Source organism: Ciceribacter sp. L1K22 (assembly GCF_017599385.1).
Lineage (GTDB): Bacteria > Pseudomonadota > Alphaproteobacteria > Rhizobiales > Rhizobiaceae > Allorhizobium.
Genome location: NZ_JAGFPK010000001.1, coordinates 1802449 through 1857156 on the forward strand (window position 1 = coordinate 1802449; position 54708 = coordinate 1857156).

At 60.6% G+C, this 54708-nt stretch carries 61 protein-coding genes and 4 tRNA genes (2 of these 65 cut by a window edge); 52 read left to right on the top strand and 13 right to left on the bottom strand.

What is annotated here, in order from left to right; genetic code table 11:
• A protein-coding gene (locus J5J09_RS09030; protein ID WP_208549313.1) for a penicillin-binding protein 1A crosses the window boundary here: on the top strand, positions 1-2425 show its 3' portion. Its footprint begins 32 nt before the window's first position; the window shows 2425 of its 2457 coding nt (coding positions 33-2457); its start codon lies beyond the left edge, outside the window; it ends in the stop codon at positions 2423-2425.
• A 100-nt stretch (positions 2426-2525) separates the two neighbouring features.
• A protein-coding gene (gene prfB, locus J5J09_RS09035; RefSeq protein WP_208549314.1) for a peptide chain release factor 2 occupies positions 2526-3654 on the top strand; the annotation gives its coding sequence in 2 pieces (ribosomal slippage) (positions 2526-2594 and positions 2596-3654; 1128 coding nt in all).
• 78 nt (positions 3655-3732) lie between these two features.
• Here prfB and J5J09_RS09040 read toward each other — a convergent pair.
• Positions 3733-4932, bottom strand: a complete 1200-nt coding sequence (locus J5J09_RS09040; protein WP_208549315.1) for a multidrug effflux MFS transporter — start codon at positions 4930-4932, stop codon at positions 3733-3735.
• Between the two features lie 197 nt (positions 4933-5129).
• On the opposite strand from J5J09_RS09040, the gene J5J09_RS09045 reads away from it, so the two are divergent.
• Complete coding sequence (locus J5J09_RS09045; protein ID WP_246745813.1) at positions 5130-5744, top strand: TetR/AcrR family transcriptional regulator; 615 nt, start codon at positions 5130-5132, stop codon at positions 5742-5744.
• Positions 5745-5747: 3 nt separating this feature from the next.
• Here the strand turns inward: J5J09_RS09045 and J5J09_RS09050 are convergent, their stop codons facing one another.
• Both J5J09_RS09050 and J5J09_RS09055 read right to left on the bottom strand, forming a co-directional pair.
• Positions 5748-6260 (bottom strand): hypothetical protein, encoded by a 513-nt coding sequence (locus J5J09_RS09050; protein ID WP_246745814.1) that lies wholly within the window; start codon positions 6258-6260, stop codon positions 5748-5750.
• Positions 6261-6272: 12 nt separating this feature from the next.
• Positions 6273-7046 carry an NAD kinase gene (locus tag J5J09_RS09055; RefSeq protein WP_208549317.1) on the bottom strand — a complete coding sequence of 258 codons (774 nt, stop codon included), beginning with the start codon at positions 7044-7046 and terminating at the stop codon, positions 6273-6275.
• Positions 7047-7218: 172 nt separating this feature from the next.
• Here J5J09_RS09055 and J5J09_RS09060 point away from each other — a divergent pair.
• Positions 7219-7294: transfer RNA gene (locus J5J09_RS09060), tRNA-Thr, on the top strand.
• Between the two features lie 105 nt (positions 7295-7399).
• Here J5J09_RS09060 and J5J09_RS09065 read toward each other — a convergent pair.
• From J5J09_RS09065 to J5J09_RS09080, 4 genes are all read right to left on the bottom strand, one after another.
• Positions 7400-8806: a PepSY domain-containing protein gene (locus J5J09_RS09065; RefSeq protein ID WP_208549318.1), complete on the bottom strand. Its 1407-nt coding sequence runs from the start codon at positions 8804-8806 to the stop codon at positions 7400-7402.
• Between the two features lie 16 nt (positions 8807-8822).
• On the bottom strand, positions 8823-9512 hold the full coding sequence (locus J5J09_RS09070; protein WP_246745815.1) for a helix-turn-helix domain-containing protein: 690 nt from the start codon (positions 9510-9512) through the stop codon (positions 8823-8825).
• 100 nt (positions 9513-9612) lie between these two features.
• Positions 9613-9996 (bottom strand): hypothetical protein, encoded by a 384-nt coding sequence (locus tag J5J09_RS09075; protein ID WP_208549319.1) that lies wholly within the window; start codon positions 9994-9996, stop codon positions 9613-9615.
• An 81-nt stretch (positions 9997-10077) separates the two neighbouring features.
• Positions 10078-10272, bottom strand: a complete 195-nt coding sequence (locus J5J09_RS09080) for a hypothetical protein (RefSeq protein ID WP_208549320.1) — start codon at positions 10270-10272, stop codon at positions 10078-10080.
• Positions 10273-10493: 221 nt separating this feature from the next.
• Here J5J09_RS09080 and J5J09_RS09085 point away from each other — a divergent pair, with 221 nt between their 5' ends.
• Complete coding sequence (locus J5J09_RS09085) at positions 10494-11462, top strand: MliC family protein (protein WP_208549321.1); 969 nt, start codon at positions 10494-10496, stop codon at positions 11460-11462.
• Between the two features lie 13 nt (positions 11463-11475).
• Here J5J09_RS09085 and J5J09_RS09090 read toward each other — a convergent pair whose 3' ends face one another.
• From J5J09_RS09090 to rlmB, 3 genes are read right to left on the bottom strand one after another with little or no spacing between them, the layout of a single operon-like run.
• Positions 11476-12693 carry a glycosyl transferase gene (locus J5J09_RS09090; protein WP_208549322.1) on the bottom strand — a complete coding sequence of 406 codons (1218 nt, stop codon included), beginning with the start codon at positions 12691-12693 and terminating at the stop codon, positions 11476-11478.
• A gap of 46 nt (positions 12694-12739) precedes the next feature.
• A complete protein-coding gene (locus J5J09_RS09095; RefSeq protein ID WP_208549323.1) occupies positions 12740-13510 on the bottom strand; it encodes an HAD-IIB family hydrolase in 771 nt (256 codons plus the stop codon).
• Positions 13507-14391: a 23S rRNA (guanosine(2251)-2'-O)-methyltransferase RlmB gene (rlmB, locus tag J5J09_RS09100; RefSeq protein WP_208549324.1), complete on the bottom strand. Its 885-nt coding sequence runs from the start codon at positions 14389-14391 to the stop codon at positions 13507-13509. Before rlmB ends, J5J09_RS09095 begins: the two co-directional genes overlap by 4 nt.
• Before the next feature lie 205 nt (positions 14392-14596).
• Between rlmB and J5J09_RS09105 the strand changes: the two genes are divergently transcribed.
• The 14 genes from J5J09_RS09105 to rpoC all read left to right on the top strand — a co-directional run bounded on the left by J5J09_RS09105 (position 14597) and on the right by rpoC (position 30666).
• Positions 14597-14681, top strand: a tRNA-Tyr gene (locus J5J09_RS09105).
• A 21-nt stretch (positions 14682-14702) separates the two neighbouring features.
• Positions 14703-14776, top strand: a tRNA-Gly gene (locus J5J09_RS09110).
• 211 nt (positions 14777-14987) lie between these two features.
• The gene (gene tuf / locus J5J09_RS09115) at positions 14988-16163 is read left to right on the top strand and encodes an elongation factor Tu (protein ID WP_208549325.1); all 1176 of its coding nucleotides are present in this window, start codon (positions 14988-14990) and stop codon (positions 16161-16163) included.
• Between the two features lie 409 nt (positions 16164-16572).
• Positions 16573-17157, top strand: coding sequence for a hypothetical protein (locus J5J09_RS09120; protein ID WP_208549326.1), 585 nt, complete (start codon positions 16573-16575; stop codon positions 17155-17157).
• Between the two features lie 130 nt (positions 17158-17287).
• Positions 17288-18181, top strand: coding sequence for an NAD(P)-dependent oxidoreductase (locus J5J09_RS09125; protein ID WP_208549327.1), 894 nt, complete (start codon positions 17288-17290; stop codon positions 18179-18181).
• Between the two features lie 132 nt (positions 18182-18313).
• A tRNA-Trp gene (locus tag J5J09_RS09130) sits at positions 18314-18389 on the top strand.
• A 169-nt stretch (positions 18390-18558) separates the two neighbouring features.
• A complete protein-coding gene (secE, locus tag J5J09_RS09135; RefSeq protein WP_208549328.1) occupies positions 18559-18759 on the top strand; it encodes a preprotein translocase subunit SecE in 201 nt (66 codons plus the stop codon).
• Between the two features lie 15 nt (positions 18760-18774).
• Positions 18775-19305 carry a transcription termination/antitermination protein NusG gene (gene nusG, locus J5J09_RS09140; protein WP_208549329.1) on the top strand — a complete coding sequence of 177 codons (531 nt, stop codon included), beginning with the start codon at positions 18775-18777 and terminating at the stop codon, positions 19303-19305.
• A gap of 144 nt (positions 19306-19449) precedes the next feature.
• Positions 19450-19881: a 50S ribosomal protein L11 gene (gene rplK / locus J5J09_RS09145; protein WP_208549330.1), complete on the top strand. Its 432-nt coding sequence runs from the start codon at positions 19450-19452 to the stop codon at positions 19879-19881.
• A 2-nt stretch (positions 19882-19883) separates the two neighbouring features.
• Entirely contained in the window at positions 19884-20579 is a 696-nt protein-coding gene (rplA, locus tag J5J09_RS09150; protein ID WP_208549333.1) for a 50S ribosomal protein L1, read from the top strand.
• 332 nt (positions 20580-20911) lie between these two features.
• Positions 20912-21430, top strand: a complete 519-nt coding sequence (gene rplJ, locus J5J09_RS09155) for a 50S ribosomal protein L10 (RefSeq protein ID WP_208549337.1) — start codon at positions 20912-20914, stop codon at positions 21428-21430.
• Between the two features lie 60 nt (positions 21431-21490).
• The gene (rplL, locus tag J5J09_RS09160; RefSeq protein WP_208549340.1) at positions 21491-21874 is read left to right on the top strand and encodes a 50S ribosomal protein L7/L12; all 384 of its coding nucleotides are present in this window, start codon (positions 21491-21493) and stop codon (positions 21872-21874) included.
• 254 nt (positions 21875-22128) lie between these two features.
• On the top strand, positions 22129-26268 hold the full coding sequence (gene rpoB, locus J5J09_RS09165) for a DNA-directed RNA polymerase subunit beta (protein WP_208549344.1): 4140 nt from the start codon (positions 22129-22131) through the stop codon (positions 26266-26268).
• A 189-nt stretch (positions 26269-26457) separates the two neighbouring features.
• Positions 26458-30666, top strand: coding sequence for a DNA-directed RNA polymerase subunit beta' (gene rpoC, locus J5J09_RS09170; protein WP_208549355.1), 4209 nt, complete (start codon positions 26458-26460; stop codon positions 30664-30666).
• A 383-nt stretch (positions 30667-31049) separates the two neighbouring features.
• Here rpoC and J5J09_RS09175 read toward each other — a convergent pair whose 3' ends face one another.
• Positions 31050-31343 (bottom strand): transcriptional regulator, encoded by a 294-nt coding sequence (locus J5J09_RS09175; RefSeq protein WP_208549357.1) that lies wholly within the window; start codon positions 31341-31343, stop codon positions 31050-31052.
• Positions 31344-31824: 481 nt separating this feature from the next.
• Here J5J09_RS09175 and rpsL point away from each other — a divergent pair, with 481 nt between their 5' ends.
• The 31 genes from rpsL (at position 31825) to rplQ (ending at position 51321) form a co-directional block, all read left to right on the top strand.
• Entirely contained in the window at positions 31825-32196 is a 372-nt protein-coding gene (gene rpsL / locus J5J09_RS09180) for a 30S ribosomal protein S12 (RefSeq protein ID WP_003507760.1), read from the top strand.
• A gap of 86 nt (positions 32197-32282) precedes the next feature.
• Positions 32283-32753 (top strand): 30S ribosomal protein S7, encoded by a 471-nt coding sequence (rpsG, locus tag J5J09_RS09185; protein WP_208549362.1) that lies wholly within the window; start codon positions 32283-32285, stop codon positions 32751-32753.
• Between the two features lie 32 nt (positions 32754-32785).
• The gene (gene fusA / locus J5J09_RS09190) at positions 32786-34885 is read left to right on the top strand and encodes an elongation factor G (RefSeq protein WP_208549363.1); all 2100 of its coding nucleotides are present in this window, start codon (positions 32786-32788) and stop codon (positions 34883-34885) included.
• A gap of 72 nt (positions 34886-34957) precedes the next feature.
• Positions 34958-36133, top strand: coding sequence for an elongation factor Tu (gene tuf / locus J5J09_RS09195; RefSeq protein ID WP_208549325.1), 1176 nt, complete (start codon positions 34958-34960; stop codon positions 36131-36133).
• A 371-nt stretch (positions 36134-36504) separates the two neighbouring features.
• Entirely contained in the window at positions 36505-36813 is a 309-nt protein-coding gene (rpsJ, locus tag J5J09_RS09200; protein ID WP_006728688.1) for a 30S ribosomal protein S10, read from the top strand.
• 169 nt (positions 36814-36982) lie between these two features.
• A complete protein-coding gene (gene rplC / locus J5J09_RS09205; protein WP_208549365.1) occupies positions 36983-37624 on the top strand; it encodes a 50S ribosomal protein L3 in 642 nt (213 codons plus the stop codon).
• A 13-nt stretch (positions 37625-37637) separates the two neighbouring features.
• Entirely contained in the window at positions 37638-38258 is a 621-nt protein-coding gene (rplD, locus tag J5J09_RS09210; RefSeq protein ID WP_208549367.1) for a 50S ribosomal protein L4, read from the top strand.
• Entirely contained in the window at positions 38255-38548 is a 294-nt protein-coding gene (locus J5J09_RS09215) for a 50S ribosomal protein L23 (RefSeq protein ID WP_208549370.1), read from the top strand. The genes rplD and J5J09_RS09215 overlap by 4 nt, the downstream gene beginning before the upstream one ends.
• A 17-nt stretch (positions 38549-38565) precedes the next feature.
• Complete coding sequence (gene rplB, locus J5J09_RS09220; protein ID WP_208549373.1) at positions 38566-39402, top strand: 50S ribosomal protein L2; 837 nt, start codon at positions 38566-38568, stop codon at positions 39400-39402.
• A gap of 16 nt (positions 39403-39418) precedes the next feature.
• The gene (rpsS, locus tag J5J09_RS09225) at positions 39419-39697 is read left to right on the top strand and encodes a 30S ribosomal protein S19 (protein ID WP_208549374.1); all 279 of its coding nucleotides are present in this window, start codon (positions 39419-39421) and stop codon (positions 39695-39697) included.
• Between the two features lie 2 nt (positions 39698-39699).
• Positions 39700-40089, top strand: coding sequence for a 50S ribosomal protein L22 (gene rplV / locus J5J09_RS09230; RefSeq protein ID WP_208549376.1), 390 nt, complete (start codon positions 39700-39702; stop codon positions 40087-40089).
• On the top strand, positions 40089-40829 hold the full coding sequence (gene rpsC, locus J5J09_RS09235; RefSeq protein WP_208549377.1) for a 30S ribosomal protein S3: 741 nt from the start codon (positions 40089-40091) through the stop codon (positions 40827-40829). Before rplV ends, rpsC begins: the two co-directional genes overlap by 1 nt.
• A gap of 38 nt (positions 40830-40867) precedes the next feature.
• Complete coding sequence (rplP, locus tag J5J09_RS09240; protein WP_054158105.1) at positions 40868-41281, top strand: 50S ribosomal protein L16; 414 nt, start codon at positions 40868-40870, stop codon at positions 41279-41281.
• 11 nt (positions 41282-41292) lie between these two features.
• A complete protein-coding gene (rpmC, locus tag J5J09_RS09245; RefSeq protein ID WP_208549378.1) occupies positions 41293-41493 on the top strand; it encodes a 50S ribosomal protein L29 in 201 nt (66 codons plus the stop codon).
• Positions 41494-41505: 12 nt separating this feature from the next.
• Complete coding sequence (rpsQ, locus tag J5J09_RS09250) at positions 41506-41742, top strand: 30S ribosomal protein S17 (RefSeq protein ID WP_071008864.1); 237 nt, start codon at positions 41506-41508, stop codon at positions 41740-41742.
• A gap of 234 nt (positions 41743-41976) precedes the next feature.
• Entirely contained in the window at positions 41977-42345 is a 369-nt protein-coding gene (gene rplN / locus J5J09_RS09255; RefSeq protein ID WP_182304374.1) for a 50S ribosomal protein L14, read from the top strand.
• 13 nt (positions 42346-42358) lie between these two features.
• Positions 42359-42667 (top strand): 50S ribosomal protein L24, encoded by a 309-nt coding sequence (rplX, locus tag J5J09_RS09260; RefSeq protein ID WP_208549381.1) that lies wholly within the window; start codon positions 42359-42361, stop codon positions 42665-42667.
• The gene (gene rplE, locus J5J09_RS09265; RefSeq protein WP_208549386.1) at positions 42660-43217 is read left to right on the top strand and encodes a 50S ribosomal protein L5; all 558 of its coding nucleotides are present in this window, start codon (positions 42660-42662) and stop codon (positions 43215-43217) included. Before rplX ends, rplE begins: the two co-directional genes overlap by 8 nt.
• Before the next feature lie 31 nt (positions 43218-43248).
• Positions 43249-43554 carry a 30S ribosomal protein S14 gene (gene rpsN, locus J5J09_RS09270; RefSeq protein WP_208549392.1) on the top strand — a complete coding sequence of 102 codons (306 nt, stop codon included), beginning with the start codon at positions 43249-43251 and terminating at the stop codon, positions 43552-43554.
• Between the two features lie 12 nt (positions 43555-43566).
• Positions 43567-43965, top strand: coding sequence for a 30S ribosomal protein S8 (gene rpsH / locus J5J09_RS09275; protein ID WP_208549398.1), 399 nt, complete (start codon positions 43567-43569; stop codon positions 43963-43965).
• Between the two features lie 44 nt (positions 43966-44009).
• Entirely contained in the window at positions 44010-44543 is a 534-nt protein-coding gene (gene rplF, locus J5J09_RS09280) for a 50S ribosomal protein L6 (protein ID WP_208549401.1), read from the top strand.
• Positions 44544-44555: 12 nt separating this feature from the next.
• A complete protein-coding gene (gene rplR, locus J5J09_RS09285) occupies positions 44556-44918 on the top strand; it encodes a 50S ribosomal protein L18 (RefSeq protein WP_208549402.1) in 363 nt (120 codons plus the stop codon).
• Positions 44919-45049: 131 nt separating this feature from the next.
• The gene (gene rpsE / locus J5J09_RS09290) at positions 45050-45619 is read left to right on the top strand and encodes a 30S ribosomal protein S5 (protein WP_208549404.1); all 570 of its coding nucleotides are present in this window, start codon (positions 45050-45052) and stop codon (positions 45617-45619) included.
• A gap of 13 nt (positions 45620-45632) precedes the next feature.
• Positions 45633-45842: a 50S ribosomal protein L30 gene (rpmD, locus tag J5J09_RS09295; protein WP_208549409.1), complete on the top strand. Its 210-nt coding sequence runs from the start codon at positions 45633-45635 to the stop codon at positions 45840-45842.
• 16 nt (positions 45843-45858) lie between these two features.
• Positions 45859-46338: a 50S ribosomal protein L15 gene (gene rplO, locus J5J09_RS09300; protein ID WP_208549420.1), complete on the top strand. Its 480-nt coding sequence runs from the start codon at positions 45859-45861 to the stop codon at positions 46336-46338.
• Positions 46339-46566: 228 nt separating this feature from the next.
• A complete protein-coding gene (gene secY / locus J5J09_RS09305) occupies positions 46567-47907 on the top strand; it encodes a preprotein translocase subunit SecY (RefSeq protein ID WP_208549426.1) in 1341 nt (446 codons plus the stop codon).
• Complete coding sequence (locus J5J09_RS09310; RefSeq protein WP_208549430.1) at positions 47904-48554, top strand: adenylate kinase; 651 nt, start codon at positions 47904-47906, stop codon at positions 48552-48554. Before secY ends, J5J09_RS09310 begins: the two co-directional genes overlap by 4 nt.
• A 227-nt stretch (positions 48555-48781) precedes the next feature.
• Positions 48782-49150, top strand: a complete 369-nt coding sequence (gene rpsM, locus J5J09_RS09315; protein WP_208549437.1) for a 30S ribosomal protein S13 — start codon at positions 48782-48784, stop codon at positions 49148-49150.
• A 132-nt stretch (positions 49151-49282) separates the two neighbouring features.
• Complete coding sequence (gene rpsK, locus J5J09_RS09320) at positions 49283-49672, top strand: 30S ribosomal protein S11 (protein ID WP_015915761.1); 390 nt, start codon at positions 49283-49285, stop codon at positions 49670-49672.
• A gap of 100 nt (positions 49673-49772) precedes the next feature.
• Positions 49773-50783, top strand: a complete 1011-nt coding sequence (locus J5J09_RS09325; protein ID WP_208549438.1) for a DNA-directed RNA polymerase subunit alpha — start codon at positions 49773-49775, stop codon at positions 50781-50783.
• 115 nt (positions 50784-50898) lie between these two features.
• Positions 50899-51321 (top strand): 50S ribosomal protein L17, encoded by a 423-nt coding sequence (gene rplQ / locus J5J09_RS09330; protein ID WP_208549439.1) that lies wholly within the window; start codon positions 50899-50901, stop codon positions 51319-51321.
• Positions 51322-51379: 58 nt separating this feature from the next.
• On the opposite strand, the gene J5J09_RS09335 is transcribed toward rplQ, so the two are convergent.
• Entirely contained in the window at positions 51380-51793 is a 414-nt protein-coding gene (locus J5J09_RS09335) for a DUF2809 domain-containing protein (protein ID WP_208549440.1), read from the bottom strand.
• Between the two features lie 60 nt (positions 51794-51853).
• Between J5J09_RS09335 and J5J09_RS09340 the strand changes: the two genes are divergently transcribed.
• Together J5J09_RS09340 and J5J09_RS09345 are read left to right on the top strand one after the other, a co-directional pair.
• Entirely contained in the window at positions 51854-52726 is an 873-nt protein-coding gene (locus tag J5J09_RS09340) for a DUF817 domain-containing protein (protein WP_208549443.1), read from the top strand.
• 183 nt (positions 52727-52909) lie between these two features.
• Positions 52910-53488: a DoxX family protein gene (locus J5J09_RS09345; RefSeq protein WP_208549447.1), complete on the top strand. Its 579-nt coding sequence runs from the start codon at positions 52910-52912 to the stop codon at positions 53486-53488.
• A 32-nt stretch (positions 53489-53520) separates the two neighbouring features.
• On the opposite strand, the gene J5J09_RS09350 is transcribed toward J5J09_RS09345, so the two are convergent.
• Positions 53521-54708: the 3' portion of an RNA polymerase sigma factor gene (locus J5J09_RS09350; protein ID WP_208549452.1), read on the bottom strand. It continues 105 nt past the right edge of the window; the window shows 1188 of its 1293 coding nt (coding positions 106-1293); its start codon lies off the right edge, out of view — the gene reads right to left on this strand; it ends in the stop codon at positions 53521-53523.

A 54708-nucleotide genomic window follows, 5' to 3' on the forward strand; every position in this document is an offset into this window, starting at 1 on the left:
AGCGTCCGTCCTTGCGTTGGGCGTGGCGGCGGTCGTCGCGATCTATCTGACGAATGTCTCCCGCGATCTGCCGGATTACGCTGTCCTGTCGAGCTACGAGCCGCCGGTCACGACGCGCTTTCACGCTGGTAACGGCGCTTTGATGGCTGAGTATGCGCGCGAGCGTCGTCTCTTCCTGCCGATTCAGGCCATACCGGACCGCGTCAAGGCCGCTTTCCTGTCGGCGGAAGACAAGAATTTCTACAACCACCCGGGCGTCGACGTTTACGGTCTTGCCCGCGCGATCGTCACAAATATTCAGAACCTCGGCTCGGGTCGCCGTCCCGTCGGGGCGTCGACCATCACCCAGCAGGTCGCCAAGAACTTCCTTCTGTCGTCCGACCAGACGATCGACAGAAAGGTCAAGGAAGCGATTCTCTCTTTCCGGATCGAGCAGACCTATTCGAAGGACAAGATCCTCGAGCTTTATCTGAACGAGATTTTCTTCGGTATGAACGCATATGGCATCGCCGGGGCTGCGCTCACCTATTTCGATAAATCCGTTACCGAGCTGACGATCTCCGAAGCCGCCTATCTTGCCTCTCTTCCCAAGGGGCCGGCGAACTACCATCCGTTCCGCCGCACCGAGGCGGCACTCGAGCGCCGCAACTGGGTCATCGACCGCATGGTCGAAAATGGCTTTGTCGGTGCCGAGGAGGGTGCCCAGGCCAAGAAGCAGCCGCTCGGCGTGACCCTCAGGCAGGGTGGTTCTTCCTTGTTCGCGTCGGATTATTTCGCCGAGGAAGTGCGTCGGCAGATCATCGAGAAATACGGCGACAAGGCGCTCTATGAAGGCGGCCTGTCGGTACGCACGTCCCTTGATCCTGTCATGCAGATTAAGGCCCGGAAGGCGCTGCAGGACGGCCTCATCACGTACGATCAGCGCCGCGGTTTCCATGGCCCTATCGAGCAGATTTCCCTGACGGGAGACTGGGGCGAGGAACTGGCCAAGCTGACGCCGCTCCGCGACATTCCGGAGTGGAAGATGGCGGTCGTGCTGGCGGTGTCGCCGCAGCAGGTCGATATCGGTATCCGGCCGGAAAAGGAAGCCGGCGGAAAGATCGTAACGGAACGGGTGACCGGAGAAATCGCTGCCGGCGATATGGAATGGGCCTTCCGGTCCGCCAAGGGTGACCGCAAGACGAGCAAGTCTCCCGAAGGCGTGGTCGAGCCGGGTGACGTCGTTTACGTCGAAGCGCTCGGCGAGGATAAGCCAGGCAAGTATCGTCTGCGTCAGCCGCCCAAGGTTCAGGGTGGGCTGGTCGCCATGGATCCGCACACCGGCCGCGTGCTTGCGATGGTCGGAGGCTTCTCCTACGGCCAGTCGGAGTTCAACCGCGCCACTCAGGCCATGCGTCAGCCGGGTTCGTCGTTCAAACCTTTCGTCTACGCTGCCGCGCTGGACACCGGATACACGCCGGCCTCCGTGATCCTTGATGCGCCTGTGGAATTCGTCTCCGGCGGCCAGGTCTGGCGGCCGCAGAATTATGGTGGCGGTTCTGCCGGTCCGCAGACTCTGCGTCTCGGCATCGAAAAGTCGCGAAACCTCATGACCGTCCGGCTTGCCAACGACATGGGCATGAACCTCGTTGCCGAGTATGCAGAGCGTTTCGGCGTCTACGACAAGATGAAGCCGGTGCTGTCGATGTCCCTTGGATCGGGTGAAACCACGGTCCTGCGCATGGTGTCGGCCTACGCCGTGTTCGCCAATGGCGGCAAACAGATTCAGCCGACACTTATCGACCGTATCCAGGATCGTTACGGAAAGACAATTTTCCGTCACGAGGAGCGTCTCTGCGAGGGCTGCAATGCGAATGACTGGACGGGCCAGGAAGAGCCTGTTGTTGTCGACAATCGCGCCCAGGTTCTCGATCCGATGACCGCCTACCAGATCACCTCGATGATGGAAGGCGTGATCAAGCGCGGGACAGCCGCCGGCAAGGTCAAGCTCGATCGCCCGGTCGCCGGCAAGACCGGTACCACGAACGACGAAAAGGACGCCTGGTTCGTCGGCTATACGCCCGATCTGGTGGCGGGTCTTTATATCGGCTTCGACAGCCCGGCGCCGCTCGGCCGCGGTGCGACCGGTGGCTCGCTGTCCGCGCCGATCTTCAACGAGTTCATGCAGGCGGCAGTTGAAGGAACCCCTCCGGGTAAGTTCCGCATTCCCGATGGCATGCAGCTTATCGCGGTCAATCGCACCACCGGGATGCAGGCCTTCGAAGGCGAGCCGGACACGATCATCGAGGCATTCAAGCCAGGCACCGGGCCAGCCGATGTGTTCTCCGTCATCGGCATGGACGAGTATATGGCGCCGGAGGAAATCCTGCGCACCTCGCCTCAGGCAAACCAGGCCGTAACCTCGGGCTCCGGCGGTCTTTTCTGACCCAAATCCGCGCCTGAAACGCCGCCCGCCACCCTTTACATCGGGGGCGGGCGCAACTATTCACGGGCCAGTCTAAAAAAGCGAACGATGAAACGGACCAATGCGTAACGAAATCGAGAACGTAGTCGACGAAATCAAGCAGGCCATAAGCCTGCTGAGGAGGCATCTTTGACTGGGACCAGGCGATAAGACGACTGGACTGGTTGAACAACAAGGCCGAGGATCCGACCCTCTGGAACGATGCCCAGGAAGCCCAGAAGCTGATGCGGGAGCGCCAGCAGCTGGACGAGAACATCAACGGCGTCAAGCGCCTCGAACAGCAGATGAACGACAACATCGAGCTGATCGAGATGGGCGAGGAAGAGGGCGACGAAAGCGTCGTCAAGGACGCCGAGGACCAGCTGAAGGCTCTGAAGACGGAAGCGGCCCGCCGCCAGGTGGAAGCCATGCTGTCGGGCGAGGCTGACGGCAACGACACCTATGTCGAAGTGCATTCCGGTGCCGGCGGTACCGAGAGCCAGGACTGGGCCAATATGCTTTTGCGCATGTATACCCGCTGGGCTGAACGCTCGGGCTTCAAGGTGGAGGTCCTGGAAGTGCATGACGGTGAAGAAGCGGGCATCAAGTCCGCCACCATCCTGGTTAAGGGCCACAACGCCTATGGCTGGATGAAGACCGAATCGGGCGTGCATCGTCTGGTGCGCATTTCGCCCTACGACTCAAACGCGCGCCGCCATACGTCCTTTTCGTCGATCTGGGTCTATCCGGTCGTCGACGACTCGATCAACATCGAGGTCAACGAAAGCGATTGCCGCATTGATACCTATCGTTCGTCGGGCGCCGGTGGACAGCACGTCAACACGACCGACTCGGCCGTGCGCATTACCCACATCCCGACAGGTATCGTGGTCGCCTGCCAGCAGGAGCGCTCGCAGCACAAGAACCGTGCCAAGGCCTGGGACATGCTGCGCGCGCGTCTCTACGAAGCCGAGTTGAAGAAGCGCGAAGAAGCCGCCAATGCCGAAGCCGCCTCCAAGACGGATATCGGCTGGGGACACCAGATCCGTTCCTATGTTCTGCAGCCCTATCAGCTGGTGAAGGATCTGCGAACGGGCGTCGAAAGCACCGATCCGGACAGCGTGCTGAATGGCGAACTGAACGAGTTCATGGAAGCGGCACTCGCCCACCGCATCAGCGGCAAGGCCGACGCGGTGACGGATATCGACTGACGTCAAGCGGCCAGCGATCCATAAATATGAGGCGGCGAAGTCTACTTCGCCGCCTCTTTGCGTTGACCGGTCTTTGGTCTATTCGGCCGCGGCCATTTCCGTCGGCGGGCGCAGCACCACGAGCGACACCAGCAGCACGACGAGACTGCAAGCGGCAATAACTTCGATCATCGGCTGCGCCGTTCCGTCGACGAAAATCCCGCCGACGCCGATGACGATCGCTGCGGTGACGAATTGCATCGTGCCCATCAGCGCCGAGGCCGTGCCGGCAATGCGGCCATGCGCCTCCATCGCTAGCACGGCGGCATTGGGTATCACGAGACCCAGGAAGCCGTAGCCGACAAACAGCAGCGCACCCATCACCTCCAGCCGGTCTATGCCGGAAAGCGATATGGCGAGCAGCAGCGACATACTGGTTGCAAAGCCGCCGATCGCGCTGCGGATGACCCGTCGCAATCCGAATCGCCGAGCCAGCCGTCCGTTCATCTGGGACATACCGATGAAGGAGACGGCGTTGATGGAAAAAACGACGCTGTAGAAGGACGGCGAAAGACCGTAGTGATCGATCAGCACGAACGATGAGTTGGCGACGTAGATCATGTAGCTCGACATCCCGAACGACGCGATCAGCACCAGGCCGAGATAATACGGATCCGAGAGAAGCGAGGCATAGGCGCGGAGGGCCGCTCCGAGGCTGCTTTCGCTTCGTTTTTCCTCCGGCCTCGTTTCCGAAAGACAAAAGACGGCAAGCATCAGGCCAATGACGGCGGCGCCCACCATGACCCAGAAGATAAGACGCCAGTCACCGAAGACGGTGACGAGGCTGCCGGCGAGCGGCGCAAGAATCGGCGACACAGAAAAGACCAGCATAAGCCTCGACATCAGGTGCGCGGCCTCCACGCCGGTGTGCAGGTCGCGGATGATGGCGCGGGAAATGACTACGCCAGCGCACGCGCCCATTCCCTGCAGAAACCGGAAGACCACCAGCGTCTCGATATCGGGGGCGAACGCGCAGCCGATCGCACCGGCGGCATAGAGAGTCAGCCCGATATAAAGGGGGCGTTTACGGCCGAACATGTCCGAAAGGGGTCCATAAAAGACCTGGCAGAGCGCCATGGCAGCGAAGAAGGAGATAAGACTTGCCTGGACGCCGTGATCGTCAGCGTTGAGTTGGGCTCCGATCGTCGGCAGTGCTGGCAGATACATGTCGATCGCGAAGAGACCGACGGCGGAAAGCAGGCCGAGGATTGCGGCCAGCGGGAGAAAACGTGACGGCATGAAAGCACCTTTCTTGTCGCCGGGTGGGAGGAGCCCGTGACGCGGAGGTTGACTGAAAGGAAATGCGATAAGAGACGATGATACGCCTGATTGCGTGTGCGTCCATATAATTGGACAGTATTGTCAAATTCGTCAAGTACCCCTATGTAGACTGAATGAAACATTCTCCTGTCGAAAAAAGTCAGCAGATGGCGCGAATGCCCGGCGCAGCCGGCAAGCGCGAGCGCATAATGGATGCCGCCGCCGAGGTTTTCGCCGATGAGGGCTATGCGGCGGCCAGCATCGATGCGATCGCGACACGCGCAGGCGTGTCGCGGCAGACGGTCTACAATCAGATCGGCGACAAGGAGAAAGTATTCAAAGCGGTGGTCGCCGAGATCACGCAGAAGTCCAGTGCCGGCTTCTTTGCCGTACTGGATACCTTTCCGGATCGTCCGACGGATCTTGAGCGAGAGCTGACCGACTTTACCGTGCGAATGCTGAACAGGGCCGTTTGCGATCCGAACGGGCGCTGGCTGATACGGCTCGTGGAACGGGAGGGGGCGCGTTACCCGGAGCTGTTTTCGACCTGGCGCGAATACGGCCCCGGCCGCAAGTATCCGGCGGTGGCCGCGAGGCTCGCCCAACTGGCGCTCGCCGGTTATCTCGATCTTCCCGATCCCGGTCTGGCGGCCCGCCAGTACATGGCGCTCGTCGTCGCCGATATCCGCAGCGATCTTCAGTTTGGGATCGTCACGCCCCAACGCGACATAGAGGCGATGGCCGCGAATGCGGTGAAAACCTTTCTCAAGGCCTTCGGCAAGCGCGACTGACCATCAGTTCGTGGCTCGCTCAACCCGTATCTCGCCGAATTCGTCGATCAGCACCGTCCAGCTCTCCGGCTCGGTGGCAGCCGGATCGGTCTTGAGATAGACCGTGGCGAAAAAGCCCGGTTGAAGCGTCATCCCTGTCGAGTCCTCCGGCCTGATGTCCGTGACGTAGGGCTTGATGGCGCTGAATTCCTCCAGTTCCACGCTCTGCAGAAGATGAGGGCCGGCATCGGTGGAGGCGATCTGCTGGAGATAGATCTTTGCCGTCCGGTCTGACTGACGCACGGACACCAGTTTGTAATAACCCCGTAGCCGATCTGTTTCCTGCCCTTCTGTCGTTGACGGCAAAGAGAGGGCGGGATTATCCGCGAGCGTTTCCGCATCCTCTTCCCAGAAACCGCCACTGATCAGGAAAGTGACGGTCACCGGCAGGCGATCTATGTCATTTGCTAAGGCAGGGGTGGCGAACGCCAGCAGGAGGCCGAGCAACGTAACGGCGATCGTCGTCAACTGCGGCATCGGTTTCCTTCCTCAGTTGGCGAACTGTTCCGCCAGGATACGGTCCGACCACGAGCGATCCGGGTCGGACAGAACCCGCGCGGTGGTGTCGGTGGACTGCTCGATTCGCACATGCATAACCGACTTGACTTCCGTATGGTCGGCAACCGCATTGACCGGCCGCTTCTCCGCCTCCAGCACCTCGATATCGACGGTCACCTTATCCGGAAGCAGAGCGCCGCGCCAGCGGCGGGGACGGAAGGCGCTTACGGGCGTAAGCGCCAGAAGCGGCGCCTCCAGCGGCAGGATCGGGCCGTGAGCCGACAGATTGTAGGCCGTTGAACCGACGGGCGTCGCAACCATCAGTCCGTCGCAGATCAGTTCGTCGAGCCGCACCTGTCCGTCGACCAGCACGCGCAGCTTCGCCGCCTGATAGGATTGGCGGAGCAGCGAGACCTCGTTGATGGCGAGCGCAACCGATACCGCGCCATCATCGCTGGTCGCCGTCATCTTCAGCGGATGAAAATCGTATTCGACAGCCGCCGATATCCGTTCTGTCAGGTTCTCAAGGCTGAAGTCGTTCATGAGAAAGCCGACCGAGCCGCGATTCATGCCGTAGATCAGCTTGCCGCTATTCATGGTGTCGTGCAGCGTCTGTAACATGAACCCGTCGCCGCCGAGCGCCACGATTACGTCGGCATCCTTCGGTTCGGCGTCGCCATAGCGGCGAATCAGTTCGTCGCGGGAGGCCTGTGCCTCGGCTGTGGGCGAGGCGATGAAGGAGAGCGACTGGAACGAGCGAGACATGAACGGCCCTCGAGAATGCGCTCCAGTTGGTACATGATAAGCGCGTTGACCGGCAAGGCGTTCCGGCCGCAAATCGGTTCGCATGGTTACGACGGCTCGTGTCACAACCATCGCCGTCCGCCCAATTTTCTCTTTACAGCCCCTCAGAATATGCTATCCGACCGCTCGGAGTGCCCTTGTAGCTCAGTTGGTAGAGCACCTGATTTGTAATCAGGGGGTCGCGGGTTCGAACCCTGCCGGGGGCACCATTTTTCCTTCTATCGTTGAACGTTGATCGTCGTCGCCATCTGGCGCCGCGGTGCGCTCGTCGTGCATCAGCGGAGCCCGGCGCGCTTCCGGGCTCCGCTGTCATCCTAGCTCAGCGCCTTCCGCAGCGCCGGCACGTTGGCGATCACGATGAGGTCGAGCAGCAGGACTGCGACCAGCACCGCGCCGGAGAGCGGGAAGAGCAGTGAAACTGCAAGCATCACCAGCGCTCCGGTCTTCCAGAACGGACCGGGCTCGGTCACCGTCGGCGCGAACAGCCGCGCCGCATTCTTCGGGCGACGCTTCCACCACATGACGATGCCACTCACCGACATGAAGATCACCGACAGGCAGAAGACCGTCACCAGGGCAACGTTCCACGCGCCCATGTCGCCTTCGTGGAAGGCGATGCCTGCCGCCATGGCCTTGCCCGCGGCGCCGTAATCGGCAAAGCCGACATCGGCCAGCACGTTTCCGGTGTATTGATCGACGTGAACGGTACGATCATCGAGCGGATTGCTGCTGTCATTGCTCATCGTGTCGCGGGCAATCGTCCAGACGCCGCCCTCATCACTGGGGAAGGAGAGCTGGAAACGCTGTTCGAAGCCAAGCGATCGCGCAAGTGCGACAATGCTGTCGACATCCACTGCCATGCCTGCGGGCACGCCGTCCTGACCGGCCGTCGAGCCCGAAGCCGGCATCGGCGTCTGCTCCAGCGTCCACGGCACTTCCTTGACGCCGCCGTGATTCATGTGAGCGTGCGTCTTGTCGGAGAGGGGAACATTGTCCCACTTTTCGGCCGGGAATGTGCTCCAGGCCTGCGTCATCTTCTCGCCCCAGACGCTAGCCCAAGTGAGGCCGGAGAGCAGGAATACGAGGAGAATCGCAGAGATGTAGAACCCGATGCTGAGGTGAAGCGATTTCCACAGCCGGCGGCCGCCGAGCGACAGCTGCGGGATGAGGACGCTGCGGAACCCGGCGCCATCGCGCGGCCACCAGAGATATAGACCGGTGACAATCAGCACGATGCCGAAGCCGGCTGCGATCTCGATCAGCCAGTCGCCGACCGTCCCGATCAGCAAGGTTCCGTGGATCAGGTTGGCAAGATCGTAGAGCGCGTCGCGTCGGTCCCATTGACCAAGCACGTCGCCCGTATAAGGATCGACAGCCACCATGGTGGATACGCCGTCCGCATCAAGGCGGAAGAGAGCAGACTGCTCCGCTGTGCGGGGCGCGATGTACTGGCTCACGCTGCCGCCCTCGACCGCACTGAGCGCCGACTGCATTTGCGCCGATACGGCGACGGTCTCGGCTGCGGGGGTGACAGGATAGAGCTTCTCGCCGTCGCGACCGAACAGGACCGACGACCACAACATCAGAAGACCGGTGACGGCCAGCATCACCAGGAATGGCGCCACGTACAGGCCCGCATAAAAATGCCAGCGCCACGCGGTCGTGTAGAAACGTCTGGAAAAGGACGCCGTCGTCGCCGGCGTTTCGATTGAAACACTCATGATAATCCCCCGGTGTTCAATGGTTGTCGTGAATAGACTGGCCGTTCGCGATAGCCGCGAGACGGTCCGGGTCCTTGATGGTGATGAGTTCCGGCGTCCTGAAATCGATGACGCGGGAACGCTTCAGGCCGTTCAGCTGCCGGCTGACCGTTTCGAGCGTCAGGCCCAGCCAGTCGGCGAGATCGGCGCGGGTCAGATGGAGCGTGAAGGTGACGGCACGCCTGCCGCTTCCTTTCGGGCGACGGGCGAATTGTTGCGAAAGGTCCACCAGCGCGGAGGCGACCTTTTCGGGCGCGGTCTTGCGCCCCAGCAGCGTGGCGTGGCTCAGCGATCGAACAAGCAACAGCTGCAACTGACGATGGGCGTCAATGGCCGCACCGCTCTCATCCGTGCCGAGTTCCTCGATATGCGTGAATGCGAGGGTCTCCGCGCCGCACTGGAAATGGTCCGTAACGCCTGCTCCCAGCAGGCGGCCGGGGCCGAGTATGTCGAGGATCTGTTTTCGACCGTCGGCCAGCAGTTGATAGAGCGCGACGCATCCGTCGAGAATGCGGTAGGTCGCCTTTCGGTTAAGACCCTGCAGAAGGATCGTCGTCCGTGGCGATACCAGCCGCGAGCGGATCGAGCCTTGGCGCTCCGCAAACGGCATGACGTAGTCGATGGGAAGAATGGGTGAGGGATCGCCCAGGTGGGTCCTGTTGTACATGGCACGGCATCCGGCATGGTGCCGGGGCAAGCCTGATCAGGCTGTCGACCATCCGGCACGGACTGAAGAGACTGCTACGGAAGCAGCAGCGGCTCAGACGTCAGGCGCGGATGGGAGGCGCGCGGGGAGCGGCGTTGGGGGGGAAAAGCTGGCGATAGAAAGCTTCCGCGCGGAATGGCGCGAAGACTTCGGCCAGATAAGCAACTGGTCTTCCGATTTCATCCTGCGGAGCCGGAATGAGGGTAGAGGCACTGATCAGGCAGGCGTCGCAGCCTGTACCGACGTCATGGCCGTGGGGTGTGCCCTCATCATCCAGGCAAAGATCGGGAACAGTTCCGTCCGGAAGGACGTATTGCGCAAGTTCTGCCGTTGATATCGACTGAGAAGCGATAACAGGCGTCTTGTGTGCCAGTCCGACAAAAAGCAGCGCGATGGCGCATAGAATGCGCACCGAAATCCCCGCTCTCTTCCTGTCCAGTTTCATTTTTGTCCCTCGCCCGACTCTCCTAGCGGAATTCTCGAGCGTGGACAATCCGGCTGACATGCCGCGTCAAGGTGTCGCCGGTCAGGCAAATCCGACGGCGTCGGGCGTGATGCGGCGTTGCTGGCCGTAGTCACGCTGGAACTCGCGCCGGCCGCGATCCGGGCCGCTATCTGGGCGAAGCTCGATCATCGGCATGGGAATGGCACCATCGGCATAGGTCCCGGTATCGTCACCATCCAAGCGGGATGCCGTAAAGGTAGCGATGAGAGCGAGCATGGCAATTTCCTCCGGTTATGCGACCCGGAAACGGGTTGAGCGTGACTTCGGTTCCAAGCTTATTCCAATCTGCGTTGAGAGAGTGTTAACCATGATTGCGGAGCGCGTATGGCATCGCTGATTTTTTTGCTCACGCATCCCTTCATGCCGGCTCGCTGGCCGGATGACTGCTTAGAAAAATCTGGCTATCGTCTCACCCGTTTCCGACCACAGAGGGCACCATGACGCAGCGTTTGAAGATTTTCGCCATCCTGGCGGCTTTCCTGTTCTGCGGCGCCGCCCGCGCCGAAACGGTAACCTTCGCCTGTGAAGACGGATCGGAACTCATCGTGGCCTTCTCCGAGGAGAAGGCGAGCCTGACACTCGCGAGCGGCGAACAGGTTGAACTGCCGCAGCAGGTCTCGGGGTCCGGCTTCTGGTACTCGAACGGCCGATATGAGCTGCGCGGCAAGGGCGACGAGGCGCAGTTCGCGATCGGTCGCATGGCGCCGATCACCTGTACCGTTAAGGCGTCGCCCGGAGGACCGCTGGACCAGCCGAAAATGCAGGTGATACAGCTGCCGGCCGGTGAGACGGGTTACGACATGGCGGGTGAACTGCGCTGCTACGGCTATGAGGGGTTCTCGCTGAAGGAGCTGGATTTGGGAGAGAAGGGCGCAGCCGGCCTCTATATAGCGCCCGCCAATGCCGCCTGTGCACTCGACGGCAAGGACAGGCGGATCCAGGACGAGATGGCCGGCTATGTCCTTGGCGCCAGGGGACCGTTCGCCTTTTTCTCTGCCGCTGACGGCTGGAATGGTGGCCTGCCATTCGTGGTCTACGATACTGTATCCGCTTCGCGTCTGATGGACGACAGCTTTTCGGCTGTCGGATTGGAATCGGCTTCGGTCGCCGACGGAGTGCTGACCCTCCGTTACGATAGGACCTATTCGGCCGACTGCTCGCTGCTTGCAGAACCGGACGCATGCGGTGCAGCGATCCGGTCGGCGCTGAAGCTCCCGGCCGATGCCGTGCTTCCCGATTGCCGCCCCGGTTATCAGCCGGCGATCGACATGGATCCAGCCCAGAAGACCGCGATCGAGGCGTGGCCCAGCGTCATCGATTATCCCGTTGAAACGGTCGTGTCGGCGGGTGCCGAACCGAATATCACGCCTCTCGCCGGCCCAATGGCGTGCCGCCCGTCAGCCTGAACTTAGGCCGGCCTCAATCCTCTTCGGCGTCGGCGCGCGCGGCCGTCTGGATGTCGTTCAGCAGGTCGGGGAGGGCGCTCTGCACACGGTTCCAGCTTGGCATGAACGGCGTGGCGTTCGGGTTCTCGAGGTAGACGTTACCGGCATCGATCAGGTTGGCGGCGAAGAGCTCGACGGCCTGCTCCTCGCGGTGCCGGTCCGTCGTCAACCCGTTCATGCGGGCGTCGTGGTAATAGGTCTCGACCAGATCCAGCGCCGTCCGGAAATAGGTGGCCTTCAGCGTCCGGAACGTGTCCTGGCTGAAGACGACGCCATCAGTTGCGAGCTTCCTGAACAACGCCTTGGTAATGTCGATCGACATGCGCGACAGTCCCTTGGCCTGGTCTTCTGGCGAAACCGGTTGATGCTTGTGGTCATAGGCGTCGGCGATGTCGACCTGGCAGATCGCGTTGCTGGAATAGTTGCGCCAGAGTTCCGACAGCACGCCGATCTCCAGCCCCCAGTCGGACGGGATGCGGATGTCGGACAGCACGCGCGTCTGCATCGCGAACTCGCCGGCCAGCGGATAGCGGAAGGCCTTCAGGTAGTCGATGTAAGGATGATGCCCGATGACTCGTTCGAGGCTCAGAAGCAGCGGCGTCACCAGCAGGCGCGTCACGCGGCCGTTCAGCGTACGGTCCGCGATGCGCGGATAATATCCCTTGGAAAAGACGTAGGGGAACCTGGGGTTGGCCACCGGATAGACCAGTCTCGCCAGCATGTCTCGTGAATAGGTGACGATGTCGCAGTCGTGCAGCGCAACGACACCTTGAGCCCTCTGCGCCAGCACATAGCCCATGCAGAACCATACATTTCGTCCCTTGCCCGGCTGGTCCGGCGCGAGGTCCTCACCTGCCAGCTTGGCATCCACGTCCCGCATCCGGGGGCCGTCGTGCCAGAGGATGGTGTGTTTTTGCGGCAGCCGCGCAAAATAGCTTTTGGCATGGCGGAACTGGTCCCGGTCCGCCTGGTCGAGGCCGATGACGATTTCGGAGATGTAGGGAACCTGGGAAAGCTCGTCGAGAATGTTGCCGAGAGCGGGCGCTTCAAGCTCGGAGTAGAGCGATGGGAGGATGAGCGTTATCGGGTGAACCTGGGAGAAAACCGCGAGTTCTTTTTCCATGCGCTCTAGCGAGCGCTCACGAAGATTGTGCAGCGTCGCAACGACGCCGTTCTGGTGAAAGTCAGCCACCTATCATGCCCCTTCTAGCTGGTGCGCGATCGCCGCCGCGCGGACGTCACCCCGTAACGAGCTTCAAAATCATTTCGTTCCAACCGCTCGGCCCCGGAAGTGTCGAGCGGACAATAAAGCCTTTCCTTTCCCTCTCTGTGACGGGAAGGGGCGCGTGTGCCGGATTGGCGATGATCACCCCGGTGTCGGCAGCCTGCAGCATGGCGAGGTCGTTGGCTGCGTCACCCAGAGCAATCGTCGTGATCGCCGTCCCAGCCTCGCTGCCGTAGCGAGTGGCGATGTCCACCATTCGCTCGGCCTTCGAGGTTTTGGGCATGATGGTCAGAAACCGCCCGCCCTGCGTGGCCGTAAAGCCGGCATTATCCAGCCGCTCGAGAAAACCCGCTTTCTCGTCGGGTGTTCCGGTAAACAGTCCAGGTTCCGAGAACCGCCTTTGCCGTGCCCGTTCGGCGGCCTCGGTCGGCAGTCCCGTTCGCCGCGATACCTCGGCGGTGCTCCAGTCGCCGAACCCGGCAAACCGCTTGGAAAGGGCGGATGGCAGGGTCTCCAGAAAATTCCGGATGCGTGTATAGGTCTCGCGATCATCGGCGGACCCGTCACCGGTATGTGCCACACCGGCGCCGTTCTCCACAATCATCGGGAAATCGAGCCCCATCGCCGCAGCGATCGGACGCATCTCGGCCTCGGTCTTGCTGCTCGCGAGAACCAACGGAATATCAAGACGCGACAGGAGGTCGAGCGCTGGCCTTGCCGGAGAGAAATCGTAAGTCTCGTGGTCCAGCAGTGTCCCGTCGAGGTCCGAGAAGACGACGATCATGTCGCCGTCTTCTGGAGATACTGTCGGGTAGCGTAAAGCGCGATCGCAGCAGCGTTCGACACGTTGAGCGACTTGATCGCACCCGGCATGTCGAGTCGGGCAAGCGCATTCACCGTTTCTCTGGTTTTCTGTCGCAACCCCTTGCCTTCGGATCCGAGCACCAATGCGACCCGGTCGCCGGTCAGCGTCTCCTCCATGGGCGCAGGCCCTTCCGAGTCGAGGCCGACCGAGAAGAAGCCCAGTCCATGCAGCTCGCCAAGTGCATCCGAGAGGTTGGTCACCTGGATGTAGGGGATGAGTTCGAGCGCGCCGGACGCGGATTTCGCCAGCACGCCTGATTCGGTTGGGCTGTGTCTTTGCGTGGTTATGACGGCACCGGCGCCAAAGGCCACCGCTGAACGCATGATCGCCCCCACATTGTGGGGGTCGGTGACCTGGTCGAGCACGAGAATGAGCGGGCTTTCCTTTAGGGCCTCAAGGCGCCGAACCGGAAGCGGCCGCGTCTCGAGCATGACGCCCTGGTGGATCGCTTCGGGTCCGAGCACCTTGTCGATGTCCTGCGGCGATACAATCTCGACCGGGTAGGGCAGGTCACCGCTTTCGCCGATCTCCAGCCTGGCCATCGCGTTCTGCGTCACGGAGAGTTTGATAACTTTGCGGGCGGGGTTGTCGAGCGCGGCGCGCACGGTGTGCAGCCCGTAGAGATAGACCTGTTCCGGCGCCAGCTTCGGCGGCGTCCAGTTGGAGCCGGCGGCGGATTTGCGCTTTTGCGGCGGCGTCGGAATTTCGCCGCGCTCTCGCTTGGAGTCCCGTACCTGCCGGCGCAGTGTTGCGTAATGTGTGTCTCGGGCGGATTTGTCGTTTTTCGGGTCTTTGGCCATGCCGCCTTATACCGCCCGCCAATCCGTGGGGATAGAGCCGATGCGATGGTCCGCTAAAATCCTCGCGACGAAAAAATTGAAGCTTTCCGACTTGATCGTGTTGACATGGGCGGAGAGGGCCGTCATATACCCGCCGCAGATCGAAGGGGCCTGGCCCTGACGGTCACGACTGACAAGCTTGGTCGCTTGATCCGGACGAAAGAATGGAGAGATGCCCGAGTGGTTAAAGGGGACGGACTGTAAATCCGTTGGCTTCGCCTACGTTGGTTCAAATCCAACTCTCTCCACCATTCGTTCTCGGATCGAACACCGCGGGTATAGCTCAATGGTAGAGCAGCAGCCTTCCAAGCTGAATACGCGGGTTCGATTCCCGCTACCCGCTCCACTCTCTTCATTGATTTTTATTTGAAAACGCCACTGGAGCGCTTATCTGAGCGTCTTCACCAGGGTTGGCGTTTGTTCGCCGTTTTGCGGATCGCCCGCCCGCCGGACCGGCTCCGCAAATAGGTCTTGCGCAATCGGTACGAAAGCCTTAAACGGCGGGACCAAACCGGTTCGCCGGGTCAACCTCTTTTCGATCAGTAGGAAGCATTCAAATGGCAAAGAGTAAGTTTGAGCGCAACAAGCCTCACGTTAACATTGGCACGATCGGCCACGTTGACCATGGCAAGACGTCGCTGACGGCGGCGATCACGAAGTACTTCGGCGAGTTCAAGGCGTACGACCAGATCGACGCTGCCCCGGAAGAAAAGGCGCGCGGCATCACGATCTCGACGGCACACGTCGAGTACGAGACGCCGAACCGTCACTATGCGCACGTCGACTGCCCCGGCCACGCCGACTATGTGAAGAACATGATCACCGGTGCTGCCCAGATGGACGGCGCGATCCTGGTTTGCTCGGCTGCCGACGGCCCGATGCCGCAGACCCGCGAGCACATCCTGCTCGCCCGTCAGGTTGGCGTTCCGGCGATCGTGGTGTTCCTGAACAAGGTCGACCAGGTTGACGACGCCGAGCTTCTCGAGCTCGTCGAACTGGAAGTTCGCGAACTTCTGTCGTCCTACGACTTCCCGGGCGACGACATTCCGGTCATCAAGGGTTCGGCGCTTGCTGCTCTTGAAGACAGCGACAAGAAGATCGGTGAAGACGCGATCCGCGAGCTGATGGCGGCTGTTGACGCCTACATCCCGACGCCTGAGCGTCCGATCGATCAGCCGTTCCTGATGCCGATCGAAGACGTGTTCTCGATCTCGGGCCGTGGTACGGTTGTGACCGGTCGCGTCGAGCGCGGTATCGTCAAGGTCGGTGAGGAAATCGAAATCGTCGGCATCCGTCCGACGACGAAGACGACTTGCACGGGCGTTGAAATGTTCCGCAAGCTGCTCGACCAGGGCCAGGCTGGCGACAACATCGGCGCGCTGCTGCGCGGTGTCGACCGTAACGGCGTCGAGCGTGGTCAGATCCTGTGCAAGCCGGGTTCGGTGAAGCCGCACAAGAAGTTCATGGCAGAAGCCTACATCCTGACGAAGGAAGAGGGCGGCCGTCATACGCCGTTCTTCACGAACTACCGTCCGCAGTTCTACTTCCGCACGACGGACGTGACGGGCATCGTGACGCTTCCGGAAGGCACGGAAATGGTCATGCCTGGCGACAACGTGACCGTTGCCGTTGAGCTGATCGTTCCGATCGCGATGGAAGAAAAGCTGCGCTTCGCGATCCGCGAAGGCGGCCGCACCGTCGGCGCCGGCATCGTCGCTTCGATTATTGAATAAATAATCGAGCGAAGAGGCCGAAAGCTGCCGACGCCTTCAAGCAGTGCAAATGGCGCGCAAGCGCGATTTGCACCCGGCGCCGGCATCGTCGCTTCGATCATCGAGTAAGTCTTTCCCTTAAGGGATCGCGAAAGCCCCGCCGGCGACGGCGGGGCTTTTTTGTTTGCGGTCTCAGGTGTTTTCGACGCTTCTGCCACACCTCGCATGAGAACATGCTGCGGTGCGAAATTTAGCAATGGTCAAATGACGCTGGAGGGTTATACTCGAACGCATTGATCCGCCGCATCGGGTTCTCCCGAATGCATGTTCGGCAGTTTGAAAACGGTTTTCCGATATGGCTGTTATGGTGAGAGCGACAAGGGTCGCGCTCTGCGGCATATCTTTGTTTGTCGCCCAAACATTTTCCGCAATGGCTGACGAGGGGCTGCTCATCTGGGGCGCCTCGAAAGGCGGCGAAAACGCCGCGAACTTCAGGGCCGGTTTCGTCGTTCCTGTTCGCTACGATCCGACTGTGGTGGCGATGACGACCCTGTCGGGTAACGAGGACGGCGCCTTCGATCCCGCATCCGTACCGTTGTTCCTCACCGCGTCTCTTCGACTTACCAGCGCTCGTGCGCTGGAATACGGACGGCTTTCGCGTCTGGAGATGCGTGTCGATGCGCGCGCGGCGGCCGGAGAACTGAAACTCGAACAGAAGCGAACGTGGCTAACGGGAACGAGGTACGAGGTAAGAGGCACCCGCGTTGTGCGCTTGACGGTGTCCGCCGTTGAAGCTGCCGGCGTGCAGGCAAGTCAGATGGTCGAGCTCGACCTAGAGCGATTTCGCACGACATTGTCGACGACGGCCCGCTATGACATCGACTCGCGCGGCCCCGAAACGTCTCTTCGCATCAGCCGTGGTTTCGGCGACGCACTGACTGTGGGTCTTTCGGTCTCCGAACCGCTGCGGCACGCCCGTCCCTCGCTCGATGCCCGCTATACCCGCTCCTGGTGACGGGAACCACGCGGCGCCGGGTGCCGCATGTGGTAAAGACACCATTCAATCTGCTATCCACGAAAACTCGATGATGACGATGAGCCCGGCCTTCTCCGCGAACGGCCGTGCCGAAGGGAGGATATAGGTGATGACCAAACGCGTTCTTTTTACCGGGGGCTCCGGCAAGGCCGGGCGTCATGCGGTTGCATGGCTTCTTAACGCCGGCTACCAGGTGCACAATATCGACCTCGTGCCGCTCGATCTGCCGGGCGTCACCAATCTCACGGTCGACATCACCGATTCGGGTCAGGTCTTTAACGCGCTCTCTATGCACACGGACTTTGCCGACCTAGAACACGGCAAGGGTGTTCAGCCGTTCGACGCGGTCGTGCATTTCGCGGCCGTTCCGCGCATTCTCATCCGGCCCGACAACGTCACCTTCCAGGCCAATGTGATGGGCACCTACAACGTCATCGAGGCGGCCGTGAAACTCGGGATCCGCAAGATCGTCATTGCCTCCAGCGAGACGACCTACGGCATCTGCTTCGCGGAAGGCCATCGCGATCCGCACTCTCTTCCCTTCGATGAAGATTACGATGTCAACCCGATGGACAGCTACGGCCTGTCCAAGGTCGTCAACGAAAAGACGGCGCGCGCCTTTGCCGAGCGAACCGGCGCCGACATCTATGCGCTGCGAATCGGCAATGTCATCGAACCGCACGAATATGACCGGTTCCCTGATTTCGTCGCTCGCCCCGAGACCCGTCTGCGCAATGCCTGGTGCTACATCGACGCCCGCGATCTCGGCCAGATCGTCCATCTGTGCCTTGAGAAGAGCGGCCTCGGCTACCAGGTCTTCAACGCCACGAACGACACCGTCACCGCCGATGTCACGACCCGCGCACTGGCCGAGCGCTTCTTCCCCGGCGTTCCCTTTCACCGGGATGTGGAGGGCGACGAGGCGCTGATTTCCAATCGCAAGATCCGTGAGGTCCTTGGTTTCAGGGAAGAGCATAACTGGCGGAAATATGTGAAGGTTTGAGGCGAGGGCGGTTTGGCCGCCTTTGGCTCGGAGGGCTGCAAGAAAATTCCCTGCAGGAAGTCGAATAGGCTTGTCATCCTCTTTTAAACTGAATAATAACGCGCACGTTCTCGTCCCTTGGGCGAGACGGTTAGGGGTATAGCTCAGTTGGTAGAGCGGCGGTCTCCAAAACCGCAGGTCGGGGGTTCGAGCCCCTCTGCCCCTGCCATTTCTCCTTCTGGCGCGCAGGTCGCGACGGCAGGAGGAAAAGTTGGCTTTCGTACAATTCCCTCTTGTGGAAGCGGACGAGGGTCGTTATGTAGACCCAAAACAGACACGCGGTGCGTGGGGCTGAGTACGTCGGCTTTACGCGCCGTATATGCGTGAGCAAATACAAGATGGCATCCAAGGCAAATCCATTCGCGTTTCTGCAGCAGGTTCGCTCCGAGACGTCGAAAGTAACGTGGCCCTCGCGCCGCGAGACGATGATCTCGACGGCTATGGTTCTCGCCATGGTGATTTTTGCCGCGCTGTTCTTCTTTGCTGCCGACCAGCTGATTGGCTGGCTCATCAGCTTCGTGCTGAGTGTTGGCAACTAATCTGCGGAGATAGACATGGCGGCACGTTGGTACATCGTCCACGCGTATTCGAATTTCGAGAAGAAGGTCGCGGAGGATATCGAGAATAAGGCTCGGCAGAAGGGTCTGACCCATCTGTTTGAAAAGATTCTCGTTCCGACCGAAAAGGTGGTTGAAGTGCGGCGCGGCCGCAAGGTCGACAGCGAACGCAAGTTCTTCCCCGGCTATGTGCTGGTGCGGGCGAACCTGACGGATGAGGCCTATCACCTGATCAAGAATACCCCGAAGGTTACCGGCTTCCTCGGTTCCGACAATAAGCCGGTTCCGATTCCGGATTTCGAGGCTGAGCGCATTCTGGGCCAGGTCCAGGAAGGTGTGGAGCGTCCGAAGTCGTCGGTATCTTTCGAAATCGGCGAGCAGGTTCGCGTCTCCGACGGTCCTTTCGCCTCGTTCAACGGTGTCGTCCAGGATGTGGACGAAGAGCGCTCGCGCCTCAAGGTCGAGGTTTCGATCTTCGGTCGCGCCACGCCGGTCGAGCTGGAATACGGTCAGGTCGAGAAGGTCTGATCGGTGAGGGGAGGGTAACCTCCCGGACCGCGTGGGAGGAAGGTGGCCTGAAGCCGGGTCGCTGGACCGTACCACGCAACCGCAGCCGCCAGCTGACGCTGGCATAATGGGCCGGGCAACCGGTCTGAAGTGAAAGGCAGAGAAATGGCTAAGAAAATTGCAGGCCAGCTCAAGCTGCAGGTCAAGGCAGGATCGGCAAACCCGTCCCCGCCGATTGGTCCTGCGCTCGGTCAGCGTGGCATCAACATCATGGAATTCTGCAAGGCGTTCAACGCCGCAACGCAGGAAATGGAAAAGGGTATGCCGATCCCGGTCGTCATTACCTACTACCAGGACAAGTCCTTCACCTTCATCATGAAGCAGCCTCCGGTCAGCTACTGGCTGAAGAAGGAAGCGAAGATCACCTCGGGTTCGAAGACCCCGGGCAAGGGCGCCAAGGCCGGCACCCTGACCAAGGCTCAGGTCAAGTCGATTGCCGAAGCCAAGATGAAGGATTTGAACGCCGCCGACATCGAAGGCGCAATGGCCATGATCGAGGGCTCTGCCCGCGCCATGGGCCTGGAAGTGGTAGGTTGATCATGGCTAAGCTCGCAAAGCGTCTTCAGAAGATCCGCGAAGGTGTCGACCCGACCAAGCTGGTTGGTCTTTCCGACGCGATCAAGGCCGTCAAGGAACGCGCCACCGCCAAGTTCGATGAGACCATCGAAATCGCGATGAATCTCGGGGTCGACCCGCGCCACGCTGACCAGATGGTCCGCGGCGTCGTCAACCTGCCGAACGGCACTGGCCGTGACGTTCGCGTCGCTGTCTTCGCTCGTGGCGCCAAGGCTGACGAAGCCAAGGCCGCTGGTGCCGACATCGTCGGTGCCGAAGAACTGGTCGAGATCGTCCAGGGCGGCAAGATCGATTTCGATCGTTGCATTGCCACCCCGGACATGATGCCGCTCGTCGGTCGCCTCGGTAAGGTTCTCGGCCCCCGTGGTATGATGCCGAACCCGAAGGTCGGCACGGTTACGATGGACGTCACGGGTGCCGTCAAGGCTTCCAAGGGCGGCGCCGTCGAGTTCCGCGTCGAGAAGGCCGGTATCGTGCACGCCGGTATCGGCAAGGCTTCCTTCGACGCCAAGGCGCTCGAAGAAAACATCAAAGCCTTTGCTGACGCTGTCATCAAGGCAAAGCCGACCGGTGCGAAGGGCAACTACGTCAAGCGCGTCGCCATTTCGTCGACCATGGGCGTCGGCGTGAAGGTCGACCCGTCGTCGGTCACGGCCTGATTTATTGCCGGGCTTCGGCCCGGTCGAAAGAATTCCCGGTCCTTCGGGGCCGGGAATGTCCGGTTTAAAACCCGGGCACTCCTGTCCGAGATTGCAGGTGGCCTACGGCCTTAATTCTTCCTGCATGAGACGGGTAAGAACGAATTTTGAAACGTCTGACGACGTGTTGATGTTCGGTTCGAGCCTTGTGTGCCTTGTGCCTGGTGCTTCGGTTCCAGAGCGAGGGGACAGGATCCTCAAGCGCCGCTTGGGATCTGACGTTGAGTTGATCCCTCGGGGCAAAAGGCAACCCGACAGGGCCAGGAGTTGGTCCTGTCAACTGGAGACAGACAGTGGAAAGAGCGGAAAAACGCGAATTCGTCACGGAGCTGAACGAAGTCTTTAAGGCTTCCGGTTCGGTTGTCGTGGCCCACTATGCTGGTGTCACAGTTGCGCAAATGAACGACTTCCGTTCGAAGATGCGCGCTGCTGGCGGCACCGTCAAAGTCGCGAAGAACCGTCTGGCCAAGATCGCTCTTCAGGGCACGGAGTCGGAAGGGATGTCGAATCTCTTCAAGGGCCAGACGCTGATTGCATACAGCGACGACCCGATCACGGCTCCCAAGGTCGTCATGGATTTCGCCAAGACCAACGACAAGATCGTTGTTCTCGGTGGTGCCATGGGCGCGACCACGCTGAACGCGGAAGCAGTCAAGTCGCTTGCGACCCTGCCTTCGCTGGACGAACTGCGTGCAAAGCTGCTGGGTATGATTCAGACCCCGGCAACCCGCATTGCAGGTGTCGTACAGGCGCCGGCTGGACAGCTGGCACGCGTTTTTGCGGCCTACGCAAAGAAGGACGAAGCCGCTTGAGGCGGTTTTTCGCTGTAACAACAAAACAGTTCGAACCGAACACGATAAGGAACTATCAAAATGGCTGATCTCGCTAAGATCGTAGAAGACCTCTCCTCGCTGACCGTCCTGGAAGCTGCTGAGCTGTCCAAGATGCTCGAAGAAAAGTGGGGCGTTTCCGCTGCTGCTCCGGTAGCTGTTGCTGCCGTTGCCGGTGGCGCTGGTGGCGCTGCTGCTGCTGCTGAAGAAGAAAAGACCGAATTCGACGTCATCCTCGTCGACGCCGGTGCAAACAAGATCAACGTCATCAAGGAAGTCCGCGGCATCACCGGCCTCGGCCTCAAGGAAGCCAAGGACCTCGTCGAAGGCGCTCCGAAGGCTGTCAAGGAAGGCGTATCCAAGGGCGAAGCTGCTGACCTCAAGAAGAAGCTTGAGGAAGCCGGCGCCAAGGTCGACGTCAAGTAATATCGGAATACGGCCGGGAGCGGATTTTGGTCCGCTCCCGACCTTCATTCCTCTGAAAGTCATTACCCAAAAGCCGGTGAAACGGCTTTTGGGTAATGGGTTCTTCAAGAGGATGGTCCTTCTTGCAGGCTCCCGACAATCCGGTCGGCCGCCCGCAACGACAGGACGAGATTGAACGATCCATGATCGACGGAGCCGCCTGGCCAGCGCGTTCCGTCCGTTGCAGGCCCGGTTGCAAATTACAAGGAGCGACGATGGCTCAGACCCTTTCGTTTAATGGTCGCAGGCGCGTACGCAAGTTTTTCGGAAAAATCCCAGAAGTAGCAGAGATGCCGAACCTCATCGAGGTTCAGAAGGCATCCTATGATCAGTTCCTCATGGTTGACGAGCCGAAGGGTGGCCGTCCCGACGAGGGGTTGAACGCGGTATTCAAGTCCGTCTTCCCGATCACCGACTTCTCCGGTGCGTCGATGCTGGAATTCGTTTCCTATGAATTCGAGCCGCCGAAGTTTGACGTGGACGAATGCCGCCAGCGCGACCTGACCTACGCGGCGCCGCTCAAGGTGACGCTGCGCCTCATCGTGTTCGATATTGACGAGGATACAGGCGCCCGCTCGATCAAGGACATCAAGGAACAGTCGGTCTACATGGGCGACATGCCGCTGATGACCAACAACGGTACCTTCATCGTCAACGGCACCGAACGCGTCATCGTTTCGCAGATGCACCGTTCGCCGGGCGTTTTCTTCGACCACGACAAGGGTAAGTCCCATTCGTCGGGCAAGCTGCTGTTTGCCGCCCGCGTGATCCCCTATCGCGGTTCCTGGCTCGACATCGAGTTCGACGCCAAGGATATCGTTCATGCCCGCATCGACCGCCGCCGCAAGATTCCGGTGACGTCGCTGCTGATGGCCCTCGGCATGGACGGCGAGGAAATCCTGTCGACCTTCTATTCGAAGTCGATCTATCAGCGTGACGGCGACGGCTGGCGCATTCCCTTCAATCCGGAAACGTTGAAGGGCAGCAAGGCCATTTCGGACATGATCGACGCCGATTCCGGCGAAGTCGTAGTCGAATCCGGCAAGAAGCTCACCCCGCGCCTTCTGCGTCAGCTTTCCGAGAAGGGCCTCAAGGCTCTGAAGGCATCTGACGAAGATCTCTACGGCAACTATCTCGCCGAAGACGTCGTCAACATGTCGACGGGTGAGATCTACATGGAAGCCGGCGACGAGATCGACGAGAAGTCGCTTCCCGCGCTCTTGGAAGCCGGTATCGACGAGCTTCCGGTTCTGGGCATCGACCACATCAACGTCGGCGCCTACATCCGCAATACGCTCGCCGCCGACAAGAACGAGAACCGTCAGGACGCTCTGTTTGATATCTACCGCGTCATGCGTCCTGGTGAGCCGCCGACCATGGAATCGGCCGAGGCCATGTTCCAGTCGCTGTTCTTCGACGCCGAACGCTACGACCTGTCGGCCGTCGGTCGCGTCAAGATGAACATGCGCCTTGACCTCGACGCAGAGGACACGGTCCGCACGCTGCGCAAGGACGACATCCTGGCAGTGGTCAAGATGCTTGTCGAGCTTCGTGACGGCAAGGGCGAGATCGACGACATCGACAACCTCGGCAACCGTCGTGTTCGCTCCGTCGGCGAACTGATGGAAAACCAGTACCGTCTCGGCCTGCTCCGCATGGAGCGCGCGATCAAGGAGCGCATGTCGTCGATCGAAATCGACACCGTCATGCCGCAGGACCTGATCAACGCCAAGCCGGCTGCCGCCGCCGTTCGCGAGTTCTTCGGCTCCTCGCAGCTGTCGCAGTTCATGGACCAGGTGAACCCGCTCTCGGAAATCACCCACAAGCGCCGTCTTTCGGCTCTTGGCCCGGGCGGTCTGACCCGCGAGCGCGCAGGCTTCGAAGTCCGCGACGTTCACCCGACCCACTACGGCCGTATCTGCCCGATCGAGACGCCGGAAGGCCCGAACATCGGTCTGATCAACTCGCTCGCCACCTTCGCCCGCGTCAACAAGTACGGCTTCATCGAAAGCCCGTACCGCAAGATCGTGGACGGCAAGGTCACGACCGACGTGATCTATCTCTCGGCGATGGAAGAGGCGAAGTACTACGTCGCCCAGGCCAATGCTGAGCTGAGCAGCAGTGGCGAATTCGTGGAAGAGTTCGTGGTCTGCCGTCACGCCGGCGACGTTATGCTTGCCCCGCGCGAAACCATCAACCTGATGGACGTTTCGCCGAAGCAGGTCGTCTCGGTCGCCGCGGCTCTGATCCCGTTCCTCGAAAACGACGACGCCAACCGCGCTCTGATGGGCTCGAACATGCAGCGTCAGGCCGTTCCTCTTGTTCGCGCCGAAGCTCCGTTCGTCGGCACCGGCATGGAGCCGGTCGTTGCCCGTGACTCCGGCGCTGCCATCGCGGCCCGTCGTGGCGGCGTGGTCGACCAGGTCGATGCGACCCGTATCGTTATCCGCGCCACGGAAGATCTCGATCCCTCCAAGTCGGGTGTCGACATCTACCGTCTGATGAAGTTCCAGCGTTCGAACCAGAACACCTGCATCAACCAGCGCCCGCTGGTGACGGTCGGTGACGTTCTGAACAAGGGCGACATCATCGCTGACGGTCCGTCGACGGACCTCGGTGACCTGGCCCTCGGCCGCAACGCGCTCGTCGCGTTCATGCCGTGGAACGGTTACAACTACGAAGACTCGATCCTGCTTTCCGAGCGCATCGTGTCCGACGACGTCTTCACCTCGATTCACATCGAGGAGTTCGAGGTCATGGCCCGCGACACCAAGCTCGGTCCGGAAGAAATCACGCGCGACATTCCGAACGTTTCGGAAGAAGCGCTGAAGAATCTGGACGAAGCCGGTATCGTCTACATCGGTGCGGAAGTTCAGCCGGGCGACATCCTGGTCGGCAAGATCACCCCGAAGGGCGAAAGCCCGATGACGCCTGAAGAAAAGCTTCTGCGCGCCATCTTCGGTGAAAAGGCCTCCGACGTCCGCGACACCTCCATGCGCATGCCTCCGGGCACGTTCGGTACCGTCGTCGAAGTTCGCGTCTTCAACCGCCACGGCGTTGAGAAGGACGAACGTGCGATGGCGATCGAGCGCGAGGAAATCGAACGTCTCGCCAAGGACCGCGACGACGAGCAGGCCATCCTCGACCGTAACGTCTACGGCCGTCTGATGGACATGCTGCGCGGCCAGGTATCGATCGCAGGTCCGAAGGGCTTCAAGAAGGGCGTCACGCTCTCCAACGAAGTCGTTTCGGAGTACCCGCGTTCGCAGTGGTGGATGTTCGCTGTCGAGGACGAGAAGGTTCAGTCGGAGCTGGAAGCCCTGCGCGGCCAGTACGACGAGTCGAAGTCGCGTCTCGAACAGCGCTTCATGGACAAGGTCGAAAAGGTCCAGCGTGGCGACGAAATGCCTCCGGGCGTCATGAAGATGGTCAAGGTCTTCGTCGCTGTGAAGCGCAAGATCCAACCGGGCGACAAGATGGCCGGCCGTCACGGCAACAAGGGTGTGGTTTCTCGCATCCTGCCGATCGAGGACATGCCGTTCCTCGAAGACGGTACCCATGTCGACGTGGTTCTGAACCCGCTCGGCGTGCCGTCGCGCATGAACGTCGGCCAGATCCTCGAGACCCATCTCGCCTGGGCTTGCGCCGGAATGGGCAAGCGCATTGGCCAGATGCTCGAGGAGTACAAGGCTTCGAACGATATCAAGCCGCTCCGCGCGGAGATCGAGGACATCTACTCCTCGGGCACCAATCCGGAGCAGGTCGAGAAGTTCGATGACGAGTCGATCGTGCGTCTTGCCGACGAAGCCAAGCGTGGCGTCTCGATCGCAACGCCGGTCTTCGACGGTGCGCACGAGCCTGATGTCGCCTCGATGCTGACGCGTGCGGGTCTCGATCCGTCGGGCCAGTCCGTCCTCTATGACGGCCGTACCGGCGAACCGTTCGACCGCAAGGTGACCGTTGGCTACATGTACATGATCAAGCTCAACCACCTCGTCGACGACAAGATCCACGCGCGTTCGATCGGTCCGTACTCTCTCGTCACCCAGCAGCCGCTCGGTGGTAAGGCGCAGTTCGGCGGTCAGCGCTTCGGGGAAATGGAAGTCTGGGCTCTCGAGGCTTACGGCGCAGCCTACACGCTGCAGGAAATGCTCACGGTCAAGTCGGACGACGTGGCCGGCCGTACCAAGGTCTACGAAGCGATCGTCCGTGGCGACGATACCTTCGAGGCGGGCATTCCGGAAAGCTTCAACGTTCTCGTCAAGGAAATGCGCTCGCTCGGTCTCAGCGTCGAACTGGAGAATTCCAAGCTCGATGCCGCAGGCGAGACGAGCCTGCCGGACGCGGCGGAGTGACGTTTTGACAACGCGTGCGCGGGGACCCTGCGCACGCTCCCTTTTCCGGTCTTTCGGTTGAATGCATCGGGGAAGGGGAGTTTTGCCGCATTTCGCGGTTAACTGTCATTCTAAGGCCTGCTGCGGCATCCCGGGATTTTGCCGCAACCAGAGCCAAGCGAGGGCGTTTCGCCCCATAAGGAGATAGGCATGAACCAAGAGGTCATGAACCTTTTCAACCCGCAGGTGCCGGCTCAGCACTTCGATTCCATCCGGATCTCTATCGCGAGCCCGGAAAAGATCCTGTCGTGGTCGTACGGCGAGATCAAGAAGCCGGAAACGATCAACTACCGCACCTTCAAGCCCGAGCGCGACGGCCTGTTCTGCGCCCGCATCTTTGGTCCCATCAAGGACTACGAATGCCTGTGCGGCAAGTACAAGCGCATGAAGTACAAGGGCATCATCTGCGAAAAGTGCGGCGTCGAAGTCACGCTGTCGCGCGTTCGCCGTGAGCGCATGGGGCACATCGAGCTCGCAGCGCCCGTTGCCCACATCTGGTTCCTGAAGTCGCTTCCTTCGCGCATCTCGACCCTGCTCGACATGACGCTGAAGGATGTCGAGCGCGTTCTCTACTTCGAGAACTACATCGTGACCGAGCCGGGCCTGACCTCGCTGAAAGAGCATCAGCTCCTTTCCGAGGAAGAGTACATGATGGCCGTCGACGAGTTCGGCGAGGACCAGTTTACCGCGATGATCGGTGCTGAAGCCATCTACGAGATGCTGGCCTCGATGAACCTCGACAAGATCGCTGGCGATCTGCGTTCCGAGCTTGCCGACACGACGTCGGATCTCAAGCAGAAGAAGCTGATGAAGCGCCTGAAGATCGTCGAGAACTTCATGGAATCCGGCAACCGTCCGGAATGGATGATCATGAAGGTCGTTCCGGTGATCCCGCCGGACCTGCGTCCGCTGGTTCCGCTCGATGGCGGCCGCTTCGCGACGTCGGACCTCAACGATCTCTATCGCCGCGTCATCAACCGTAACAACCGTCTGAAGCGCCTGATCGAACTCCGCGCTCCGGGCATCATCATCCGCAACGAAAAGCGCATGCTGCAGGAATCTGTGGACGCGCTGTTCGACAACGGCCGCCGTGGCCGCGTCATCACCGGCGCCAACAAGCGCCCGCTGAAGTCGCTGTCCGACATGCTCAAGGGCAAGCAGGGCCGCTTCCGCCAGAACCTTCTCGGCAAGCGCGTCGACTATTCCGGCCGTTCGGTCATCGTGACGGGTCCGGAACTGAAACTGCACCAGTGCGGCCTGCCGAAGAAGATGGCGCTCGAACTGTTCAAGCCGTTCATCTACGCCCGCCTCGACGCCAAGGGTTACTCCTCGACCGTCAAGCAGGCCAAGAAGCTGGTTGAAAAGGAAAAGCCGGAAGTCTGGGATATCCTCGACGAGGTCATCCGCGAGCATCCGGTTCTGCTGAACCGCGCGCCGACGCTGCACCGCCTGGGCATCCAGGCCTTCGAACCGATCCTGGTCGAAGGCAAGGCGATCCAGCTGCACCCGCTCGTCTGCACGGCCTTCAACGCCGACTTCGACGGTGACCAGATGGCCGTTCACGTGCCGCTGTCGCTTGAAGCCCAGCTCGAAGCCCGCGTCTTGATGATGTCGACCAACAACATCCTGCACCCGGCAAACGGCGCCCCGATCATCGTTCCGTCGCAGGACATGGTTCTCGGCCTGTACTACTTGTCGATCATGAACCAGAACGAGCCGGGCGAAGGCATGGTCTTCTCAGACCTCGGCGAACTGCACCACGCGCTGGAAAACAAGGTCGTCACCCTGCACGCCAAGATCAAGGGCCGCTTCAAGACCGTCGACGCCGACGGCAAGCCGGTTTCCAAGATTTATGAAACGACGCCGGGCCGCATGATCATCGGCGAACTTCTGCCGAAGAACGTCAACGTGCCGTTCGACATCTGCAACCAGGAAATGACCAAGAAGAACATCTCCAAGATGATCGACACGGTCTATCGTCACTGCGGTCAGAAGGACACGGTCATCTTCTGCGACCGGATCATGCAGCTGGGCTTCACCCACGCCTGCCGCGCCGGCATCTCGTTCGGCAAGGACGACATGATCATTCCGGAAACCAAGGTGAAGATCGTCGGTGACACCGAAGCGCTGGTGAAGGAATACGAGCAGCAGTACAACGACGGCCTGATCACCCAGGGCGAGAAGTACAACAAGGTCGTTGACGCCTGGGGCAAGGCCACCGAAAAGGTCGCCGAGGACATGATGGCCCGCATTAAGGCCGTCGAGTTCGACAAGGAGTCTGGTCGTCAAAAGCCGATGAACGCGATCTACATGATGTCGCACTCGGGCGCCCGCGGTTCTCCGAACCAGATGCGCCAGCTGGGCGGCATGCGCGGCCTCATGGCCAAGCCGTCGGGCGAAATCATCGAGACGCCGATCATCTCGAACTTCAAGGAAGGTCTGACCGTCAACGAGTACTTCAACTCGACCCACGGTGCCCGTAAGGGTCTGGCCGACACCGCCTTGAAGACCGCTAACTCGGGTTACCTGACCCGTCGTCTCGTCGACGTGGCGCAGGATTGCATCGTCAACATGGTCGACTGCGGCACCGACAAGGGCCTCACCATGACGGCGATCGTCGATGCCGGCCAGGTCGTTGCCTCCATCGGCGCCCGCGTTCTGGGTCGTACCGCGCTTGACGATATCGATCATCCGGTCACGGGTGAGCGCATTGTCGATGCTGGCAAGATGATCCTGGAAGCAGACGTCATCGAGATCGAAAAGGCTGGTATCCAGTCGATCCGCATCCGCTCGGCACTGACTTGCGAAGTCCAGACCGGCGTCTGCTCGGTCTGCTACGGTCGAGATCTGGCCCGTGGTACGCCTGTCAACATGGGCGAAGCCGTCGGCGTCATCGCGGCGCAGTCGATCGGCGAGCCGGGCACCCAGCTCACCATGCGTACCTTCCACCTTGGCGGTACGGCAAACGTGGTCGACCAGTCGTTCCTGGAAGCGTCGTACGAAGGCACGATCCAGATCAAGAACCGCAACCTGCTGCGCAACTCCGATGGCAACCTCATCGCCATGGGCCGCAGCATGGCCGTCACCATTCTCGACGAGCGTGGTGTTGAGCGGTCGTCGCAGCGCGTTGCCTACGGTTCGAAGGTGTTCGTGGACGATGGCGACAAGGTCAAGCGCGGCCAGCGTCTCGCCGAGTGGGACCCGTACACCCGTCCGATGATGACGGAAGTGGCCGGTGTCGTTCACTTCGAGGACGTTGTCGACGGTCTTTCGGTTCTCGAAGCGACCGACGAATCCACCGGTATCACCAAGCGTCAGGTTATCGACTGGCGTTCGACCCCGCGTGGTTCGGATCTGAAGCCGGCGATCGTCATCAAGGACGAAAGCGGTGCAGTGATGAAGCTGAGCCGCGGCGGCGAAGCCCGCTTCCTGCTCTCGGTCGACGCGATCCTGTCGGTCGAGCCGGGCACGAAGGTGTCGCAGGGTGACGTTCTCGCCCGTTCGCCGCTCGAAAGCGCCAAGACCAAAGACATCACCGGTGGTCTGCCGCGCGTTGCCGAACTGTTCGAAGCCCGTCGTCCGAAGGACCATGCCATCATCGCTGAGATCGATGGCACGATCCGCCTCGGCCGCGACTACAAGAACAAGCGTCGCGTCATCATCGAGCCTGCGGAAGACGGTGTTGAGCCGGTCGAGTACCTGATCCCGAAGGGCAAGCCCTTCCATCTTCAGGACGGCGACTACATCGAAAAGGGTGACTACATCCTCGACGGTAACCCGGCTCCGCACGACATCCTGGCGATCAAGGGCGTCGAGGCACTTGCCTCGTACCTGGTCAACGAAATCCAGGAAGTCTATCGACTGCAGGGCGTTGTGATCAACGACAAGCACATTGAGGTGATCGTTCGCCAGATGCTGCAAAAGGTCGAGATCACAGACAGCGGCGACAGCCAGTACATCGTCGGCGACAATGTCGATCGCATCGAACTGGACGAAGTCAACGAGCGTCTGGCTGAGGAAGGCAAGAAGCCGGCATATGGCGATCCGGTCCTTCTCGGCATCACCAAGGCCTCGCTGCAGACGCCGTCGTTCATCTCGGCCGCATCCTTCCAGGAAACCACCAAGGTTCTCACGGAAGCTGCGATCGCCGGCAAGATGGACACGCTGCAGGGTCTTAAGGAAAACGTCATCGTTGGCCGCCTCATCCCGGCTGGTACCGGCGGCACCATGACGCAGATCCGCCGCATCGCCACCTCGCGCGACGACCTCATCCTCGAGGAGCGCAAGAAGGGCAGCGGTGCTGATGTCGCTACCCCCATGCTGCAAAGCATGTCGGAACAGGCTCCGGCCGGCGAGTGATCTGAGGCTTGGCGATTAATCGCAGGCTGAAACTGACAAACTGCAGGCGTCCGGGTCTCCCGGGCGCCTTTTTTGCTTATCACCGACGGTTCTGGGCAGCCAAGGAACCGCCTGTGGCACGGGCTCGTTTCGAGCTCGATGTCGGACGTTGACCGTGAGGTGGCGCTTGCGACGCCGTCGAGCGGTTCTGGCGGCGCCGTAGCGACGGCAGAGGAGAGCGCCTTCGACGATGGGAACGGCGTCTCATACGGCGCTGGCTTGAAGCGCCCGGATGTCCGCTCCGGCAGCCTCTCGAATGTCAAGGCTTCTAGAAAATACGAAGAAACCGCCCGACGACTGCCGGGCGGTTCTGATTTCAGCACTGCTGATGAGGCGAGGGCGCCTCAGCCGAAGCGGATGATCGACACTTCGCCTTCCAAAGCGCCCTGATATGCCGATGCGTGCGGTTCCTCGTCCGGGATGTCCTGCAGCATGCCGATCTGATCGAGGTCGGCTTCCACGAAGCCCTCCTCGGAGAGCGCGTTTAGCACGGCACGGACGGCCGAATCGTCATCCGGCGCAGCAACCATGACATGTACGTCGATCGCCTCTCCCCCGGCTTCCTCGTATGCCTTGGCAATGACGATGAAGACCATCGGCGAATCGAGGTTGTTGTCGTTGTCGGGGAGATTGATCATGGCCGGTACCTTTCGGGTTCGGGCGGGAGCAGGGGCCAAAGTGGGCCGCGATTCGGGCGATGGCTGTTGTCTAGCGGATTATCATGCTAGACGAAAAGCTCTATGACGTCAGCCATGGCTTTTCCGTGGCGGCAAGCGCATCTGGCGTCCGCCGCTTCGGCCATTATTTTCCGGTTAAGACTTGACTGGAATGCGCGAAGACAGTAGTACGCCGGCCATCGGAGCCAATGTGAGGAATGCTGTTCGAGGCGCCACGCCTTGGAGTTAACCTCAAACAAGGCTCCAATACGCACGTTGACGACACGAATGCCGCACGCATGACGCATTTTATGATGCGTCCTCTGTTCTTTTGTGGTCCATCCGCTGGCAAAAGCGGGTCGGGCCACATTTTGCGCATGATGAAAACTGTGCGGCCACCGCCGGCAACGGCAAATTCAGGGGTCCGAGAGGGCCGAGAGCAAAAATCGTAAGGGATGGTTGTATGCCTACCGTAAACCAGCTGATCCGCAAGCCGCGTCAGGCACAGGTCAAGCGCAACAAGGTTCCTGCCCTGCAGGAAAACCCGCAGAAGCGTGGTGTTTGCACCCGCGTCTACACCACGACCCCGAAGAAGCCGAACTCGGCTCTGCGTAAGGTCGCCAAGATCCGTCTCACCAACGGCTTCGAAGTCATCGGCTACATTCCGGGTGAAGGTCACAACCTTCAGGAACACTCCGTGGTCATGATCCGCGGCGGCCGCGTGAAGGACTTGCCGGGTGTTCGTTATCACATCATCCGCGGCGTTCTCGACACCCAGGGTGTCAAGAACCGTAAGCAGCGCCGTTCGAAGTACGGTGCGAAGCGTCCGAAGTAATCCGGATCGCTCCGATTATACCAATCCTGGCGCTGCGCGAGGTTCTCCGCGTTCTAAAGTGCCGTAACCGTTGAGAGACAAGAAGTATGTCCCGTCGCCACAGAGCAGAAAAGCGCGAAATCAATCCGGACCCGAAGTTCGGCGATCTCGTCGTCACCAAGTTCATGAATGCCATCATGCTGCACGGAAAGAAGTCCGTCGCCGAGACCATCGTCTACGGCGCCTTCGATGCTGTTCAGGCCAAGCTGAAGCAGGAGCCGATCACGGTGTTTCACCAGGCTCTCGATAACATCGCTCCGCACGTCGAGGTCCGCTCTCGCCGCGTCGGTGGTGCGACGTATCAGGTTCCGGTCGACGTTCGTCCGGAGCGTCGCCAGGCTCTGGCCATTCGCTGGCTGATCACGGCTGCTCGCAAGCGCAACGAGACCACCATGGTTGATCGCCTCTGCGGCGAATTGATGGATGCCGCCAACAACCGCGGCTCGGCCGTCAAGAAGCGTGAAGACACGCACAAGATGGCTGACGCGAACCGCGCGTTCTCGCATTACCGCTGGTAATCAACCGATCGAATATTGAAAGGCAGTCCGTTATGGCTCGCGAATATAAAATCGAAGACTACCGCAACTTCGGTATCATGGCGCACATCGACGCCGGCAAGACCACGACCACCGAGCGTATCCTTTACTACACCGGTAAGTCGCACAAGATCGGCGAAGTGCACGACGGCGCTGCCACCATGGACTGGATGGAGCAGGAGCAGGAGCGTGGCATCACGATCACGTCCGCTGCCACCACGACCTTCTGGAAGGGCCGTGACGGCAAGATGCGCCGCTTCAACATCATCGACACGCCCGGCCACGTCGACTTCACCATCGAAGTCGAGCGTTCGCTGCGCGTTCTCGACGGTGCCATCGCGCTTCTCGACGCCAACGCTGGCGTTGAGCCGCAGACCGAAACCGTATGGCGTCAGGCTGAAAAGTACCACGTCCCGCGGATGATCTTCTGCAACAAGATGGACAAGACCGGTGCGGACTTCTACCGCTCGGTGGAAATGATCAAGACCCGTCTCGGCGCCACCGCTGTTGTCATGCAACTGCCGATCGGCGCTGAAAGCGACTTCAAGGGCGTCGTCGACCTGATCGAGATGAACGCGCTCGTCTGGCGCGATGAGTCCCTCGGCGCTGCCTGGGACGTCGTCGAAATCCCGGCCGACCTCAAGGAAAAGGCCGAGGAATATCGCGAAAAGCTGATCGAGACCGTTGTCGAGATCGACGAAGAAGCGATGGAAGCCTACCTGAACGGCGAAATGCCGGACAACGACAAGATCCGTGCTCTCGTTCGTCGCGGCACCATCGACGTCAAGTTCCACCCGATGTTCTGCGGCACCGCCTTCAAGAACAAGGGCGTTCAGCCGCTGCTCGACGCCGTGGTCGATTACCTGCCGTCGCCGCTCGATATTCCGGCGATCAAGGGCATCGACTTCAAGACCGAAGCTGAAATCGAGCGCCATGCAGATGACGCCGAGCCGCTCTCGATGCTGGCATTCAAGATCATGAACGACCCCTTCGTCGGTTCGCTCACTTTCGCCCGCATCTATTCCGGCAAGCTGGAAAAGGGTTCGTCTGTTCTCAATACGGTCAAGGACAAGCGCGAGCGCGTCGGCCGCATGCTGCAGATGCACTCCAACAGCCGTGAAGACATCGAAGAAGCCTTTGCAGGCGACATCGTTGCTCTCGCCGGTCTCAAGGAAACCACCACGGGTGACACGCTCTGCGATCCGCTGAAGCCGGTTATCCTGGAGCGCATGGAATTCCCCGAGCCGGTCATCCAGATCGCGATCGAGCCGAAGTCCAAGGGCGACCAGGAAAAGATGGGCCTCGCGCTCAACCGCCTGGCGGCCGAAGACCCGTCGTTCCGCGTCAAGACCGACCAGGAATCCGGCCAGACGATCATCGCCGGCATGGGCGAACTTCACCTCGACATCATCGTCGACCGCATGCGTCGCGAGTTCAAGGTCGAAGCCAACGTCGGTGCTCCGCAGGTTGCCTATCGCGAAACCATCACGCGTCAGCACGAAGAAGATTACACGCACAAGAAGCAGTCCGGTGGTACCGGCCAGTTCGCGCGCGTCAAGATCGTCTTCGAACCGAACCCGGAAGGCGAAGACTTCAAGTTCGAATCCAAGATCGTCGGCGGTGCCGTTCCGAAGGAATACATCCCGGGCGTTCAGAAGGGTATCGAAAGCGTTCTGACCTCGGGTCCGCTCGCTGGCTTCCCGATGCTCGGCGTCAAGGCCACCCTCATCGATGGTGCCTTCCACGACGTCGACTCGTCGGTTCTGGCGTTCGAAATCGCATCGCGTGCCTGCTTCCGTGAAGCAGCCAAGAAGGCCGGCGCACAGCTGCTCGAGCCGATGATGCGCGTCGAAGTCGTCACCCCGGAAGATTATGTCGGCGACGTCATCGGCGACCTGAACTCCCGTCGTGGCCAGATCCAGGGCCAGGAACAGCGCGGCATCGCGATCGTGATCAACGCTCACGTTCCGCTGGCGAACATGTTCAAGTACGTCGACAGCCTGCGCTCCATGTCGCAGGGCCGTGCGCAGTACTCGATGGTGTTCGACCACTACGCCCCGGTACCGAGCAACGTCGCTCAGGAAATCCAGGCCAAGTATTCCGGTCAGAAGTGACCGGAATACCCCAAAACCTGAACAGTTAACGAATTTCTCCCCTCGGGGAGACGAAAGAATGGAGAGCCGGAAATGGCAAAGAGTAAGTTTGAGCGCAACAAGCCTCACGTTAACATTGGCACGATCGGCCACGTTGACCATGGCAAGACGTCGCTGACGGCGGCGATCACGAAGTACTTCGGCGAGTTCAAGGCGTACGACCAGATCGACGCTGCCCCGGAAGAAAAGGCGCGCGGCATCACGATCTCGACGGCACACGTCGAGTACGAGACGCCGAACCGTCACTATGCGCACGTCGACTGCCCCGGCCACGCCGACTATGTGAAGAACATGATCACCGGTGCTGCCCAGATGGACGGCGCGATCCTGGTTTGCTCGGCTGCCGACGGCCCGATGCCGCAGACCCGCGAGCACATCCTGCTCGCCCGTCAGGTTGGCGTTCCGGCGATCGTGGTGTTCCTGAACAAGGTCGACCAGGTTGACGACGCCGAGCTTCTCGAGCTCGTCGAACTGGAAGTTCGCGAACTTCTGTCGTCCTACGACTTCCCGGGCGACGACATTCCGGTCATCAAGGGTTCGGCGCTTGCTGCTCTTGAAGACAGCGACAAGAAGATCGGTGAAGACGCGATCCGCGAGCTGATGGCGGCTGTTGACGCCTACATCCCGACGCCTGAGCGTCCGATCGATCAGCCGTTCCTGATGCCGATCGAAGACGTGTTCTCGATCTCGGGCCGTGGTACGGTTGTGACCGGTCGCGTCGAGCGCGGTATCGTCAAGGTCGGTGAGGAAATCGAAATCGTCGGCATCCGTCCGACGACGAAGACGACTTGCACGGGCGTTGAAATGTTCCGCAAGCTGCTCGACCAGGGCCAGGCTGGCGACAACATCGGCGCGCTGCTGCGCGGTGTCGACCGTAACGGCGTCGAGCGTGGTCAGATCCTGTGCAAGCCGGGTTCGGTGAAGCCGCACAAGAAGTTCATGGCAGAAGCCTACATCCTGACGAAGGAAGAGGGCGGCCGTCATACGCCGTTCTTCACGAACTACCGTCCGCAGTTCTACTTCCGCACGACGGACGTGACGGGCATCGTGACGCTTCCGGAAGGCACGGAAATGGTCATGCCTGGCGACAACGTGACCGTTGCCGTTGAGCTGATCGTTCCGATCGCGATGGAAGAAAAGCTGCGCTTCGCGATCCGCGAAGGCGGCCGCACCGTCGGCGCCGGCATCGTCGCTTCGATCATCGAGTAATGCAGATACGATCGGCCCCGCACCCATCGGGTTGCGGGGCCGATTGTCGGTTTCAGGGGTTGGAAAACCCCATGCGCGTCGCGCATGCCAGGAAGTCGCGTCGTTTGGCCCGTAGGCCATTGACGAAAAGGCGGTGAGGGTATATGTCGCCGCCACGAATGGAGTCGGGCGGTGATTTGCTCCTCCCGACGTTAGCGCTGCAATTTGGTCGTCTCGATTGGGATGGCGGGGCAGGGCTCCTTATTCTGAGTGAAGTGACAGGGGCATCCTTGATGTCCGTGTGATTTTTGAAAATCAGGGGCCGGCCAGTAATTGGTAATTCACTGTCTCTGCGTATGCGGGACGCAAGAAAAGAAACAAGGACAAGTCGAATGAACGGCCAGAATATCCGCATCCGCCTGAAGGCGTTTGATCACCGGGTTCTCGATGCCTCCACGCGGGAGATCGTCTCCACTGCCAAGCGCACCGGTGCAAGCGTACGCGGCCCGGTTCCGCTTCCGACCCGCATTGAAAAGTTCACGGTCAACCGTTCGCCTCACGTCGACAAGAAGAGCCGTGAGCAGTTCGAGATGCGCACGCACAAGCGTCTTCTCGACATCGTTGATCCGACTCCCCAGACCGTAGACGCGCTGATGAAGCTCGATCTGGCGGCGGGTGTTGACGTCGAGATCAAGCTCTAAGGAATTCCGGCGAGAGCCGAAATAACAAGGAAGGTACGTGGCAAGACCTGCCAACGACTTCTCGAAACGGGAAACCCGAAGGTTCGGAAGGGCCTGAGTGGAATCCTTAAACAAAGAGGAAAGGCCGTGACCTCATGGTCCCGGCCGCGACTCTCAAGAGGAATGAACCATGCGTTCAGGTGTGATTGCACAGAAAGTGGGAATGACCCGCGTCTATAACGACGCCGGTGAGCATGTCCCGGTAACAGTTCTGCGTCTCGACAACGTTCAGGTCGTGGCTCAGCGCACCGCCGACAAGAACGGCTATACCGCGCTTCAGCTCGGTGCCGGCTCGTCGAAGGTCAAGAATACCACGAAGGGCCTGCGCGGCCACTTCGCTGCCGCCTCGGTCGAGCCGAAGGCCAAGCTCGTAGAATTCCGCGTTTCCGAAGATAACCTGCTGGATGTCGGCGCACAGCTGACGGCCGGCCACTTTTCGGCTGGCCAGCTGGTCGACGTGACCGGCACCACCATCGGTAAGGGTTTTGCCGGTGCGATGAAGCGCCACAACTTCGGCGGTCTCCGAGCCACGCACGGTGTATCGGTTTCGCACCGTTCGCACGGTTCGACCGGTAACAACCAGGATCCGGGCAAGGTCTGGAAGGGCAAGCGCATGGCTGGTCACATGGGCCAGACGCGCGTCACCACGCAGAATCTCGAAGTCGTTTCGACCGATGAAGATCGCGGTTTGATCCTTGTGAAGGGCGCCGTTCCCGGTTCCAAGGGTTCCTGGATCATCGTCCGCGACGCCGTCAAGTCGGCATCGAAGTAAGGGAGCCAAACCAATGGAATTGAACGTCAAGACCCTCGAGGGCAAAGACGCCGGCAAGGTTTCCCTGTCGGATGCGATTTTCGGCCTTGAGCCGCGCGAGGACATCATTGCCCGCGTCGTTCGCTGGCAGCTCGCCAAGAAGCAGCAGGGCACCCACAAGTCCAAGGGCCGTTCCGAGGTTTCTCGTACCGGTTCGAAGATGTACAAGCAGAAGGGCACCGGTCGCGCTCGCCACCACTCGGCTCGCGCTCCGCAGTTCCGCGGCGGTGGTCGTGCACATGGTCCGGTTGTTCGCAGCCACGCCCACGACCTGCCGAAGAAGGTTCGCGCTCTTGCTCTGCGTCACGCTCTTTCGGCCAAGCTGAAGGCTGAAGACCTGATCATCGTCGACAACCTGGTCGCGGCCGAAGCCAAGACCAAGGCGCTCGCCGGCACTCTGGCATCGCTCGGCTTCAGCAACGCCCTGCTGATCGGTGGCGCTGAACTCGACAATAACTTCAAGCTCGCTGCGGCCAACATCCCGAACATCGATGTTCTGCCGGTTCAGGGCATCAACGTTTACGACATCCTGCGCCGCGGCAAGCTCGTGCTGTCCAAGGCTGCGGTTGAAGCTCTGGAGGAGCGGTTCAAATGACTGATCTTCGCCACTACGACGTGATCGTCTCTCCGTCGATCACCGAAAAGTCGACCCTGGTATCCGAACAGAACCAGGTCGTCTTCAACGTCGCCAAGGGCGCCAGCAAGCCGGAAATCAAGGCTGCTGTCGAGGCTCTCTTCGGCGTCAAGGTCAAGGCCGTCAACACGCTGCTCCGCAAGGGCAAGGTTAAGCGTTTCCGCGGCTTCGCCGGCAAGCAGAAGGACGTGAAGAAGGCGATCGTTACGCTCGCCGACGGACAGTCCATCGACGTGTCGACCGGCATCTGAGCTAGGGAACAAGTAAAATGGCATTGAAAAGCTTCAACCCGACCACGCCGAGCCAGCGCCAGCTGGTGATCGTCGACCGTTCGCAGCTCTACAAGGGCAAGCCGGTCAAGGCTCTGACGGAAGGTCTTTCCAAGAGCGGCGGCCGTAACAACCTCGGCCGGATCACCGCCCGCTTCATCGGCGGTGGTCACAAGCGTACCTACCGACTCGTTGACTTCAAGCGTCGCAAGTTCGACGTCGAAGGCACCGTAGAGCGTCTGGAATACGACCCGAACCGCACGGCGTTTATCGCGCTCGTCAACTACGCCGATGGCGAACAGGCCTACATCCTCGCTCCGCAGCGTCTTGCTGCAGGCGACAAGGTCATCGCTTCGGACAAGGCTGTCGACGTCAAGCCGGGCAACACCATGCCGCTGCAGTACATCCCGGTTGGCTCGATCGTTCACAACGTCGAGATGAAGCCGGGCAAGGGCGGCCAGATCGCCCGTTCGGCAGGCACCTACGTTCAGCTGGTCGGCCGCGATGCCGGCATGGCGATCCTTCGTCTGAACTCGGGTGAACAGCGCCTGGTGCACGGCTCCTGCCTTGCAACGATCGGCGCCGTCTCCAACCCGGACCACGGCAACATCAACGACGGCAAGGCTGGTCGTACCCGTTGGCGCGGCAAGACCCCGCATAACCGCGGTGTCGTCATGAACCCGGTCGACCACCCGCACGGCGGTGGTGAAGGCCGCACGTCCGGTGGTCGTCACCCGGTTTCCCCGTGGGGCAAGCCGACCAAGGGCAAGCGGACTCGTTCGAACAAGTCGACCGACAAGTTCATCATGCGCTCGCGCCACCTGAAGAAGAAGTAAGAGAGGTTAGTCAGAAATGGCTCGTTCAGTATGGAAAGGCCCGTTTGTCGACGGCTATCTTCTCGCAAAGGCAGAGAAGGTTCGCACAGGCGGCCGCAGTGAAGTGATCAAGATCTGGAGCCGTCGCTCCACGATCCTGCCGCAGTTCGTCGGTCTCACCTTCGGCGTCTACAACGGCTCCAAGCACGTTCCGGTCAGCGTCAACGAAGACATGGTCGGTCACAAGTTCGGTGAATTCGCTCCGACCCGGACCTATTACGGTCACGGCGCGGACAAGAAGGCGAAGAGGAAGTAATCATGGCGAAGGCAAAGACCGAACGCCGGCTGAAGGACAACGAAGCACAGGCAGTCGCCCGCACGCTTCGCGTCAGCCCGCAGAAGCTGAACCTGGTTGCCGCCATGATCCGCGGCAAGAAGGTTGATCGTGCGCTCGCCGATCTCGAATTCTCGCGCAAGCGCATCGCCGGCACCGTCAAGAAGACGCTGGAATCGGCGATCGCAAACGCCGAGAACAACCACGACCTCGACGTCGATCAGCTGATCGTCGCTGAGGCCTATGTCGGCAAGTCGATCGTCATGAAGCGCTTCCACGCCCGTGGCCGTGGCCGTGCATCCCGCATCGAAAAGCCGTTCGCGCACCTGACCATCGTGGTTCGCGAAGTTGAAGCCAAAGGGGAGGCCGCATAATGGGTCAGAAAATCAATCCGATCGGCTTCCGCCTCGGCATCAACCGTACCTGGGATAGCCGTTGGTTCGCCGACAACGCCGAATACGGCCAGCTCCTTCACGAAGACCTGAAGATCCGCAAGTATCTGATGTCGGAGCTGAAGCAGGCCGGTATCGCCAAGGTCGTCATCGAGCGCCCGCACAAGAAGTGCCGCGTCACGATCCACTCGGCTCGCCCGGGTCTGATCATCGGCAAGAAGGGTGCGGACATCGAGAAGCTTCGCAAGAAGATCTCCTCGATGACCAATTCCGAAACGCACCTCAACATCGTTGAAGTGCGCAAGCCGGAAATCGACGCAACGCTGGTCGCACAGTCGATCGCCCAGCAGCTCGAGCGTCGTATCGCATTCCGTCGCGCCATGAAGCGCGCCGTTCAGTCGGCCATGCGTCTGGGTGCCGAAGGCATCAAGATCACCTGCGCCGGCCGTCTCGGCGGTGCTGAAATCGCCCGTACGGAATGGTATCGCGAAGGTCGCGTGCCGCTGCACACGCTGCGCGCCGACATCGACTACGGCACGGCCGAGGCAGAAACCGCTTACGGTATCTGCGGCATCAAGGTCTGGATCTTCAAGGGCGAAATCCTTGAGCACGACCCGATGGCATCCGAGCGTCGCGCCATGGAAGGCGATGCACAGGGTCCGGCAAGCCGTGGTGAACGCGGCGATCGTGGCGACCGTCGCCGCGAACGCGAAAACGCTTGATCAACGCTGGCGAAAGATAAGCTCGGAGAAGTAAGAAAATGTTGCAGCCAAAGCGTACAAAATACCGCAAGCAGTTCAAGGGTCGCATCAAGGGCGTCGCCAAGGGCGGTTTTGACCTGGCTTTCGGTGAATACGGCCTCAAGGCTCTGGAACCGAACCGTGTGAACGCACGCGAAATCGAAGCAGCCCGTCGTGCGATCACCCGCTACATGAAGCGTGCTGGTCGTGTGTGGATCCGTGTATTCCCGGACGTTCCGGTCACGGCCAAGCCCACCGAAGTTCGTATGGGTAAGGGTAAGGGTTCGGTCGAATACTGGGCATGCAAGGTCAAGCCCGGTCGTATCATGTTCGAGATCGACGGCGTATCGGAAGAGATCGCACGCGAGGCCCTGCGCCTCGGTTCTGCCAAGCTCTCGGTCACGACGCGCTTCGTACAGCGCATTGCAGAGTGAGGTTCAGCACCATGAAAGCCGCAGACGTTCGCGCCATGAGCGCCGATCAGTTGAAGGACAAGCTGGCAGACCTGAAGAAGGAGCAGTTCAACCTGCGCTTCCAGAAGGCCACCGGCCAGCTTGAGAAGTCCTCTCGCATCGACGAGGTTCGCAAGGACATCGCCCGCGTGAAAACCATTGCCCGCCAGAAGGCGGCAGAAGCCAAGGCCTAAAGGAAGAATAATATGCCGAAACGCATTCTGCAGGGCGTAGTCGTTTCCGACAAGAACGAGAAGACCGTTGTTGTCCGCGTCGAGCGCCGCTTCGCGCACCCTCTGCTTCAGAAGACCGTTCGCCGGTCGAAGAAGTACAAGGCGCATGACGAGAACAATCAGTACAAGGTAGGTGACGTCGTTTCCATCGAGGAATGCGCGCCGATCTCCAAGGACAAGCGCTGGACGGTTGTTGCCGCCCAGGCTTAATTGCTTCACTTTCTGCGTCTGGGCCTTGCGTCCGGCGCAGAATCCTGTATGAAGCACCCCACTGGCGTCAGAACGCTCCTCCGGAGCGTTCTTTTGCTTTGAGCGCTCGGAAGGTCCCTTTCTGGGAAACCACCTTGGCAAAGTCCCTCCCGCGCGACAATTCGAATATTTCATAAGCCGGAATAGGGGGCATCGCGCCCAACCGTCCCGGTTACAACAAGAAGGCGACCTGACATGATTCAGATGCAGACTAACCTCGACGTTGCCGACAATTCCGGCGCGCGTCGTGTCATGTGCATCAAGGTGCTGGGCGGCTCCAAGCGCAAGTACGCTTCGGTCGGCGACATCATTGTCGTTTCGATCAAGGAAGCCATTCCGCGCGGCCGCGTGAAGAAGGGTGACGTGATGAAGGCGGTTGTTGTTCGTACCGCCAAGGACATCCGCCGCGCTGACGGCAGTGTCATCCGTTTCGACACCAATGCTGCCGTCCTCATCGACAACAAGAAAGAGCCGATCGGCACCCGTATCTTCGGACCGGTTCCGCGCGAACTTCGCGCCAAGAACCATATGAAGATCATCTCGCTGGCTCCGGAAGTACTGTAAGGGAGCGATAGCGATGCAGAAGATCCGCAAGGGCGACAAGGTCGTCATTCTGGCCGGCAAGGACAAGGGTCGTTCCGGCGAAGTGCTTCAGGTCATGCCGAAGGAGGACCGTGCGGTCGTCCGTGGCATCAACATGGTCAAGCGTCACCAGCGCCAGACCCAGACCCAGGAAGCGGGTATCATCAACAAGGAAGCCCCCATCCATCTGTCCAACCTGGCGATTGCCGACAAGGACGGCAAGCCGACCCGCGTCGGTTTCCAGGTCGTTGACGGCAAGAAGGTGCGTGTGGCCAAGCGTTCGGGAGAAGTGATCGATGGCTGAGGCAAAGTACGAGCCGCGTCTCAAGGTGGAATACGTTTCCCGCATCCGCAAGGCCATGCAGGAGAAGTTCTCCTACTCCAACGAGATGCAGATCCCGAAGCTTGAAAAGATCGTGATCAACATGGGTGTGGGCGAGGCGACTGCCGACTCCAAGAAGCCCACCGTTGCAGCTGCGGACCTCGCGGCGATCGCTGGCCAGAAGCCGGTCATCACCCGTGCCCGCAACTCGATCGCAGGCTTCAAGGTTCGCGAAGGCATGCCGATCGGCGCGAAGGTCACCCTCCGTGGCGCCCGCATGTATGAATTCCTGGATCGCCTGGTCAACATCGCGCTGCCGCGCGTTCGCGACTTCCGCGGCCTGAATCCGAAGAGCTTTGACGGCCGTGGCAACTTCGCCATGGGCATCAAGGAACACATCGTCTTCCCCGAGATCAACTACGACAAGGTTGATCAGATGTGGGGCATGGACATCATCGTTTGCACGACGGCTCCGACCGACGACGAAGCACGGGCTCTATTGACAGAGTTCAACTTCCCGTTCCGTCAGTAACCGTAACGACGAGCGTAGAGAGGATCTCAATATGGCGAAGACAAGCGCAGTTGAAAAGAACAAGCGCCGCCGCAAGACCGCCGCCAACCAGGCCGCCAAGCGCGCTGCCCTGAAGGCGATCATCATGAACCAGACCCTTCCGATCGAAGACCGGTTCAAGGCAACCCTGAAGCTCGCGGAACTTCCGCGCGATGGCTCCAAGACCCGCATTCGCAACCGTTGCGAAGTCACCGGTCGTCCGCGCGCGTTCTACCGCAAGCTCAAGATGTCGCGTATCGCGCTTCGCGAGCTGGGCAATCTCGGCAAGGTGCCGGGCATTGTGAAGTCGAGCTGGTAAGGAGACGGGCAAATGACGATGACTGATCCGTTGGGCGATATGCTCACCCGTATCCGGAATGGTATCCACCGCCGCAAGTCGACGGTGTCCACTCCGGCCTCCAAGCTGCGCGCTCGCGTTCTCGACGTTCTCCAGGCCGAGGGTTACATCCGCGGCTACTCCGAAGTGGAGTTCGAGACCGGCAAGACCGAGTTCCAGATCGAGCTGAAGTACTATGAAGGCGCGCCGGTGATCCGTGAGATCGGCCGCGTGTCCAAGCCGGGCCGCCGAGTTTATGTCTCGGTCAAGTCCATTCCGCAGGTCGCGAACGGCCTCGGCATCACCATCCTTTCGACTCCGAAGGGCGTGATGGCCGATCACCAGGCTCGCGAACAGAACGTTGGTGGCGAGGTTCTCTGCTCTGTCTTCTAAGACAGCGCAGGGGAACTCCATAGCGAACAGACAGGATAAAAACTATGTCTCGTATCGGTAAGAAGCCCGTTCCGGTTCCGGCAGGTGTGACTGCTGCTGTCGATGGCCAGAAGGTCACGGCAAAGGGTCCGAAGGGCGAACTGTTCTTCGTCGCGAATGACGATATCTCCGTGAAGCTCGAAGACAACGCCGTTGTCGTCCAGCCGATCAACGACTCCAAGGGTGCTCGTTCCAAGTGGGGCATGTCCCGCACGATGGTCGAGAACATCTTCAAGGGCGTTAAGGACGGTTACGAGCGCAAGCTCGAAATCAACGGCGTTGGTTACCGCGCCGCCATGCAGGGCAAGAACCTGCAGCTGGCGCTCGGCTTCAGCCACGACGTCGTCTATGAGCCGCCGCAGGGCATCACCATCGCTGTACCGAAGCCGACCGAAATCATCGTCACCGGCATCAACAAGCAGCAGGTTGGCCAGGTCGCAGCCGAGATCCGCGAATATCGCGGCCCCGAGCCCTACAAGGGCAAGGGCGTCAAGTATGCCGAAGAGCGGATTGTCCGCAAAGAAGGCAAGAAGAAGTAAGGAACGCGCGAAATGGCAAGCAGAAAAGAAGCACTTGTTCGTCGTGCCAATCGCGTACGGCGCCAGATCAAGGCGGTGGCCAATGGCCGTCCGCGTCTGTCGGTACATCGCTCGTCGAAGAACATCTACGCTCAGATCATCGACGATGTCGCTGGCCGCACACTGGCCGCTGCATCGACCCTTGATGGCGATCTGAAGAAGGGCCTGAAGACCGGCGCCGATATCGCAGCAGCCGCTGCTGTCGGCAAGCTCGTAGCCGAGCGCGCGTCCAAGGCTGGCGTCAAGGATGTCGTCTTCGACCGTGGCGCCTTCATCTATCACGGCCGCATCAAGGCTCTCGCCGAGGCAGCTCGCGAAGGTGGTCTGAACTTCTGATGAATTGCCGCCCGGTTCGCCGGGCGGCTTTCCGGCCTTCCGGCCGGCTCCACGATCGCCCGAACCGAAAAGGGAATGGCGTGTTTTTGTAATCTGCCGATTGCACCCGGAAAAGAAAAAGGAAGAGGACAATGGCACAGGAAAAGCGTGGTTCGCGGGACGACCGTCAGAACCGTGAAGAGCGCGATAGCGAGTTTGTCGACAAGCTGGTCGCCATCAACCGCGTCGCCAAGGTGGTGAAGGGCGGCCGTCGTTTCGGCTTTGCCGCTCTCGTCGTCGTTGGTGACCAGAAGGGCCGCGTCGGCTTCGGCCACGGCAAGGCACGCGAAGTGCCGGAAGCCATCCGCAAGGCCACCGAAGCCGCCAAGCGCGACCTAATCTTCGTACCGCTGCGCGACGGCCGTACGCTGCATCATGACGTTCACGGCCGCCATGGCGCCGGCAAGGTTCTGCTGCGCGCCGCAAAGGCCGGTACCGGTATCATCGCCGGTGGTCCGATGCGCGCCGTTTTCGAAACGCTCGGCATGCATGACGTTGTCGCCAAGTCGACCGGTTCGTCGAACCCCTACAACATGGTTCGTGCGACCTTCGACGCCCTGAAGCACCAGGTTCACCCGAAGGACATCGCAGCTCAGCGCGGCCTCAAGTACGCCACGCTCCAGGCTCGTCGTGCCGCCTCCGGCAACTCGGCTGAAGAATAAGAGGGTCTGATCCATGGCTAAGGCTACGAAGAAGACTGAAGCAAAGACGGTCACGATCGAACAGATCGGTTCGCCTATCCGCCGCCCGGAAATCCAGCGCAAGACGCTGATCGGTCTGGGTCTCAACAAGATGCACCGTGTCCGTACCCTGGAAGACACTCCTTCGGTTCGCGGCATGATCCGTGCTGTCCAGCATCTCGTTCGCGTCGTCGACGAGAAGTGAGACGGAGGAAAACGTCATGAAACTGAATGAAATCAAGGACAACGAAGGCGCGTCCAAGGATCGTATCCGCGTAGGTCGCGGTATCGGCTCCGGCAAGGGCAAGACCGGTGGTCGCGGCGTCAAGGGTCAGAAGGCCCGTTCCGGCGTTGCCATCAACGGCTTCGAAGGCGGTCAGATGCCGATCTACCGTCGCCTGCCGAAGCGCGGCTTCAACAACATCTTCGCGTCTGACTATGTCACCGTTTCGGTGGGCCGTATCCAGGCTGCGATCGATGCCAAGAAGCTCGACGCCAAGGCAACGATCGACGCTGCTGCCCTCAAGGCCGCCGGCGTGATCCGTCGCCCGAAGGACGGCGTTCGCGTTCTCTCCGACGGTGAACTGAAGGCGAAGCTTTCGCTCGAAGTCGCCGGCGCTTCCAAGGCCGCGATCGAAAAGATCGAAAAGGCTGGCGGTTCGATCAAGCTGCTCGTTGCAGCCGCTGAAACGGCCGAGTGAAGTTTTAAGACTTTATCGCCCGGGGTGCTTCACACCGGGCGATTTTTCTCCCATATGTGAGCCTCACATTCCAAAGGACGGAATGACGCCGTTTCGTCTTCCGGGGGATTCTGGAAAACAAGGGTGAGGCAAGTGACACGCTCTCCGCGCCCGGTTTTCCGAAAAGATTGAATACGTTTTCCGGCCTGCCGCGTTCCGTGGCGCCGGTTTCGGTACGCGGAGAATTTCATGGCTTCTGCAGCGGAACAACTGGCCTCGAACCTCAGCTTCTCGACCTTCTCCAAGGCGGAGGATCTGAAGAAGCGTTTGTGGTTCACCCTGGCTGCCCTTCTGGTCTACCGTCTCGGCACCCACATTCCGCTTCCCGGTCTGAACCCGGAAGCCTATGCGGCCGCCTTCCAGGGCCAGTCGAGCGGTATCCTCGGTCTCTTCAACATGTTCGCTGGCGGTGCTGTCGAGCGCATGGCGATCTTCGCGCTGGGCATCATGCCCTACATTTCCGCGTCGATCATCGTGCAGCTGATGACGTCGGTCGTGCCGACGCTCGAGAACCTGAAGAAGGAAGGCGAGCAGGGCCGCAAGATTATCAACCAGTACACCCGTTACGGTACCGTGCTACTCGGCACGCTGCAGGCCTACGGCATTGCGGTCGGCCTCGAGAGCGGGCAGGGCATCGTCATGGATCCGGGCTGGTTCTTCCGCATTTCCACCGTCATCACTCTGCTGGGCGGCACGATGTTCCTGATGTGGCTCGGTGAGCAGATCACCTCGCGCGGCATCGGCAACGGCATCTCGCTGATCATCTTCGCCGGCATCGCCGCGGGCCTACCGACGGCGCTCGCACATACCCTCGATCTCGGCCGCACCGGCGCCCTGTCGACCGCGCTGATTCTGACGGTCATCTTGGTCGCAATCGGCGTTATCGCCCTGATCGTCTTCGTCGAGCGCGCCCAGCGTCGCCTTCTGATCCAGTATCCGAAGCGCCAGGTTGGCAATCGCATGTTCCAGGGCGACACGTCGCACCTGCCGCTGAAGCTCAATACCTCGGGCGTTATCCCGGCCATCTTCGCGTCGTCGCTGCTTCTCCTGCCGGCGACTGCGGCGGGCTTTGCCGGCACCTCGCAGCTTCCGGCCTGGGCGACCTCGGTCATTTCCATGCTTGGACATGGCCAGCCTGTTTACATGCTGCTCTACGGCATGCTGATCGCCTTTTTCGCCTTCTTCTATACGGCGATTGTCTTCAATCCGAAGGACACCGCTGACAATCTGAAGAAGCATGGCGGCTTCATTCCGGGCATCCGTCCGGGCGAACGCACCGCCGAGTACATCGATTATGTGCTGACCCGCATTACGGTTGTCGGCGCTCTCTACCTTGTTTTCGTCTGCATTCTTCCGGAAATCCTCGTTGCGCGCACGGGCATCCCATTAGCCCTTGGTGGTACTTCTCTTTTGATCGTCGTCAGCGTAACCCTTGATACGGTAGCGCAGATCCAGGGACACCTCATCGCTCAGCAGTATGAGGGTCTGATCAAGAAGTCGAAGTTGCGTGGAGGAAAGAGGGGACGATGAGACTTATACTTTTGGGGCCGCCGGGTGCAGGGAAGGGCACCCAGGCCCAGCGTATCGTCGAGAAGCACGGGATCCCGCAACTCTCGACCGGTGACATGCTGCGGGCTGCCGTCAGCGCTGGAACCGAAGTCGGCAAGCGTGCGAAAGCCGTGATGGACGCCGGCAATCTGGTGTCCGACGATATCGTCAATGCCATCGTGTCCGAGCGAATCGATGCGCCCGATTGCGCAAATGGCTTCATCCTGGATGGCTACCCCCGCACCCTGGTGCAGGCCGACGCCGTCGAGGCCATGCTTGCTGACAAGAAAATGCAGCTCGATGTCGTGATCGAACTGCAGGTGAATGATTCGGTTCTGGTGGACCGCGTCGCCGGCCGTTATACCTGCGCCAACTGCGGCGCCGGCTACCATGACCGGCTGCAGAAGCCGAAGGTCGAGGGAGTCTGCGACAAGTGCGGTTCGACGGAGTTCAAGCGCCGTCCGGACGACAACGCCGAGACCATGACGACCCGTCTTCAGGACTACTACAAGAAGACCTCGCCGCTGATCGGCTACTACTATGCCAAGCGCAAGCTGAAGAGCGTCGACGGCATGGCTGAGATCGATGAAGTCACGGCTTCGATCGAGAAAGTGCTTGCCGGCCTGTGAGGCCGGCGGGGAAAGAATCTTTTCGGGCCCGGTTGCTTTTGTCGACTGATTCCGTTAAACAGCGCGCCAACTCGCGACATTTGAGCGATCGGCGCGTTCTCTCCGGAGGAGAGACCGGGTTCGGTCGTTTTGACTTGTCGGGACCCGTATCTGAAAATGGTGGCCGTTCGGCCGCAATAACGAGACACCACTTGCCGGATGGCAACTGGAACGCAAGGAGAATAGGCGTGGCACGTATCGCTGGCGTCAACATCCCGACTGCAAAGCGCGTTGTTATCGCGTTGCGCTACATTCACGGGATCGGCCCGAAGTTCGCACAGGAAATCGTCGAGAAGGTCGGTATTCCGGCCGAGAAGCGCGTCCATCAGCTGACGGACGCCGAGATCCTGCAGATCCGCGAAACCATTGACCGCGACTACCAGGTCGAAGGCGACCTGCGTCGCGAAACCGCGATGAACATCAAGCGTCTGATGGACCTTGGCTGCTACCGTGGTCTTCGTCACCGTCGTGGCCTTCCGGTCCGCGGTCAGCGCACGCACACCAACGCTCGTACCCGCAAGGGTCCGGCGAAGGCGATCGCAGGCAAGAAGAAGTAATTTCCGGATTTTTCCGGATGGAGGGCTGGCGCGTCAGTGCCGGCCTTCTTTGAGTTTGGCGGGGGCCAACGGGCCCTTTCCAGGTGTAGCCGCTGGAATTACGGCGGCGCTGAGATCCATGAAAGGGAAAACATGGCCAAGGAAGCCACCCGCGTCCGCCGTCGCGAACGCAAGAACATCTCGTCGGGCGTAGCGCACGTGAACTCGACGTTCAACAACACGATGATCACCATCACCGACGCGCAGGGCAACGCGATTGCCTGGTCGTCGGCCGGTGCCAAGGGTTTCAAGGGTTCGCGCAAGTCGACCCCGTTCGCCGCCCAGATCGCTGCTGAAGACTGCGCCAAGAAGGCCCAGGAACACGGCATGAAGTCTCTCGAAGTGGAAGTTTGCGGTCCGGGTTCGGGTCGTGAATCCGCTCTGCGCGCCCTCCAGGCTGCCGGCTTCATGATCACCTCGATCCGCGATGTGACCCCGATCCCGCACAACGGCTGCCGCCCGCGCAAGAAGCGCCGCGTCTGATCATCAATCGTCCAGCCGGGGAGCGCGGGCCGCGCTCCTTCGGTGCTTCTAAGGCTCGGCCGGCACGATTGGATGGTGTCGGCGACAGGAAGGTAAAAACATGATTCAGAAGAACTGGCAGGAACTGATCAAGCCGAACAAGGTGGAGTTCACTTCGTCCGGTCGCACGAAGGCAACGCTCGTCGCCGAGCCGCTGGAGCGGGGCTTTGGCCTCACGCTCGGCAACTCGCTGCGCCGCGTTCTCTTGTCGTCGCTTCGTGGTGCCGCTGTAACCGCGGTCCAGATCGACGGCGTGTTGCATGAGTTCTCGTCGATCCCGGGCGTCCGGGAAGACGTGACCGACATCGTGCTCAACATCAAGGAAATCGCCATCAAGATGGACGGCGATGACGCGAAGCGCATGGTCGTGCGCAAGCAGGGCCCGGGCGTGGTCACCGCTGGCGATATCCAGACGGTCGGCGACATCGAGATCCTGAACCCCGACCACGTGATCTGCACGCTGGACGACGGAGCTGAAATCCGCATGGAATTCACCGTCAACAACGGCAAGGGCTACGTGCCTGCAGAGCGCAACCGCGCTGAAGATGCTCCGATCGGCCTCATCCCCGTCGATAGCCTCTACTCGCCGGTCAAGAAGGTCTCCTACAAGGTCGAAAACACCCGCGAGGGCCAGGTTCTCGACTACGACAAGCTGACCATGACCATCGAAACCGATGGCTCGGTCACCGGTGAAGATGCTGTCGCCTTCGCGGCCCGCATCCTCCAGGACCAGCTTGGCGTCTTCGTCAACTTCGACGAGCCGCAGAAGGAAGTCGAGGAAGAGTCGGTCACCGAACTCGCCTTCAACCCGGCGCTGCTCAAGAAGGTCGACGAGCTGGAACTTTCGGTCCGCTCGGCAAACTGCCTGAAGAACGACAACATCGTTTACATCGGCGATCTGATCCAGAAGACCGAGGCAGAAATGCTGCGCACGCCGAACTTCGGCCGCAAGTCGCTCAACGAGATCAAGGAAGTTCTCGCTTCCATGGGCCTGCACCTCGGCATGGAAGTGCCGGCATGGCCGCCCGAGAACATCGAAGATCTGGCCAAGCGTTACGAAGACCAGTACTAAGAAACAAAAAAGGCAGGTTTACCTCTGCCTTTTCCAGTCAAACTGCGGGCGAATGCCCGTATGTGTCAGGAAACGGCAGCCTCTGAGAGAGAGCCTGCACTAAAGGAGAATAGCAATGCGCCACCAGAATTCCGGCCGCAAGCTGAACCGTACCGCCAGCCACCGTAAGGCGATGTTCGCCAACATGGCGGCTTCGCTCATCACCCATGAGCAGATCGTCACGACGCTCCCGAAGGCGAAGGAAATTCGCCCGATCGTCGAGAAGCTGGTGACCCTCGGCAAGCGCGGCGACCTGCACGCTCGTCGTCAGGCCATCTCGCAGATCAAGGACCAGGACGCCGTCCGCAAGCTGTTCGATGCCATCGCCACCCGCTACGCTTCGCGTAACGGCGGCTACCTGCGCATCATGAAGGCCGGCTTCCGCCAGGGCGACAACGCTCCGCTCGCCGTCATCGAGTTCGTCGAGCGCGACGTCGATGCCAAGGGCGCAGCCGACAAGGCCCGCGTCGCCGCCGAAGCCGAAGCTGAAGCAGCGTAAGGTTCTTCCCCTAAGGGGATAAGAAAAGCCGGGTGAGCGATCATCCGGCTTTTCTGCGTTAAGTCGTCTGATGGCGGGTGCGCAGAGCGTGGTCGGCGACTGCCGCGACCGTAATCCCGGCGATATAGGCGACGATGTTCCAGACGGAGAAGATGCGGCCGAGCAGCAGCGCGCCGGCGAGCGTCAGGCGGAATTCATCGAGCCAGGGCGTGTGGTAAAGCCTGATGAGTTCCACCGTCACGGCAATGACTGTCGAAAGCAGGACCTGTAATCGTGGTCGCCCCGGCACGATCACCGTCACCAGCAGATAGACCATCACGCCCCAGAGCAACGATCCGCCATACTTGACGAACCAGTAGGGCAGGCCGGCTTCGTAGCCTGCGAGCCGAAGTATCGTGCCGGTCGCGATCACCAGCGCCGCAGCGCCTAGTCGCCGGAGCCGGCTCTTGTGGATTGCCTTCATTTTGTCCATCCGCTCCTTCTAACTGGAGTATACGCAGAGGCAAGTGCTGGCGACGGGACGGACCACAGGATGACCACTCTACCCATTCAACGCCTTTCCGGGCTCGAAGGTCTCGACCGCGCGTTGATCGATCCGCCTCCGGCGCCGGAACTCTCCGGTTTCCGCCGCTTCGCCGTCGAGTTCCTTCTGTTCGGCATCAAGGAAGCCCGTGCCTGCCTCTTCGCCGGCCTGTTCTTCGTGTCGATCTTCGTCACACCGCGCGAGGGCTTGTTCGGCATACCGCGTTACGATCTCCTGCTGATCATCGCCATCGCCATCCAGATTTTCATGGTCTGGTCGAAGCTTGAAACGATCGACGAACTGAAGGCGATCTGCCTGTTCCATGTGGTGGGTTTTGCGCTTGAGGTGTTCAAGGTGTCCGGTGCCATCCAGTCCTGGTCCTATCAGGATTTCGCCTACACGAAGGTGCTCGGCGTGCCGCTCTTCGCCGGTTTCATGTATGCTGCGGTCGGAAGCTACATCATCCAGGCCTGGCGCCTGTTGCATGTCCGGATCCGCCATCACCCGCCATACTGGATGGCGGCCGTGGTCGCGCTGGCGATCTACGTGAACTTCTTCACCCATCATTTCATCGGCGACTACCGCTGGTATATCGCCGCACTCGCGATCGGCCTCTATGCCCGCGCGACGGTCATCTACCGTCCGTTCGATCGCGACCGGAAGATGCCGATGATCCTCTCCTTCATCCTCATCGGCTTCTTCATCTGGCTGGCGGAAAACATCTCCACCTTCTTCGCCGTCTGGCATTACCCCAATCAGATCGGCGCCTGGTCCACCGTCCACCTCGGCAAGTGGAGCTCCTGGACGCTGGTGGCGATGATGACCTTCACCATCGTCGCCTCGCTCAAGCACATCCGCGAGAAGATCTACATCCCGAAGTGATATCGAAATAGGTGCTCGGTGCCGCCGGAGACGGGAAATCCTCGCGCCAAGCACAGCCATCTGTCTTCGTGATCCAAAAAAACCGTTGTGGTCAGAAACAAATTGACCTGCGTCAAGTGCTGACGCGGAGCTTGCGCTAGCCTCGGTCCATCAAAGGTTGGACTTGAAAAAAAGAGGTTTCCAATGATTACCGCATCCATTTTCAGCAACGAAAAAGACAGGCTGGTCATTCCGCCGCTCTCGACCTTCTACAATACCGTCGCCCAGCCGATGGCCTGGAGTGTGTTCCGGCTAGCCATCGGCGGCATGCTCGTCGTTGAAGGCTGGCCGAAGATCCTGGCGCCGTTCGCCCAGGTCGGCTTTGTCGAGAAGCTCGGTTTCTATCCTGGCTGGCTCTGGTCTCCGACGCTCGCCCTCCTGCAGGTCGTTGGCGGATTGTTGATCGCGCTCGGGCTGTTCACGCGGCCAGCTGCGCTCGCCAACGGTGTCATGCTCGCGGTCACGCTCTATTTCCATAGCGCCAATCCATATGGGGATGCTTTCCTCACCCAGGCAGGCATCGACGCGCTGAAAGCCGGCAGTGAGTTCTTCACCCCTGAAGCGCTGGCCAGGCTTGCCGATGGCGGCCACGGTTTTCTGCATCAGGTACAGTCCAAGGCGGAGCTTGCCTCCCTCTTCTGGACCGGCGGCGCCTTCCTGTATGCGGCCTTTGGCGGCGGTTATCTCTCGCTCGACCGGGTGCTTTTCAAGAAGCAATTCTGAGGGTGGACTTCGCAGATCAAGGCACCCGGCCATCATGGTCGGGTGTTCTGATTTTGCGGGAAGTGTGAGGGCAGGCAGGCTGCCGCGCGATTGAGAAGAAATGTCCGCTCCATGCGATTTTCGCTCAGCGCCGCCGCCCGCTCGAACGCGCATCGCGCGTCGGCCATCTGTCCAGTCCGGTAGAGGAAATCGGCCTTCGCCGCATGCATTGCCGGATAGGCGGAAAGCTTCGGTTCGTTCTCGATATCGTTGAGCAACATCAGCCCCACCTCCGGCCCAAACGCCATCGCATGCGCCACCGCGCGATTGAGCGCCACGACGGGGGAGGGCATCGCCTCCAGAAGCCTGTCGTAGAGCCCCGCGATCCTGCCCCAGTCCGTATCCTCGAACCGCCGCGCCCGGGCATGGCAGGCCGCCAGCGCTGCCTGCAGGGCGTAGAAACCATCCTCGCCATCGAGCGCCCGGAGCCGCTCCAGCCCAGCCAGCCCGCGCCGGATCAGCAGATGGTCCCAGCGCCCGCGGTTCTGCTGTTCGAGCGTCAGCGGCACGCCATCCGGCCCGACCCGTGCCGCAAGCCGCGAGGCCTGGATTTCCATGAGTGACAGGAGGCCGAGCACTTCCGGCTCGTCCGGCAGCAGGGCTGCGAGCACGCGCCCGAGCCGCATCGCCTCGGCGCAGAGCTGCGGCCGTATCGCATCCTCGCCGGCGCTCGCCGCATAGCCCTCGTTGAAGATCAGGTAGATCACCTCCAGCACCGAGGCCAGCCGTGCGTCCCGCTCGGCGCCCCGCGGCACCTCGTAATCGACGCCGGCATCCGCGATCGTCTTCTTCGCCCGCACGATCCGCTGCGCGATCGTCGTCTCGCTCGTCAGGAAGGCGCGCGCGATCTCGCCCGCCGTCAGCCCGCCGATCAGCCGCAGCGTGAGCGCAGCCCGCGCATCGGCCGAGAGTATCGGGTGGCAGGCCGTGAAGATCAGGCTCAGCCGTTCGTCGCCGATATCGTCGTCCATCGCTGCCTCGATCTCTTCGATCGTCGTGTCCTGCCGGTCGGGATCGTGCCCGATCTCGGCATGTTTCCGCTCGATCATCTTGCGCCGGCGCAAACCGTCGATCGCCCGCCGCTTGGCGGTCGCCATCAGCCATGCGCCGGGGTTGGCGGGAACGCCGGACGTCGGCCAGTCCGCAAGGGCTGCCACCAGCGCATCCTGCGCCAGTTCCTC

What these genes read in the sequence shown, in the direction of transcription:
- rplP (WP_054158105.1), top strand. Translation starts at nt 40,868, where the DNA reads ATGTTGCAGCCAAAGCGTACAAAATACCGCAAGCAGTTCAAGGGTCGC.
- rpsQ (WP_071008864.1), top strand. Translation starts at nt 41,506, where the DNA reads ATGCCGAAACGCATTCTGCAGGGCGTAGTCGTTTCCGACAAGAACGAG.
- rpsC (WP_208549377.1), top strand. Translation starts at nt 40,089, where the DNA reads ATGGGTCAGAAAATCAATCCGATCGGCTTCCGCCTCGGCATCAACCGT.
- rpsJ (WP_006728688.1), top strand. Translation starts at nt 36,505, where the DNA reads ATGAACGGCCAGAATATCCGCATCCGCCTGAAGGCGTTTGATCACCGG.
- J5J09_RS09065 (WP_208549318.1), bottom strand. Translation starts at nt 8,806, where the DNA reads ATGAGTGTTTCAATCGAAACGCCGGCGACGACGGCGTCCTTTTCCAGA.
- rplA (WP_208549333.1), top strand. Translation starts at nt 19,884, where the DNA reads ATGGCTAAGCTCGCAAAGCGTCTTCAGAAGATCCGCGAAGGTGTCGAC.
- rplK (WP_208549330.1), top strand. Translation starts at nt 19,450, where the DNA reads ATGGCTAAGAAAATTGCAGGCCAGCTCAAGCTGCAGGTCAAGGCAGGA.
- J5J09_RS09325 (WP_208549438.1), top strand. Translation starts at nt 49,773, where the DNA reads ATGATTCAGAAGAACTGGCAGGAACTGATCAAGCCGAACAAGGTGGAG.
- J5J09_RS09175 (WP_208549357.1), bottom strand. Translation starts at nt 31,343, where the DNA reads ATGATCAATCTCCCCGACAACGACAACAACCTCGATTCGCCGATGGTC.
- J5J09_RS09345 (WP_208549447.1), top strand. Translation starts at nt 52,910, where the DNA reads ATGATTACCGCATCCATTTTCAGCAACGAAAAAGACAGGCTGGTCATT.
- rpsK (WP_015915761.1), top strand. Translation starts at nt 49,283, where the DNA reads ATGGCCAAGGAAGCCACCCGCGTCCGCCGTCGCGAACGCAAGAACATC.
- J5J09_RS09335 (WP_208549440.1), bottom strand. Translation starts at nt 51,793, where the DNA reads ATGGACAAAATGAAGGCAATCCACAAGAGCCGGCTCCGGCGACTAGGC.
- rpsS (WP_208549374.1), top strand. Translation starts at nt 39,419, where the DNA reads ATGGCTCGTTCAGTATGGAAAGGCCCGTTTGTCGACGGCTATCTTCTC.
- nusG (WP_208549329.1), top strand. Translation starts at nt 18,775, where the DNA reads ATGGCGGCACGTTGGTACATCGTCCACGCGTATTCGAATTTCGAGAAG.
- rlmB (WP_208549324.1), bottom strand. Translation starts at nt 14,391, where the DNA reads ATGGCCAAAGACCCGAAAAACGACAAATCCGCCCGAGACACACATTAC.
- J5J09_RS09340 (WP_208549443.1), top strand. Translation starts at nt 51,854, where the DNA reads ATGACCACTCTACCCATTCAACGCCTTTCCGGGCTCGAAGGTCTCGAC.
- rpsL (WP_003507760.1), top strand. Translation starts at nt 31,825, where the DNA reads ATGCCTACCGTAAACCAGCTGATCCGCAAGCCGCGTCAGGCACAGGTC.
- J5J09_RS09310 (WP_208549430.1), top strand. Translation starts at nt 47,904, where the DNA reads ATGAGACTTATACTTTTGGGGCCGCCGGGTGCAGGGAAGGGCACCCAG.
- rplB (WP_208549373.1), top strand. Translation starts at nt 38,566, where the DNA reads ATGGCATTGAAAAGCTTCAACCCGACCACGCCGAGCCAGCGCCAGCTG.
- rplQ (WP_208549439.1), top strand. Translation starts at nt 50,899, where the DNA reads ATGCGCCACCAGAATTCCGGCCGCAAGCTGAACCGTACCGCCAGCCAC.
- tuf (WP_208549325.1), top strand. Translation starts at nt 14,988, where the DNA reads ATGGCAAAGAGTAAGTTTGAGCGCAACAAGCCTCACGTTAACATTGGC.
- rplF (WP_208549401.1), top strand. Translation starts at nt 44,010, where the DNA reads ATGTCTCGTATCGGTAAGAAGCCCGTTCCGGTTCCGGCAGGTGTGACT.
- J5J09_RS09040 (WP_208549315.1), bottom strand. Translation starts at nt 4,932, where the DNA reads ATGCCGTCACGTTTTCTCCCGCTGGCCGCAATCCTCGGCCTGCTTTCC.
- tuf (WP_208549325.1), top strand. Translation starts at nt 34,958, where the DNA reads ATGGCAAAGAGTAAGTTTGAGCGCAACAAGCCTCACGTTAACATTGGC.
- J5J09_RS09050 (WP_246745814.1), bottom strand. Translation starts at nt 6,260, where the DNA reads ATGCCGCAGTTGACGACGATCGCCGTTACGTTGCTCGGCCTCCTGCTG.
- rplO (WP_208549420.1), top strand. Translation starts at nt 45,859, where the DNA reads ATGAAACTGAATGAAATCAAGGACAACGAAGGCGCGTCCAAGGATCGT.
- rplL (WP_208549340.1), top strand. Translation starts at nt 21,491, where the DNA reads ATGGCTGATCTCGCTAAGATCGTAGAAGACCTCTCCTCGCTGACCGTC.
- rpoC (WP_208549355.1), top strand. Translation starts at nt 26,458, where the DNA reads ATGAACCAAGAGGTCATGAACCTTTTCAACCCGCAGGTGCCGGCTCAG.
- secY (WP_208549426.1), top strand. Translation starts at nt 46,567, where the DNA reads ATGGCTTCTGCAGCGGAACAACTGGCCTCGAACCTCAGCTTCTCGACC.
- rpmD (WP_208549409.1), top strand. Translation starts at nt 45,633, where the DNA reads ATGGCTAAGGCTACGAAGAAGACTGAAGCAAAGACGGTCACGATCGAA.
- J5J09_RS09070 (WP_246745815.1), bottom strand. Translation starts at nt 9,512, where the DNA reads ATGTACAACAGGACCCACCTGGGCGATCCCTCACCCATTCTTCCCATC.
- J5J09_RS09095 (WP_208549323.1), bottom strand. Translation starts at nt 13,510, where the DNA reads ATGATCGTCGTCTTCTCGGACCTCGACGGGACACTGCTGGACCACGAG.
- J5J09_RS09080 (WP_208549320.1), bottom strand. Translation starts at nt 10,272, where the DNA reads ATGCTCGCTCTCATCGCTACCTTTACGGCATCCCGCTTGGATGGTGAC.
- secE (WP_208549328.1), top strand. Translation starts at nt 18,559, where the DNA reads ATGGCATCCAAGGCAAATCCATTCGCGTTTCTGCAGCAGGTTCGCTCC.
- J5J09_RS09045 (WP_246745813.1), top strand. Translation starts at nt 5,130, where the DNA reads ATGCCCGGCGCAGCCGGCAAGCGCGAGCGCATAATGGATGCCGCCGCC.
- rpmC (WP_208549378.1), top strand. Translation starts at nt 41,293, where the DNA reads ATGAAAGCCGCAGACGTTCGCGCCATGAGCGCCGATCAGTTGAAGGAC.
- rpsG (WP_208549362.1), top strand. Translation starts at nt 32,283, where the DNA reads ATGTCCCGTCGCCACAGAGCAGAAAAGCGCGAAATCAATCCGGACCCG.
- rpoB (WP_208549344.1), top strand. Translation starts at nt 22,129, where the DNA reads ATGGCTCAGACCCTTTCGTTTAATGGTCGCAGGCGCGTACGCAAGTTT.
- J5J09_RS09215 (WP_208549370.1), top strand. Translation starts at nt 38,255, where the DNA reads ATGACTGATCTTCGCCACTACGACGTGATCGTCTCTCCGTCGATCACC.
- rpsH (WP_208549398.1), top strand. Translation starts at nt 43,567, where the DNA reads ATGACGATGACTGATCCGTTGGGCGATATGCTCACCCGTATCCGGAAT.
- rplN (WP_182304374.1), top strand. Translation starts at nt 41,977, where the DNA reads ATGATTCAGATGCAGACTAACCTCGACGTTGCCGACAATTCCGGCGCG.
- rplV (WP_208549376.1), top strand. Translation starts at nt 39,700, where the DNA reads ATGGCGAAGGCAAAGACCGAACGCCGGCTGAAGGACAACGAAGCACAG.
- J5J09_RS09075 (WP_208549319.1), bottom strand. Translation starts at nt 9,996, where the DNA reads ATGAAACTGGACAGGAAGAGAGCGGGGATTTCGGTGCGCATTCTATGC.
- rplR (WP_208549402.1), top strand. Translation starts at nt 44,556, where the DNA reads ATGGCAAGCAGAAAAGAAGCACTTGTTCGTCGTGCCAATCGCGTACGG.
- J5J09_RS09125 (WP_208549327.1), top strand. Translation starts at nt 17,288, where the DNA reads ATGACCAAACGCGTTCTTTTTACCGGGGGCTCCGGCAAGGCCGGGCGT.
- rplD (WP_208549367.1), top strand. Translation starts at nt 37,638, where the DNA reads ATGGAATTGAACGTCAAGACCCTCGAGGGCAAAGACGCCGGCAAGGTT.
- rpsN (WP_208549392.1), top strand. Translation starts at nt 43,249, where the DNA reads ATGGCGAAGACAAGCGCAGTTGAAAAGAACAAGCGCCGCCGCAAGACC.
- rpsE (WP_208549404.1), top strand. Translation starts at nt 45,050, where the DNA reads ATGGCACAGGAAAAGCGTGGTTCGCGGGACGACCGTCAGAACCGTGAA.
- J5J09_RS09085 (WP_208549321.1), top strand. Translation starts at nt 10,494, where the DNA reads ATGACGCAGCGTTTGAAGATTTTCGCCATCCTGGCGGCTTTCCTGTTC.
- fusA (WP_208549363.1), top strand. Translation starts at nt 32,786, where the DNA reads ATGGCTCGCGAATATAAAATCGAAGACTACCGCAACTTCGGTATCATG.
- rplC (WP_208549365.1), top strand. Translation starts at nt 36,983, where the DNA reads ATGCGTTCAGGTGTGATTGCACAGAAAGTGGGAATGACCCGCGTCTAT.
- J5J09_RS09120 (WP_208549326.1), top strand. Translation starts at nt 16,573, where the DNA reads ATGGCTGACGAGGGGCTGCTCATCTGGGGCGCCTCGAAAGGCGGCGAA.
- rplE (WP_208549386.1), top strand. Translation starts at nt 42,660, where the DNA reads ATGGCTGAGGCAAAGTACGAGCCGCGTCTCAAGGTGGAATACGTTTCC.
- rplX (WP_208549381.1), top strand. Translation starts at nt 42,359, where the DNA reads ATGCAGAAGATCCGCAAGGGCGACAAGGTCGTCATTCTGGCCGGCAAG.
- J5J09_RS09055 (WP_208549317.1), bottom strand. Translation starts at nt 7,046, where the DNA reads ATGTCTCGCTCGTTCCAGTCGCTCTCCTTCATCGCCTCGCCCACAGCC.